Source organism: Streptomyces sp. JJ38 (assembly GCF_019303475.1).
Lineage (GTDB): Bacteria > Actinomycetota > Actinomycetes > Streptomycetales > Streptomycetaceae > Streptomyces.
On the sequence record NZ_JABLSI010000032.1, the window covers coordinates 1 to 57,671 of the forward strand.

The following is a 57,671-nucleotide window of genomic DNA, read 5'->3' on the forward strand; positions in this document are numbered from 1 at the left end:
CCAGCGGCCCGGCGGCGCCGCGCGGGCCGCGCCCGGCCAGCCAGCCGCCGGCGGCCGCTCCGGCCGTGACCAGTCCGACGAGGAGCGGCAGGGCGGCCGGCCCGGCCCCGGTGGCTTCGACGAGCAGTGGAACGTACTCGTCCAGCGCGGCGAACCCGGTGACGACGGCGAAGAGCAGCGCGGCGCGCCTGGCCCGGGGGGTGTGCCGCAGGGCGCGCAGGCCGCCGCGCAGCACCGTGGAGAAGCCGGGCTCCTCCTCGCCGTCCTCCGGGGCCGGGGCCCGGGAGTCGGGCAGCGTGCGGCCCACGGCGGCGCACAGCAGCATCGCCGCCACGCTGACGGCGCCGAGCGCCCGGTAACCGCCCGCGGCGTGGACGGGTGCGGCGAGCGCGGCGGCGAGGAGCTGCGCCGTGACGCCCGTCGCCCGGCTGCGGCCGATGACACGCTCGTAGGTGTGGGCGGCGCCGCGCCGGGCCAGCTCGGTGTGCGCGAGCGCCTGGTAGGTGCCCGATCGCAGGGCCGCCCCGGCGCCCCACAGCACGAAGCCCGCGGCGAAGGAGGGGTAGGAGGGCAGGAACGTCCACAGGGCGAATCCGGCACCGTTCGCCAGCGGCGCCGCGACCAGCAGCGCCCGCCGGGGCAGCAGGTCGGCCAGGACGCCCGTGGGGACGTCGAGCACGAAACCGGCCACGGACCAGAGGATGAACAGCGACGAGATCTGCGCCGCCGAGAGCCCCGTGTCGGCGAAGAGCACCGCGTAGAGCGGATACAGCACGACGAAGTCCTCCAGCCCCGCGTAGGCGTAGAGCCGACGCGTCAGGGAGGACGTGAAGGTGCTGGAGGTGCGCGAGGGATCGCGTGAGGATCAATGTCGTCGGAACATGAGGCGATCCTATGCCGCGCTCCGCCGCCCGGCCAGGGCCTTCCCGCCGGTCTTCGCCGGTCTTCCCGGGGGCCGGCCCCCGGGAAGACCGGCGAACGCCTCGTCAGGCGTGGCGTCCGCGCTTGCGTTCCGCCTGGTGCCGGCCGAACGCGTCGCGTTGCTTGAACATCTTCTTCCGCTCCGCGCGCAGCCGGGCGTCCGTGCGGGCCGCCAGCCGCTCGTTCTCCCGGCGCAGCTTCAGATAGCTGTCCCAGCGCCGGTGTGGGAGGGTGCCGTCCGCCAGCGCGGCGCGCACCGCGCAGCCGGGCTCGGTGCGGTGCCCGCAGTCGGGGAAGCGGCAGGCGGCGGCGAGCTCCTCGACGTCGGAGAACGCCTGCTGGACCCCGGCGTCGGCCTCCCACAGGCCCACGCCCCGCAACCCGGGGGTGTCGATGAGGACGCCCCCCTCCGGCAGGGGGAACAGCTCACGGTGGGTGGTGGTGTGGCGGCCCTTGCCGTCCCGGTCGCGGGCGGCCTGGACGGCGCTCACCTGGCGCCCGGTCAGGGTGTTGACCAGGGTCGACTTTCCCGCCCCCGACAGGCCGAGCAGCACCCCGGTGCGCCCGTGCAGCCGCCGCGCGAGCTCCTCGATCCCGGCCCCGGTCACGGAGCTGACGGTCAGGACGTCCACGCCGGGGGCGACCGACGCGGCGTCGGCGGACAGCGGCCCCGGCTCGGGCACCACGTCGGCCTTGGTGAGCACGAGCAGCGGCTCGGCACCGCTGGACCAGGCCAGGGAGACGAAGCGCTCCAGGCGTCCGAGGTCGAGTTCGACGGCGAGGGAGACGACGATGGCCGCCACGTCGACGTTGGCGGCCAGCACCTGGCCGTCGGAGCGCTTGGACGAGGTGGAGCGCAGGAAGGCGGAGCGGCGCGGGAGCAGTGCGCGCACCTGTGGCCCGGTGGGCCCCTCGACGAGGGCCGCCCAGTCGCCGGTGCAGGGCATGGCGGTCGGGTCGGCGCCGGCCACCGGGTGGCTCTCGGCACGCAGCGTGCCGTCGGCCGTCACGGCGACGCAGCGGCCGCCGCGGTCCACCCGGACGATGCGACCGGGGACGCAGCCGTCCCGGTCGAAGGGGGCGAAGGCGCGGGCGGTGGCCTCGTCCCAGCCGTAGCGGACGAGCGCGGAGCCCGCCTCCGGTGCCGGGGTGTCAGAACCGGACCCGGAACCGGCGGAGGTGGTGGTGTCGGTGATGGTGGTGGAGAGATGGGAAGGCGTGTGCGGCCTCAACGCGGTGAAACCCTTCGAAGAGTGCTCCCCGGCGTGCGGCGCTGTGCGGCGTCAGCCGGAGACCACGGGAACAGGAGTGGTGGTACGGGCGATCTGCGGGCGGTTCCTCCGCACCGCGGCGACGACGACGGTCATCGGCCTCACCTCCTGTCCTTCGCCACGGCGGACGCGGCGGCGCCGGGGCCCGGGCTCGCCCGTGGCCTCGACGGCTCCGCGCCCGGCACCCCGGGCCTCGGCCCGGACGCGTGGGCGGCGTCTCCACACCGGGGTCCCGGCGTGACGGGCATCAGCCTAGGGAGCGCCGGGCGGCGGCGCCAGCGCATTACGGGGAGGGCTCGGGGCCCTCGGGTTCGCCGTAGTGGGTCGGCGCGACGAACTCGGCCCACACCGACTTGCCGCTCCCTTGCCGCTCCACGCCCCACACGTCGGCGAGGCGGTCGACGAGGAGCATGCCGCGGCCGGTGAGCCCGATGTCCTCGTCCGCGCTCAGCTTCGGCGGGTCGGTGGAGCCGTCCTCGACCTCGACCCGGACCCGCCGGTCGCCGCCGTCCAGCAGCCGGAACGTCACGAGCGCGTCACCGGTGGTGTGCCGCAGCGCGTTGACGGTCAGTTCCTGGGTGACCAGCTCGACGGCGTCCGCGCAGGAGTCGGCGTTCCAGGAGCGGACGGCGGAGCGGGCCAGGCGCCGCACGCCCGCGATGGCCTTCAGGTCTCCCGCGGCGACCCGCTGGTGGAGACGGCGGCCGGGCTGCGGCATGGGAGCGGTCTCGCGGCGCAGCAGGACGAGGGCGAGGTCGTCCACCCCGGAGCGGCCGCCGGGCTGCTCGCACACCCAGTCGGCCAGGAGACGCAGGTCCTCGGGGCCGCGCCCGACGGCGTCCACGAGCTCGCGGATCCCGTCGTCGAGGTCCACGCGCGGCTGCTCCACCAGCCCGTCGGTGAACATCACCAGCGTCTCCCCCACGGCCAGCTCCAGCGAGGTGACCGGGAAGTCCGAGGGGCCCAGGTGGGGCAGGCCGAGCGGCAGGGCACCGGCGACCGGCAGCACCCGGCACAGGCCGTCGGTGCTCAGCAGCAGCGGGTCGAGGTGCCCGGCCCGCACGAGCCGCAGCCAACCGGTCGCCGGATCCGCCTCGGCGTACAGGCACGTGGCAAAGCGGTCGGTGTCGAGGTCGTGCAGGAACGTGGAGGCGCGGGCGAGCACCGTCGAGGCCGCGTGCCCCTCGGCGGCGTAGGCCCGCAGCACGATGCGCAGCTGGCCCATGACCGCGGCGGCGTGCGTGTCGTGGCCCTGGACGTCGCCGATGACGGCGGCGATGCGCCCGCCCGGCAGTGGGATGACGTCGTACCAGTCGCCGCCGATGTCCCGGCCCTGGCGGGCCGGGCGGTAGCTGACCTCGCTACGCAGGCCCGCCACCGAGGGGATGGTGTGCGGCAGCATGAAGCGCTGGAGGCTCTCGGCGAGTTCCATCTCCTGCTCGTAGAGCATCGCCCGCTGCAGGCTCTGCGCGATGGTGCTGGTCAGCGCGGTGAGCAGGGTCTCCTCTCCGGGGGTGAAGCTGTACTTGTCCCGGAACAGCAGCCCGATGGCGCCGATCGCGCGCCCCTGGGCGATCAGCGGCAGGTACGCGGCGGCGGAGGCGTTGAGCGGGGCGATGTAGGGCCACAGCCGGGGGTAGCGGGCCGCGAACTCCTGCTGCGAGACGAAGAAGCGCGGGGTCATCGTGCGGACGACCTCGCTCATCGGGAAGTCGGCGTCCAGCCGGGTGAACTCCAGCTCCGGCACGAGGCTGGTGGTGCGTCCCTCGGCGATCTGGCGCAGGTGGTTGCCCTCGACGAAGCCCATCATCAGGCTCACCGCGCCGAGCCGGCCCACGCCGCGGGCGCTCTCCAGCACGTCGATGACGTCGCGCACGCTGCGGGCGTTGGCGAGGGCGGCGGTCGTCTCCTCGACGACGCTGGCCTCGCGGTGCCGCTCGGTGTCGGGGGTGTTGCCGCCGGTGGCGCCGGTGAGCTCGTCGGTGGCGTCGCGGACGATGCCGATGATCCGGTGGGCCCGGCCCCAGGGGTCGCGCAGGATGCGGCCCTGGGAGTGCGTCCAGCGCAGGGTGCCGTCCCGGCAGCGGATGCGGAAGTAGAGCCCGTAGCGGGGGCGGCCGTCCTTCATGGCCTGGGTGACCATGGCGTCCAGCCGCGTCCACTCGCTGCGCGGCAGCCGGTCGATCAGCTTGGCCGGCCGGCCGTCGAACTCGTCCGGCCGCAGGTCGAACACCGCGAGGCCGCCGTCGTCCAGGTGCAGGCTACCGGTGTCCAGGTCCCAGTCGAAGGTTCCGGTGAGGTTGAGGGCGAGGGTGGTGCGCGTGTCCGCAGGCCAGTCCTCGGGCCCGGCGGGCGCCCCGGGAGCCGAATCACGCATGTCCATGCCGCACCCCCGACCGGAAGGCGATCTCCTTCACTCTGTCACTGTTCGCCCGATTCTTCGAGCGGGCAAAGGCGGCGGGGTGAGGCCGTCAGCGCCGGGGGCCCTTGATGCGGGAGCGGACGTCCTCCGGCGGCAGGAAGCGGGCCCAGCGTTCGGGAAACTCGGCCGGCCCCGGGGGCTCCGGCTCGGCGCCGCGCTCCGCCCCGGGTGCGCCGCTCTCCCGGGCGTACGGCTCGTCGTACCCGGCGTCGTCGTCCGTCTCGTCCTCGTCGCTCCCCTCGGCCCCCGCGCGGTTGCGGCGGGCCTCGGCGGCGGCGACCAGGGCGGCGGCCTCCTGCTCCCGCCGCCGGTCCCGGGCCCGGCGGGCGGCGGCGGTGGCCACCGAGGGCCACACCCGGTCGATGGCGGCGTTGACGGCGGCGCCGACCAGCACGGCGAAGGCCGAGACGAAGATCCACAGCAGCACGGCGACGGGCGCGGCCAGCGAACCGTAGATCGTCGGCCCCTCGACGGTGCTGGTGAGGTAGATCCGCAACAGGAAGGAGCCGCCCACCCACATGAGCAGGGCGACGAGCGCCCCGGGAATGTCCTCGCGCCACGGCGAGCGGACCGGGACGGAGACGTGGAAGAGCGTGGTGAGGAAGGCGATGGACAGCAGCAGGACCGTGGGCCAGTAGAAGATCCGCACAACCCACTCGGCCTGGGGCAGCCAGCCGATGGCGGCGTCCGGGCCCACCACCATCAGCGGCAGCGCGACGGCCCCGATGAGCAGGGCGACGAGGAAGAGGAGGAAGGCCAGCAGCCGGGTCTTGACGATCCCCCGGTGGCCGTCGAGCCCGTACATGACCGTGATCGTGTCGATGAAGACGTTCACGGCACGGGAGCCCGACCACAGCGCGAGCGCGAAGCCGACGGAGATGATGTCGGGCCGCCCGCCCTTGATGACGTCGTCGATGAGCGGGGCCGCGATGTCGTTCACGCCCCGGTCGGACAGGACGGTGGCCGAGGCGTCGAGGATGTTGCTGCGGACGCTGTCGATGCTGTCCGTGCCGATCCACGCGTCCAGGTAGCCCAGCAGCCCGATGAGGCCGAGCAGCAGCGGGGGCAGCGACAGCAGCGTGAAGAACGCCGCCTCGGCCGCGAGCCCGAGGATGCGGTACTCCATGCACGAGTTGACGGTGTCCTTCAGCAGCAGCCAGGCGAGCTTCCGCTTGGGGACGTCGCGGTACAGGCCGCTCATGCGCACGCGCCGGGCGGAGCGCCGTCGGGGGGATGGTTCTGCTGCTCGCACCCGCCCAACGTATCCGGCTACCGGCGGGGAACCTGCACGGGTGACCGGTTCGGCGGGGAAGCCCGGTCCTGTCGTCACGGGGTGTCCGTCCGCGAGCGGCCTCCGGTGCGGCGCGTCGCAGGGCGGCGGATCGCCCTCGTGCCGGGCGTACTCGGGCGACTCCGACAACGCGGCGAGGTGCCGTGCCGGGGGTCGCGAGCAGGGCGCCCCCTTGACGACAGGGCCTAAGGTGTCGCCATGTCTGCTGAGACGCCGCACGCCACGCACTCGGTCACCAACCAGCCCCCGCCGCTGGTGGATTACGACGTGTTCGCCGCAGACGCCGCGCTCGCCGAGGCCGTCGAACGGCATGTCGCCCCCGAACGCGCCGGGGAGGTCCGGGCGGAGCTGTCCGCGCTGGGCCGGGCAGCGGGCTCGGCCGAGGCCCAGGAGTGGGGGGCACAGGCGAACGAGTACGCGCCGCGGCTGCGCACCCACGACCGCTACGGGCACCGGATCGACGAGGTCGACTTCCACCCCGCCTGGCACCGCCTGCTGGACCGGGCCGTGTCGGCGGGGCTGACCGACGCCTGGTCCCGGCCCGACGGGCACCTGCGGCGGGCGGCCGGGTTCCTGGTGTGGTCCCAGGTCGAGGCCGGCCACGGCTGCCCGGTGTCGATGACGCACGCCGCGGTCCCGGCGCTGCGGACCGAGCCGCGGCTCGCGGCGCAGTGGGAGCCGCTGCTGACCTCGCACGTGTACGAGCCCGGGCTGCGGGCGCCCGCCACCAAGCGGGGCGCACTGGCCGGGATGGGCATGACGGAGAAGCAGGGCGGGTCCGACGTCCGGGCCAACACGACCCGGGCCGCGCCCCTGGCCGAGGACGGCACCTACACGCTGACCGGCCACAAGTGGTTCTGCTCCGCCCCCATGTCGGATGTGTTCCTGGTGCTGGCCCAGGCGGAGGCGGGGCTCACCTGCTTCCTGGTGCCGCGCGTCCTGGCGGACGGCAGCCGCAACACCTTCCGCGTCCAGCGGCTCAAGGACAAGCTCGGCAACCGCTCCAACGCCTCCGGCGAGGTGGAGTTCGACGGCACCACCTGGGCGCACCGCGTGGGCGAGGAGGGCCGGGGCGTCGCCACGATCATCGAGATGGTCGCGGCCACCCGGCTGGACTGCGTACTCGGCTCGGCCGGGCTGATGCGGCAGGCGGTGGCCCAGGCCGTCCACCACACGGCGCACCGGGAGGCCTTCGGCGGGCCGCTTCTCGACAAGCCCCTGATGCGCAACGTCCTGGCCGACCTCGCGGTGGAGTCCGAGGCGGCGACGGCGCTCGCGCTGCGGCTGGCCGCCGCCTGCGACGCCGCCCCGGACGACGAGGGCGAGCGGCTGCTGCTGCGGCTGGCCGTCCCGGCCGCCAAGTACTGGGTGACCAAGCGCTGCACCCCGACCGTCGGGGAGGCCCTGGAGTGCCTCGGCGGCAACGGCTACGTGGAGGAGTCGGGGATGCCCCGGCTGCTGCGGGAGGCCCCCCTCAACTCCATCTGGGAGGGCTCCGGCAACGTCCAGGCGCTCGACGTCCTGCGTGCCCTGCAGCGCGAGCCGGGCGCGCTGGACGCCTTCCTCGGCGAGGTGGGCGCGGCCCGGGGCGCCGACCACCGGCTCGACGCGGCCGTCAAGGACCTCCTGGTGGAGCTGGCCGACCTGGAGGGCATCGAGGGCCGCGCCCGTCGCCTGGTCGAGCGGATGGCCCTCGTGCTGCAGGGCGCGCTGCTGGTGCGGCACGCCCCGGCCGCGGTGGCCGACGCGTTCTGCGCCTCCCGGCTGGGCGCTGACTGGGGCCGGGCCTTCGGCACGCTCCCCGGCACGCTGGACCTGGCCGCCGTCGTGGCGCGGGCGCGTCCGGTCGGGTAGGGCTCACGCCGGGCCGGTGCGGGGCAGGTCGGCGCCGCGGACCGTGCACACGGCCGCCGCGACCTCGACACCCCGGGCCAGCGCGGAGCGCACGGCCGCCTCGTCGAGCCCGTCCAGCCGCCCGCCGAGCGCCCCGCCGCCGTGGAGGGCGTGCAGGAACCCGGCCATGAACGCGTCCCCGGCCCCGACGGTGTCGGCGACGGCGACCGCCGGGGCGGCCACGCGCACGCCCCGGCCGTCGAGCGACGCGTACGCCCCCCGCTCCCCCAGGGTGACGACGACGAGCCGGGCGCCCCAGGCGTGGAAGGTCTCCGCCGCCCGCGGCAGCGGCGTCCCGGGCAGGAGGTGCGCCAGGTCCTCGTCGGAGAGCCGCAGCACGTCCGTCACCGCGCACCAGCGGGCCAGCCGTTCCCGGTAGCGCGCGGGCTCCACCAGCAGCGGGCGCACGTTGGGGTCGAGGGAGACGGTCGCCCGGGCCCGGACGGCGGCGGCCAGCCGCTCCACCGCGGCGTCCCCCGGCGCGCGGACCAGGGCCAGGGAGCCGGTGTGCAGGCAGGCGAGGGGCGCGCGCGCCGCCCGGGCCAGCTCGGTGTCCGTCCACTGCCAGTCGGCGGTGCCCTGGGCGTGGAAGGAGTAGTCGGCCCGGCCCCGGTCGTCCACGTCCGCGACGGCGAGCGTGCTGGGTTCGGCCGCCTCGACCACGGCGTCGAGGTCCACCCCCGCGTCGGTCAGCCTGGTGCGGAACAGCCGGCCGAAGACGTCCGCCGACAGCCGGCCGAGGAAGCGGGTGGGGGTGCCGAGCCGGGCCAGGGCGGCCGCGGTGTTGGCCGGTCCGCCGCCGGGCCGGACCCGGAGCCCGAGGCCGCCGATGTCGGCGGCGGTGACGAAGGCGTCGGCCACGCACTCGCCCAGCACGGCGACCGGAGCGCCGGGCGACCGCCCGGATGCCGCCGGCCGCTCGGCGTCTCCGTGCCGGGCGACGTCCTGCGGATGGCCGACGTCCTGCGGATGGCCGACGTCCTGCGGCTGCTTGGCGTCCTGCCGCTGCTCGGCGTCGGAACTCCGGGTCGGTACGGGCAACGGGATCGACCTCCGCGGAGCCGGGGCAGAGTGGGCCGTGGCCATCCTGCCAGCCGGGCCCCGTCCAGGGTTCGGACATGGGTCCCGCGATCCGGATAGGGCCCGTGGAAGCCTCAGGCCCGGAGCCGCCCGGCGGGGCGGGCTCCGGGTCACCCGCCGCCTCGCCCCCGCGTGCCGAGGCGGGGCCAAGGGTGCGCACCGGGAAGATCGGCCAGGGCCGCGGCCCACCCGGAGCCGAGATGTGACGCCCACCACAACATCCCGCCCTGCGAGACACGCATGTCCGCATAGTGGATAACGGTGGACTGAGTCCAAGAGCGCGTGCGAGTCTTCCGTCCATGTCCAGAGCTGGAATCGTCTTGGTGAGTCGACGTCACGTCGACCTCGGTCGCATGTCCAGCGCCATCTGTCCGGCGGGCTGACAGTCACAGCACCGAGCGCACTGAAAGCAACGCCGCACCGCACGCCGCCCCCGCCGACGCGGGCACGTGCCACCCCCTGACCTCCCCCTCCCCGACCTCGGGCCGGGGACGCCAGCGCGGGTGCACCGCCGTGTGCCACGACCACCGCCTGCCCGCACGCGCGGGCGCCACCCCCTGCCGCATCCACCCCGTCAGCCCGAAGGACCCGCCACCATGGCCGACAAGCCCCAGAAAGCCGCCGCCCCGACGCGCCGCAAGCCCGGCCGCCACCGTGGCGAAGGCCAGTGGGCCAAGGGACACTTCACCCCGCTCAACGCCAACGAGCAGACGAAGAAGGACGACGACGGTCTCAATGTGCGGACACGCATTGAGACGATCTACGCCCACCGTGGCTTCGACTCCATCGACGGCGCCGACCTGCGCGGGCGCATGCGCTGGTGGGGCCTGTACACCCAGCGCAAGCCCGGCATCGACGGCGGCAAGACGGCCGTCCTGGAGCCGGAGGAGCTGGACGACGAGTACTTCATGCTGCGCGTGCGGATCGACGGCGGCCGCCTGAGCACCGAGCAGCTCCGCGTCGTCGGCGGGATCTCCGAGGAGTTCGCGCGCGGCACCGCCGACATCACCGACCGGCAGAACATCCAGTACCACTGGATCCGCATCGAGGACATGCCGGAGATCTGGCGCCGGCTGGAGGCCGTCGGGCTGTCCACGACGGAGGCCTGCGGCGACACCCCGCGCGTGATCCTCGGCTCCCCCGTGGCCGGGATCGCGGCCGACGAGATCATCGACGGCACCCCGGCGATCGACGAGGTCCACCGCCGCGTCGTGGGCAACCCCGCCTACTCCAACCTCCCGCGCAAGTTCAAGTCCGCGATCTCCGGCTCGCCCCTGCTGGACGTCGCGCACGAGATCAACGACGTCGCCTTCGTCGGCGTCGAGCACCCCGAGCTCGGCCCCGGCTTCGACGTCTGGGTCGGCGGCGGGCTGTCCACCAACCCCAAGATCGGGGTGCGGCTGGGCGCCTGGACGCCGCTGGAGGAGGTCGCCGACGTCTTCGAGGGCATCATCGGCATCTTCCGCGACTACGGGTACCGGCGGCTGCGCACCCGGGCCCGCATCAAGTTCCTCGTCGCCGACTGGGGCCCCGAGAAGTTCCGCCAGATCCTCGAGGACGAGTACCTGAAGCGCAAGCTCGCCGACGGGCCCGCCCCGCAGGCACCCGTCGAGCGCTGGCGCGACCACGTCGGCGTGCACCGGCAGAAGGACGGCCGCTTCTACGTCGGCTTCGCGCCCCGCGTCGGCCGCGTGGACGGCGCGACCCTCACCAAGATCGCCGAGCTCGCCGAGGCACACGGCTCGCAGCGCGTCCGCACCACGGCCGAGCAGAAGATGATCATCCTCGACGTGCCCGAGGAGCAGGTGCGGCCGCTCCAGGACGCCCTCGCGGCGCTCGACCTGACGACGAAGCCGTCCCCGTTCCGGCGCGGCACGATGGCCTGCACCGGCATCGAGTTCTGCAAGCTCGCCATCGTCGAGACCAAGGGCCGTGGCCAGAGCCTCATCGAGGAGCTGGAGCGGCGGCTGCCCGACTTCGACGAGCCGCTCACCATCAACATCAACGGATGCCCCAACTCCTGCGCCCGCATCCAGGTCGCGGACATCGGCCTCAAGGGGCAGCTCGTCCTGGACGAGGACGGCAACCAGGTCGAGGGCTACCAGGTGCACCTGGGCGGCTCGCTGGGCCTGGAGCCCGGCTTCGGCCGCAAGGTGCGCGGCCTGAAGGTCACCGCGGCCGGGCTGCCGGACTACGTCGAGCGGGTCGTGCGGGCCTTCACGGAACAGCGCACCGAGGGCGAGCGGTTCTCCCAGTGGGTGGCCCGCGCTGACGAAGGGTCGCTGAAGTGAGCGAGCGCGCCGCCCCGTTCTACTGCCCGTACTGCGCAGAAGAGGACCTGCGGCCGTCCGAGGAGGGACACGGCGCCTGGGAGTGCGGCGCCTGCAACCGGGCCTTCCGGCTCTCCTTCCTCGGTCTGCTCGCCCGGGGCTTCGCGCGCGGCGCCGGGCGGCCCGAGCGCACCGAAGACGACGAAGGGGGAACCGCATGACCACCGCCACCGCCACCGCCGCCGAGCTGCGGGAGCTGGCCGAACGGGCCGGGCGGGAGCTGGAGGACGCCTCCGCGCAGGAGATCCTGCGCTGGGCCGCCGACACCTTCGGCGAGCGCTTCTGCGTGACGTCCTCCATGGAGGACGCCGTCGTGGCCCACCTCGCGTCGACGGTGTTCCCCGGCGTCGACGTCGTCTTCCTCGACACCGGTTACCACTTCCCCGAGACGATCGGCACCCGGGACGCGGTGGAGGCGGTGATGGACGTCAACGTCATCACCCTCACCCCGCGGCAGACGGTCGCCGAGCAGGACGCCGAGTACGGCCCCAGGCTGCACGACCGCGACCCGGACCGGTGCTGCGCCCTGCGCAAGGTGGCCCCGCTCCAGGAGGGGCTGACCGGCTACCAGGCGTGGGCGACGGGCCTGCGCCGGGACGAGTCCCCCACCCGGGCGAACACCCCGGTCGTCGGCTGGGACGTAAAGCGGCGGAAGGTCAAGGTCTCGCCCATCGCCCGATGGACGCAGGCGGACGTGGACGCCTACGTCGCCGAACACGGCGTTCTGACCAACCCGCTGCTGAGCGACGGCTACGCCTCCATCGGCTGCGCCCCCTGCACCCGCCGGGTGGCGGCGGGCGAGGACGCGCGCGCGGGGCGCTGGGCGGGTTCCGGCAAGACCGAGTGCGGGCTGCACGGCTGATGGGCCGACCGACGGGTGAAGGACAGCAGGGAGCGGAGACGATGAGTGAGGCAGGACGCCGCGGCGCCACGGTCTGGCTGACCGGGCTGCCCAGCGCGGGCAAGACGACGATCGCCCGCGCCCTGGCCGCGCGGCTGGAGGAGACCGGGCAGCGCACCGAGGTGCTCGACGGGGACGAGATCCGCGAGTTCCTCTCCGCCGGGCTCGGCTTCTCCCGGGAGGACCGCCACACCAACGTGCAGCGCATCGGCTTCGTCGCCGAGCTGCTGGCCTCGCACGGGGTCACCGTGCTGGTGCCGGTGATCGCCCCGTACGCGGACAGCCGGGAGGCGGTGCGCAAGCGGCACGAGCGCGAGGGCACGCCGTACGTCGAGGTACACGTGGCCACGCCCGTCGAGGTGTGCTCGGAGCGGGACGTGAAGGGCCTGTACGCCAAGCAGGCGGCCGGGCAGCTGACCGGGCTGACCGGCGTCGACGACCCCTACGAGGCCCCGGCCGCACCGGACCTGCGGATCGAGGCGCACGAGCAGAGCGTCGAGGAGTCCGCCGCCACGCTGCACACGCTGCTGCTTCAGAAGGGACTGGCATGACGACCGCGACCGAGACCGGCGAGGCCACCGACAGCCCCTACGCGCTGTCCCACCTGGACGCGCTGGAGTCCGAGGCCGTCCACATCTTCCGGGAGGTGGCCGGGGAGTTCGAGCGCCCGGTGATCCTCTTCTCCGGGGGCAAGGACTCCATCGTGATGCTGCACCTCGCGCTCAAGGCGTTCACGCCCGCGCCGGTGCCGTTCGCACTGCTGCACGTGGACACCGGGCACAACTTCCCCGAGGTCATCGACTACCGCGACCGCACCGTCGCCCGGCACGGGCTGCGGCTGCACGTCGCCTCCGTCCAGGACTTCATCGACCGCGGCGAACTGCGCGAGCGCCCCGACGGCACCCGCAACCCGCTGCAGACCGTGCCACTGCTGCGCGCCATCGAGGACCACCGGTTCGACGCCGTCTTCGGCGGCGGCCGGCGCGACGAGGAGAAGGCCCGCGCCAAGGAGCGCGTCTTCTCCCTGCGGGACGAGTTCGGCGGCTGGGACCCGCGCCGCCAGCGCCCCGAGCTGTGGCAGCTCTACAACGGCCGGCACGCGCCGGGCGAGCACGTGCGCGTCTTCCCGCTGTCCAACTGGACCGAGCTGGACGTGTGGCAGTACATCGCGCGGGAGAACATCGAGCTGCCGCAGATCTACTACGCCCACGAGCGCGAGGTCTTCGCGCGCAACGGCATGTGGCTGGCCCCCGGCGAGTGGGGCGGCCCCAAGGAGGGCGAGACCGTCGAGAAGCGCCGGGTGCGCTACCGCACGGTCGGCGACATGTCCTGCACCGGCGCCGTCGACTCCGGCGCCGACACGATCGAGAAGGTCATCGCCGAGATCGCCGCCTCCCGGCTCACCGAGCGGGGCGCGACCCGGGCCGACGACAAGCTGTCCGAGGCCGCGATGGAAGACCGCAAGCGCGAGGGGTACTTCTGATGAGCCAGCCGAGCACGACACCGGCCGCCGAGGTCTCCGGGACCTCGGCCACCTCGCTGCTGCGCTTCGCCACCGCCGGCAGCGTGGACGACGGCAAGTCCACCCTCGTCGGACGGCTGCTGCACGACTCCAAGTCGGTCCTGGCCGACCAGCTGGAGGCCGTCGAGCACGCCTCCCGCAGCCGCGGCCAGGAGGCCCCCGACCTGGCCCTGCTGACCGACGGCCTGCGCGCCGAGCGGGAGCAGGGCATCACCATCGACGTCGCCTACCGCTACTTCGCCACGCCCCGGCGGCGGTTCATCCTCGCCGACACCCCCGGGCACGTGCAGTACACCCGCAACATGGTCACCGGCGCCTCCACCGCCGAGCTCGCGGTGGTGCTGGTCGACGCCCGCAACGGCGTCGTCGAGCAGACCCGGCGCCACGCCGCCGTCGCGGCCCTGCTGCGCGTCCCGCACGTCGTGCTGGCCGTGAACAAGATGGACCTCGTCGGCTACGAGGAGTCGGTCTTCGCCGCCATCGCCGAGGAGTTCACCGCCTACGCGGCCTCCCTCGGCGTCCCGGAGATCACCGCCATCCCCATCTCCGCCCTCGTCGGCGACAACGTCGTCACGGCCTCCGCGCACATGGACTGGTACGCCGGCCCCACCGTGCTGGAGCACCTGGAGACGGTCCCCGTCACCCACGACCCGTCCGACGACGTCGCCCGCTTCCCCGTCCAGTACGTGATCCGGCCGCAGACCCCCGAGTTGCCCGACTACCGCGGCTACGCCGGGCAGATCGCCTCCGGCGTGCTGCGCGTGGGCCAGCCCGTCACCGTCCTGCCCTCGGGCCGGACGTCGACGATCGAGGGCATCGACGCGCTGGGCGAGCCGGTCGACGTCGCCTGGGCGCCGCAGTCCGTCACCCTGCGGCTCGCGGACGACCTGGACATCTCGCGCGGCGATCTCATCGCCCCGGCGGACGCCGTCGTCGCCCCCAGCCAGGACCTCACCGCGACGGTGTGCCACCTCCACGACACCCCGCTCACCGTGGGCCAGCGCGTGCTGCTCAAGCACACCACCCGGACCGTCAAGGCCATCGTCAAGCAGATCCCCTCGCGGCTCACCCTCGACGACCTCTCCCAGCACCCCGAGCCGGGCACCCTCGTCGCCAACGACATCGGCCGGGTCGTCCTGCGCACCGCCGAGCCGCTGGCCGTGGACGCGTACGCCGACTCCCGGCGCACCGGCTCCTTCCTGCTCGTCGACCCGGCCGACGGCACCACGCTCACCGCCGGCATGGCCGGTGACGCGTTCGCCGAGGCCGCCGCCGACGCGGCTCCGGCCACCGCCGAGGACGAGGGCTGGGACTTCTGACATGACCTCTCTCTCCCTCGGGGCGGCCGGTGTGACGCCGTTCGCGACGTTCGACCGGCGCGGTGTGCGCGTCGGCAGCGGCCCCCTCGGCAGCGGCCAGGGCGGCATGGGGCGATGCCGCCCGTGACGCCCGCCCCGCACCCCGCACGACCGGCATCCGCCGCGCCCGCCCCGTACGTCCGATCTCACCTGCCGTAGCCGCCCGCCGAAGGTGGCGAACGACGAGAGGACACCCCAGTGCCCACGAAACTCGCCACCCCGGCCCCCGCCCAGGCCACCGAGGCGCACGCCCCCGCGCCCTACGCCGTACGGCTCGACCACGTCTCCAAGGCGTTCGGCCGCCGGGGCGCGCAGCAGCTCGTGCTGGACGACATCCAGCTGGAGGCCGCGCCCGGCGAGTTCGTCTGCCTGCTGGGCGCCTCGGGCTGTGGCAAGTCCACCCTGCTCAACCTCGTCGCCGGGCTCGACCAGCCGACGTCCGGCACCGCCCAGGTGCCCTTCGGGCGGCCCGCCCTGATGTTCCAGGACCACGCGCTGTTCCCGTGGCTGAGCGCCGGGCGCAACATCGAGCTGGCCCTCAAGCTCGCCGGCGTCCCCAAGGGCGAGCGTCGGGAACAGGCCCAGGAGCTGCTGCGGCTCGTGCGGCTCCCCGACGCCTACGGCAAGCGGGTGCACCAGCTCTCCGGCGGCATGCGGCAGCGCGTGGCCCTCGCCCGCTCACTGGCCCAGGGCAGCGAGGTCCTGCTCATGGACGAGCCCTTCGCCGCGCTGGACGCCATCACCCGCGACCTGCTCCACGAGGAGCTGACCCGGGTGTGGTCCGAGCGCAAGCTGACCGTCCTGTTCGTCACGCACAACGTCCGCGAGGCCGTGCGGCTCGGACAGCGCGTCGTGCTGCTCTCCTCACGCCCCGGGCGCGTCGCCCGCTCCTGGGACGTCGACCTGCCCTACCCGCGGCGCATCGAGGACAACGGCGTCACCTCGCTCGCCCGCGAGATCACCTGCCACCTGCACCGGGAGATCGTGCGCCATGCCCGTCACTGACGCCGTGAGTACGCCGCCCTCCGGGCGCGACCCGGGCCCGGAGACGGAGGACGCCGTCGAGATGGCCTCCGGGCTCGACGCCCTGGAGAGCCAGCCCGCCGACACCTCGCGGCGCGTCCTGGCCAAGGCCGCCCCGCCGCTCCTCGCCGTCGCCCTCGTGCTCGCGCTGTGGCAGCTGGTCCACTGGCTCGGCTGGTCCGCCGAGCTGCCCGCGCCCGCCGAGGTCGCCGCCTCGCTGGGCGACTCCCTCGCCGACGGCACCCTGCTACCCTCCCTCGGGCACAGCGTGCTGCGCTGCCTCGTCGGTTTCGCCGCCTCGGCCGCCATCGGCGTGCCCCTCGGCGTCCTGCTCACCCGGTTCACGCCGCTGCGCACGGTGTTCGGCCCCGTTCTCTCGGCCGTCCAGTCGCTCCCGGCCGCCGCCCTGGTCCCCGTCGCGGTCATCGCCCTCGGCCCCTCCGAGGGCGCCGTCTACACCGTCGTCCTGCTCGGCGCGGTGCCCTCCATCGCGGTCGGCGTCGCGGCCGGCATCGACCAGGTGCCGCCCCTGCTCCTGCGGGCCGGGCGATCCATGGGCGCCCAGGGGCCGCGCGGCGCCCTGCACATCCTCCTGCCCGCCGCCCTGCCCGGCCTCATCGGCGCCCTGCGCCAGGGCTGGACCTTCGGCTGGCGCGCCCTCATGACCGCCGAGCTCATCACGGCCACGCCCCTGCCCGGCATCGGCCGGATGCTCGCCGACGGCAACACCGCGGAATCCATGAGCGCGGTGCTGGCCGCCGTCACGCTCATCCTCGCCGTCGGCGTCGCCGTCGAGTCCCTGCTCTTCTCCCCGCTCGAACGCCGCGTCCTGCACGCCCGCGGCCTGACCGGCCGCTGACGCAAGCCGGCCACCCGACGGAAACGGACCCGCTCATGCACGCCCCCGCCCTGCTCGTCATCGCCCACGGCAGCCGCGACCCACGGCACGCCGCCACCGTCGCGGCGCTGTGCGAACGGGTCCGCCGGCAGTGCCCCGGGCTGCGCGTCGACGTCGGCCACCTCGACTTCAACGCCCCCTCGGTGCCCCAGGCCCTGCACCGCCTCGACGCCGACGGGGTGCGGGACGTCGTCGCCCTGCCGCTGCTCCTCACGCGCGCCTTCCACGCCAAGAGCGACATCCCCGCCGTCCTGCGGGAGGCCGCGGCCCGGCTGCCGCGGCTGCGCGTCACCCAGGCCGACGTCCTCGGCCCGCACGACCTGCTGACCACCGCCCTGGAACGGCGGCTGGGGCAGGCGGGAGTGCACCCGTCCCACGCCGCCACCACCGGCATCGTCCTGGCGTCGGCGGGCTCCTCTGACCCGGAGGCGATCGCAGTGATCGCAGAAATCGCGCGGGAGTGGCGGCGTGCCACCGGTTGGTGCGCCGTGCGGCCTGCGTTCGCCTCCGCATCCCTCCCCCGCACGGCGGACGCCGTCAGCGCCCTGCGCGCCGACGGCGTCCGCCGCGTGGCCGTCGCCCCCTACGTCATCGCACCCGGCTTCCTGCCCGACCGCATCGCCGCGGGCGCCGCCGAGGCGGGCGCCGACGCCGTGGCCCCCGTGCTCGGTGACGCCCCCGAGCTGGCCCAGCTCCTGCTGCGCCGCTACCGCGAGGCCCACGCCCGCCGCCCGGCCCTGGCCGCGGCCTGACCCGCCGTCACCGCACGGCCTCCGTTGCGCTCTCGGCGATTCCGCTGACGGAGATCAGCTCTTCCGGACCTCCGGGCCCTCCCGCACAGTTGCCGCCATGACGAAACTTCTCGTGCTGGGTGGCACACACTTCGTGGGACGGGCCGTGGCGCAGGAGGGCGTGGCGCGCGGGTGGGACGTTACCGTTCTCAACCGGGGCAACACCCCCGCCCCCGAGGGCGTGCGTTCCCTCCTCGGCGACCGCACCCGTCCCGACGGGCTGACGGCGCTCGCCGACGGCACCTGGGACGTCGTCGTGGACACCTGGACCGACGCACCCCGTGCCGTCCGCGACAGCGCCCTGCTCCTCGCCCCCTCCTGCGGCCACTACGCCTACGTCTCCAGCCGCTCCGTCTACACCTGGCCCGCCCCCGCCGGCGCCGACGAGACCGCCCCCGTCGTCGACTCCTCCCCCGACGCCGAGGCCACCGACTACGCCCACAACAAGCGCGGCGGCGAACTCGCCGTCCTCGACGCCTTCGGCGACCGCGCGCTCCTGCTGCGCGCCGGGTTGATCCTCGGCCCGAACGAGGACGTCGGCCGGCTGCCGTGGTGGCTGCGCCGCATCGCCCGCGGCGGCCCCGTCCTCGCCCCCGGCCCGCGCGAGCTCCCCCTCCAGTACATCGATGCCCGCGACCTGGCCGCCTTCGCCCTGGACGGCGCCGCCTCGGGGCTCGGCGGCGCCTACGACACCGTCGGCCGCTCCGGGGACACCACGATGGGCGCCCTCCTGGACGCCTGCGTCCAGGCCACCGGCGCCACCGCCGAGCTGCGCTGGACGGCCCCGGAGACCATCCTGGCCGCCGGCATCGAACCCTGGACCGAGCTGCCCGTCTGGGCCCCACCGGGCGAGCTGCACGACGCCATGCACCGCTCCGACGTCAGCCGGGCCCTCGCCGCGGGGCTGCGCCCGCGCCCCCTGCTCGACACCGTCACCGACACCTGGGCCACCCTGGACACCCCGGCCCACACCCACCCCCGAGCCACCACCGGCCTCCCCCCGGAGAAGGAGTCCCGCGTGCTGCGGAACCCAGAGGGCTGAAGTCCGCGCGCCGAAGGCCCGGCGGCCCGGCCTGGTGTCCAGGGACTCTCCCCCTCACGGGCCGGACCATGACCGCCATGAGCAGGCCACGCGCTTCCCCTCGCGTCAGACCCGCTCGGCCGGGGCGAGCGCCTCGGCGGGAGTGGGCACGGGCGCCCTCTCGTGGAGGGGAACGACCGGCAGGACGGAGTCGGTGTCCTCGCCGAGGAAGACCCGGCGGACGACGCGCTCGGCCGCCCTGCCGTCGTCGAACTCGCAGAACCGCTCGCGGAACGCGGCCCGCGCCTTGGCCGCCTCGTCGGTGTCCCAAGCCCCCGACACCAAGGTCTCGGTCAGCTCGTCCTGGGACGTGGTCACGACCCCGGGCGCCTCGGTCATGAGGTCGAAGTACGTGCCACGTACCGCGCGGTAGATGTCCCAGTCGTCGGCATAGACGATGATCGGACGGTCGAGGTTCGCGTAGTCGAACATGGCCGACGAGTAGTCGGTGATCAGGGCGTCCGACGCCAGGTACAGATCCTCGACGCAAGGGTGCCGGGAGACGTCGCGAACCCGGCCGGCAGCCGTCAGGTGCGCCAGCTCGGGCGAGGGGCCGTAGAAGTAGTGGCCCCGGATCATCAGCGTCACGTCCGGGCCGAGGCGCTCGGCCAGCCGGACGACGTCGAGGCGCGGGGTGAACCCGGCCTCATGCTCGCGGTGGGTGGGCGCGTACAGGAACACCTTGCCGCCGTCGGGCAGGTCGAGGGCCTGCCGGGCACGGCGGACGTCGGCGGCGGTCGCGTTCACGAGAACGTCGTTGCGCGGATAGCCCGTCCCCAGCGAGGTGAACGAGCAGGGGTAGACCCGCTCCCAGATCTCCGTGGAGAAACGGTTGGAGGAGAGGCTGTAGTCCCAGCGGTCGCAGCGCCGCAGCAGGTCCGTGAAATTCATCTTCGTCGAGGCCGGGAACTTCTGCTGGTCCAGCCCCATGGACTTGAGCGGCGTCCCGTGGTGCGTCTGCAGGTGCACCGAGCCCGGGCGCTTGACCACGCGGTCGGGGAAGTTCACGTTGTTCACGGTGTACTTGGCCCGCGCCACGGCCGCCCAGTACTCCCGGGAGCCCGGCCGGACGACCTCGACACCCGGCGGAATCTCCTGGCCGGCCGGGTCCCTCAGCACCCAGACCCGGCGCATCCCCGGCACCAGCCGGGCCAGGGCTGTGTCAATGGCCGCGGGGTTGCAGGCGTACGAGCGGTTCCAGTAGGCGGAGAAGACGGCCAGGTTCTCGTCGAGCGGGCGACGGAGCTGAGAGGCGTAGTAGGCGCCCATGGCCCTGCGCTTGGCTCGATTGATCTGGCGCCTGCCATGCCGCCGCAGAGCACCGCGGGCTGTGGAGACGGCCCGCGTCCCGGCCATGGCCGAATACGAGCCGAGTGCGAAGAGGGAATACTTGTGCCCTTGCGCTCCGTGCGGGCGGACGAAGTCGGCCGGGACGCGGCGACGATAGGCGGCGACGGCCCGCTGGAAGAAGTCCGCTCGGGCGTCGGAGGGGAGACGTCCAGGGCGCTCCAAGACCGTGATGAAGTGGTCCACCATCTTGCGGAAGAGATGGTGACGCCACCGGTCCAGCTCGGGATGCGCGTCGAGGTAGGCGAAGACGCGTTCGTACTGGTCGAACACGTCGAAATGCCTGCGGCTGACCGTGCGCAGGATGTTGCCGCCCTCACGGCGCTGCCGGTAGTGCACGCATATGCGGTCCAGCACGGCCAGCCGGTCTGCCGCTATGAGTGAGCAGAACGTCCAGGGGGCGTCCTCGTAATACCCGGGCGGGAACTGGAAGCCCTGGCGCTCGACGAAATCGCGACGGTAGGCCTTGTTCCAGACGATCTGGAGCAGGTCGAGGAGCTCTGGCCGTTCGTCCAGCGGGAAGGAGCCCGCGCCGGTGCCCTCCTCGCTGAGCAGTGAGGCGAGCAGGTTTCGCTTGGTGGTGCCGTCCCAGTAGGTGCGGGCGTAGTCGAAGATGAGGATGTCCGGGTGGCCGGTCGCGTCCAGCCGGTTCACGATGGCCCGCAGCGAGCCGGGGGTGAGGGTGTCGTCACTGTCCAGGAACAGGACGTAGTCCCCCCGGGCGACCTCGAGCCCCGCGTTGCGCGCTCTGCCGAGGCCGACATTCTGGGGGAGGTGCAGGACCCGAACTCGGTCGTCCCGGGCCGCGTACTCGTCGAGGATGGCCCCGGAGGCGTCGGGCGAGCAGTCGTCGACGCCGACGATCTCGAAGTCGTCGAAGTCCTGTCCGACGATGGAGTCCAGGCACTCTCTGATGTATCCCTGCACGTTGTACGCGGGGACGACGAGCGTGAGTCGAGGCATCCTTCACCAGTCCGTAAGGGGGGTTCCAGCAGTCCGGGAAGCTGTGGAGGTGGTCAGAGGAAGCTGTGGAGGTGGTCAGAGCTCCCACTAGCGCACCCCGAGGTCTGTAGTCAGACAGACGTGAGGACGACGCCGGGAGTTGCCCACGGGTGTAGTGATCCGGGCCATACTGCGGGGGCCAATCAGCCACACAAAGACGGAATCCTCAATACCGTTCACCGTTTCACACACCGGCCACACCGTGGACGGATACTCACACACCACGGACACGCTATCCACGCGGTCGGCCGCAGAGCTTCAGCACCCAGATCCAGTCCCTCGGGAGCGCACCACCTCCTCCGACGAAGCCCTCCGCGCCCGACACTCCAGGGTGACCGGGCACACAGTCAACCTCGTCCGCCGCCAAGCATGCCTGCTTCTACCAGGTTCTGTCCGACGGATCATGTGCCTGTCGGACCCACGACTCGTTGGTCCCGGCTGTTCCCACCTGTTCCGCCCCTTGACTCCCGGCCTGGTGTGCCGCGGCAGCCGGGGAGACGCGCGGGTATGGCCATGCGGGCATGGTCAGCCCTCGGCCAGGGCTTCGGAAGTAGTGCTCGCGGTCGGCCGGGGCGCGGCTGCGGGCGGGGCACAAGTGAAGCCGTCACCACGGCACCGACATAGGGGATGCTTGGCGCGACGAATGACGAGCCCGGCACGGCAATCCGAGACGGGATCTGTGAACGGGCGGATATCCAGTCTGGACTTTCTGCTCACGTTGTTCAGGAAGGACTCCCAGCGGCACCCCCACGGGTCATGACACCGGGCGGGCGTCGGTCCAGGTGGACTCGAACTCCTCGCGGTAGGTGGAGAACAGGCCGTCGTCCTCCGGCGAGCCCGGGGGAGGGTCCTGGACCAGGGTGCGGCCGCCGCCGCGGAGGACCAGGACGGGCGACTCCATGCCGCGGGCTCGGCGCAGATAGGGCTGGACGACGGCGAGGCCGTCTGGCTCGTCGCCGTCCACCAGGTAGGCGGTGAAGCGCGGCGTCTCGTCGAAGACGTGGATCCGGAAGGCCGCGGCGTCCCGCACGCGCGAGCGGACCCGTCGCATGTGCAGGATGTTCATCTCCACCGCGCGGCTCAGCTCGCCGCGCTTGAGCCCGAGCTCCCGCTCGCGGCGGCGGACGGCGCTGCTGGCCGGGTTGAGGAACAGGAGCCGGACGCGACAGCCGGTGTCGGCGAGGCGGACGAGGCGGCGCCCGGAGTAGTTCTGCACCAGCAGGTTGAGGCCGATGCCGATGGCGTCGATGCGGCGGGCGCCGCCGAAGAGGTCCTCGGCGGGCAGGCTGCGCTGGAGGCGGACGCGGTCGGGGTGGACGCCGACGACGTCGGCGAAGCGGTCGCCGACGAGCTCCTCGACCGCGTCCACCGGAAGGCGCCCGGCTAAGGCGGCGTCGGCGCCCAGCAGGGTGAGGATGCGCTGCGAGGTGCGTTCCGTCTGGGCCAGCACGGCCGGGGACAGGGCGCGGTTGCGGGAGACGGCGCTGCGGGCGAGCTCCAGCTCGTCCAGGGCCAGCTCCAGCTCGCGGCGCCCGGCGAAGTACGGCTCGTAGCAGGGCCAGTGCTGGACCATCAGCTCCCGCAGCTGCGGCAGGGTGAGGAAGGAGAGCAGGTTGTCGTCGGCCGGGTCGAGCACGTAACCCTTGCGGCGGCTGACCTCCCGTACCGCGACGGCGCGCTGGACCCACTCCTGTCCGGCCGGGCCGGCGGCGGCGACGACCCACTCCTCGCCGTGCACGGGCTCGTAGACGGGGCGCAGGACGGCGGCGACGACGGCCCGGAGCCGCTGCTCGACCAGGTTGAGCCAGACGTAGGCGCGGCCGGCGCGCTGTGCCCGGGTGTGCACGTCGGCCCAGGTGGCCGCGGACCAGGAGAGGCCGGCGCCGATCTCCACCGGCTGGGCCACCGAGACCGTCCCGGCCCGTGGCTCGGGGACGTCGGCGGCGCTCTCGCCTGGATTGCCGCCGCCCGGTGGGAGCTCCAGCCCTCCCGAACTCACCTGTGCACCGCCTTCCGCCCCCATGGTTCGATCAGGGGAGCCTACTGCGGATCCGGGACGCGGCAGCACCGTCCCCCGCCAACTTCCTTTGCCTCGCGACCCCGCCAGGGGAAGATAGTCCCTTGTGTGACGGCTCGTGCACACGGTGTTCACCACGCGCTGAACGGCGCAGGCCGGGCCGTGCGGCAGAAACGGACCGGGTAGACAGGGAAGAGGGCCCATGCAGATCTGGCCGGGGCAGGCGTATCCGCTGGGTGCAACGTACGACGGCGCGGGGACGAACTTCGCCGTCTACTCGGAGGCGGCCGAGCGCGTGGAGCTGTGCCTGCTGCACGAGGACGGCTCGGAGACGGCCGTCGAGCTGCGGGAGTCGGACGCGTTCGTGCGGCACGCGTACCTGCCGGGGATCATGCCCGGTCAGCGCTACGGCTTCCGGGTGCACGGGCCGTACGAGCCGGAGCGCGGACAGCGGTGCAACAGCGCCAAGCTCCTGCTGGACCCGTACGCCAAGGCGATGAGCGGCAGCATCGACTGGAACGAGGCGGTGTACGGGTACCACTTCGGCCAGCCGGAGCGGCGCAACGACCTGGACTCGGCGCCGCACACGATGGCCTCGGTCGTGGTGAACCCCTACTTCGACTGGGGGGACGACCGGCTGCCGCGGACGGAGTACCACCGCACCGTGATCTACGAGGCCCACGTCAAGGGTCTGACGATGCTGCACCCGGACCTGCCGGAGGAGCTGCGGGGGACGTACGCGGCCCTGGGCCACCCGGCGATCGTCGAGCATCTCACCCGTCTGGGCGTCACCGCGCTGGAGCTGATGCCGGTCCACCAGTTCGTGACGGACCACCGGCTGGCGGACGCCGGGCTGACGAACTACTGGGGCTACAACACGATCGGGTTCTTCGCCCCGCACAACGCCTACGCCTCGTGGGGCGACCGGGGCCAGCAGGTGCTGGAGTTCAAGCAGATGGTCCGGGCCCTGCACGCGGCGGGCATCGAGGTCATCCTGGACGTCGTCTACAACCACACGGCCGAGGGAAACCATCTGGGGCCGACGCTGTCCTTCCGCGGGCTGGACAACACGTCCTACTACCGGCTGGCGGACGACCCGCGGTACTACATGGACACCACCGGGACCGGCAACTCGCTGCTCATGCGCAGCCCGCACGTGCTCCAGCTCATCATGGACTCGCTGCGCTACTGGGTGACGGAGATGCACGTGGACGGGTTCCGCTTCGACCTGGCGGCCACCCTGGCCCGGCAGTTCCACGAGGTGGACCGGCTGTCCTCGTTCTTCGACCTGGTGCAGCAGGACCCGGTGGTCAGCCAGGTGAAGCTCATCGCGGAGCCGTGGGACGTCGGCGAGGGCGGCTACCAGGTGGGGAACTTCCCGCCGCTGTGGACGGAGTGGAACGGCCGCTACCGGGACACCGTGCGGGACCTGTGGCGGGGCGAGCCGCGCACGCTCGCGGAGTTCGGCTACCGCCTGACGGGCTCCTCCGACCTCTACCAGGACGACGGCCGGCGGCCGCTGGCCTCGATCAACTTCGTCACCTGCCACGACGGATTCACCCTGCACGACCTCGTCTCGTACAACGAGAAGCACAACGACGCCAACGGCGAGAACAACCGGGACGGCGAGAGCCACAACCGCTCGTGGAACTGCGGCGCCGAGGGCGAGACGCAGGAGCCGGGCGTGCTCGCCCTGCGCCGCCGCCAGATGCGCAACTTCGCGGCGACGCTGATGCTCTCCCAGGGCGTGCCGATGCTCAGCCACGGGGACGAGTTCGCCCGCACGCAGCGCGGCAACAACAACGCGTACTGCCAGGACGGCGAGTTGTCCTGGGTGCACTGGCCCGGTCCGGGCGAGGAGCACCCGATGTGCGAGTTCGTGCGGGCGATGGTGTGGCTGCGGCGGGACCACCCGGTCTTCCGGCGGCGGCGGTTCTTCCACGGCCGCCCGGTGGAGGGCACGCACGACGAGCTGTCGGACATCGCGTGGTTCACGCCCGAGGGTGAGGAGATGGCCCAGCAGGACTGGCAGGAGACGCACGCCCGGGCGCTGACCGTGTTCCTGGGCGGGCACGCGATCTCCGAGCCGGGGCCGCGCGGCGAGTCGGTGCACGACGACTCGTTCATCATCATGTTCAACGCGCACAACGAGAAGCTGGAGTTCACCGTGCCGGCGGATCACGGTCGGCAGTGGCGCACGATCGTCGACACCGCCCGGGAGGAGGGCCACCCGCCGTGGGTCGGTCCGAACGTGGCCGGCGGCGAGGTCGTGACGGTGACCGATCGCAGCCTGGTGGTGCTGCAGCGGCCCGCGTGACGGCCACCCGTCGGGCCGGCCGGCCGCTCACGTCTTCAGGACGACGGCGGCGTCGGCGGGCAGCGTGGTGCCGGTGGGGCGCCGGGTGGCCGCCAGCGGCTCGCCCTCGGCGAGCGCGGGCACCTCGGCGGGGGCGCCGCCGAGGTTGACGGCGACCAGGAGACCGCTGTGGCGCAGCGTCAGCCAGCGGGCGCCGTCCGCCGTCCGGCCCGCCTCGGCGGTGACGTCACGCAGGCGCAGGCCGGGGTCGAGGTGTGCGCGGCGGACGGAGACGAGCCGCCGGTGCCAGTCGAGCAGCCGGGCGTGCTCCGGCTCGACGGGCTCCGCCCAGTCCAGGCAGGAGCGGTCGCGGGTGGCCGGGTCCTGGGGGTCGGGCACGTCGTCAGCCGCCCAGCCGTGCGCGGCGAACTCCCGGCGCCGGCCGGTGCGGACGGCCTCGGCCAGCTCCGGGTCGGGGTGGTCGGTGAAGTACTGCCAGGGGGTGCGGGCGCCCCACTCCTCCCCCATGAAGAGCATCGGTGTGAAGGGGCCGCACAGCACCAGTGCGGCGGCGCAGGCGGCGCGTTCGGGTGAGAGCGTGGCGGAGAGGCGGTCGCCGAGGGCCCGGTTGCCGATCTGGTCGTGGGTCTGGGCGTAGCCGACGAAGCGGTGGGCGGGGGTGGCGGGGTCCACGGGGGCGCCGTGGCCGCGTCCGCGGAAGGTGGAGTAGGTGCCGTCGTGGAAGAAGGCGCCGGTGAGCGTCTTGACGAGGGCGGTCAGCGGGTCGCGGGCGAAGTCGGCGTAGTAGCCCTGGGCCTCTGCGGTGAGCGCGGTGTGCAGGGCGTGGTGGAAGTCGTCGTTCCACTGGGCGTGCAGGCCGAGGCCGCCTTCGGGACGCGGCGCCGTGGTGCGCGGGTCGTTGCGGTCGGACTCGGCGACCAGGAAGAGGGGACGGCCGAGTTCGGCGGAGAGGGCGTCCACGGCGGTGGAGAGCTGGGCGAGGAAGTGTTCGGCACGGGTGTCGGCGAGGGCGTGGACGGCGTCCAGGCGCAGCCCGTCGAGCCGGTAGTCCCGCAGGAAGGCGAGGGCGCTGCCGATGAAGTAGGCGCGGACCTCGTCGGAGCCGGGGGCGTCCAGGTTGACGGCGGCGCCCCAGGGAGTGTGGTGCCGGTCGGTGAAGTACGGCCCGAAGGAGGGCAGCTGGTTGCCGGAGGGCCCGAGGTGGTTGTGGACGACGTCGAGGACGACGCCCAGCCCGTGCCGGTGGGCGGCGCCGACGAAGCGGTGCAGGCCCTCGGGGCCGCCGTAGGGCTCGTGGACGGCCCAGGGCGCCACCCCGTCGTACCCCCAGCCGTGCCGGCCGGGGAACGGGCTCAGCGGCATGAGCTGTACATGGGTGACGCCGAGGCGGGCGAGATGGTCCAGGCGGCCGGCGGCGGCGTCGAACGTGCCCTCGGGGGTGAAGGTGCCGACGTGCAGCTCGTAGAGCACGGCCCCGTTCAGCTCCCTGCCGGACCAGGCGTCCGTCGGCTCGGGCCACGCGGTGCCGAGGACGGCGCTGAGCCCCTCGGGTCCCTCGGGCTGGCGGCGCGAGCGCGGATCGGGGCGGACGGGGCCGTCGTCCAGCACGAAGCCGTAGCGGGTCCCGGACGCGGCGGGCGCGGACGCCCACCACCAGCCGGGGCGGGCCGGGTCCCGCTCCATCGGGCGGTCGGCCGGCGCGGCGGCCCCGGGGCCCGGGGCCAGGCGCAGCCGGACGCGTTCGGCGTGTGGTGCCCATACCTCGAAGAGCATGGACACCATGGTCGGGGCCGCGCGGCCCGCGCGCCACGGGACGTCGGCGGAGCGCCGGCGCCGGGTGGGGCCGACCTGGACAGGGGCCCGCCCACGACGGACAATCAACGGCTATGACGACGTACGGGTTCGCAGCTCAGCCCCCGCGCCTGACCGACGCGGAGCGGGATCAGGCGCTGGCCGTCCTGCGGGAGAGCGCCGCGGACGGACGCGTCTCGCATCGCACGTTCGAGCGCCGTATGGACCTGGTACTGCATGCCCGGCATCCCGGCGAACTGTACGCCGTCCTGCACGATCTGAGCACGCGCCGCCCGCGGCCCGGGCTGCTGGAACGGCTCCTCGGCTCGATGTCGGCGTTCCCTGCGCGGATGCGGCGCGCGTGGCTGCACGAGCGGCTGCCCGAGCTGCTGCTGCCCTGCCCCGGGCCGTACCCGCTCTCGATCGGGCGGGCGGCGGGCTCGGTGCTGCGGCTGAACGACCACACCGTCTCCCGCACGCACGCCCAGCTGCGGCACACGGGGCTCGGCTGGTCGCTGCGGGACCTCGGCTCGTCCAACGGCACCTGGGTCAACGGCCGCCGGGTGACGGGGTCGGTGATGGTGGGCCCCGGTGACCACGTGCGCTTCGGCCGCGTCGGCTTCCGGCTCACCGCGCCCTGACGCCGTCTCAGCCCCTCACTCCCGCACGAGCAGCGCCACCGGGGCCTCGGCCAGGAGGGACGCGAGGTCCGCCCGCCCTTCGAGGTCAGCCAGCTCCTCGTCGTACGGGCGCGTGGAGAGCAGGTCGCGCCAGCGCCCCGGGGGCAGCGGGAGCACCGTGCCCCGCCAGCCGCCCGTCTCGGCGAGCCGACGGCCCAGCCGGGTGACGACGGTGAGCACGGTGACCGAGCCGGCACCCGCCTCGCTGGCCTCGCCGCCTCCGCCGCCGTCGCCGGGACCGCGGCCGAAGGCCAGGCAGTGTTCCGCGGCCGGGCCGTGCGCGGTGAGGGGCGCATAGCGGGCGCCCGCGCCGAACCAGTGCGGGTGGCGTGCGCGCAGCCGCAGAGCGGCCCGGGTGATGCGGAGCTTCTCGTCGTCCGGCTCGGACTCCGGTGCCGTGAGGTCCGGGGGCCGGCGGTTGTCGGGGTCGACCAGGGCTCGGTAGGTGCGTTCGGTGCCCTGGTAGAGGTCCGGGACGCCGGGCATGGTGAGGTGTAGCAGGGTCATGCCGAGGGCGGTGACGCGTGTCTGGGTCCGGGTGGCCTCGGCGTAGGCGGCCAGTGCGGCCCGGCCCGCGCCGCGGGGGCCGGCGTCGAGGTACCGTCCCACCGCCGCCTCGTAGGCCGCGTCGGGCTCGGTCCAGGTGGTGTGCAGGCCCGCCTCCCGGACGGCCTTGAGCAGGGCGCCGAGCAGCCGCTCGCGGTCGGGCGTGCCGAGCCCGTGGGCCGTCTGCCAGACGAGCCACGCGGTGTGCCGGTCCACGGCAGCGCCTCCGGTGCGCGCGACCTCTTCCGTGACCTGCCGCAGGAGGACGTCCCAGCCCGCCGGGTCCTCGCTGAGCGTCGCGAGGGCGGCGCGCACGTCGGCGCTGCGCTTGGTGTCGTGGGTGGACAGGACGGTCCCGGTGTCGGGCCACTCGCGCTGAACGTACGCGCAGTAGGCGTGGAACGCGGCGGGCGGCAGGGCCGGTTCGCCGGGGTCGCCGCCGACCTCCGCGGCGGAGAGCAGGGGCAGGTAGCGGTAGAACGCGGTGTCCTCGACGGACTTGGCCCGCAGCGCTCCGGAGACCTGCGCGAACCGCGTGGCCAGCTCCTTGTCCCGCAGGACGAGCCGGCTCACGACGTCGACGGTGGCGGCCTCCTCCGGGACGGCGAACGTCGCCCGGGCCTCGGAGGCGATGTCGGTCGACAACGCGTTGCCGAGCACGGGGTCGTCGTCCGGCGGCCGGTAGAGCCGGTAGACGGGCAGGCGGACGAGCAGCTCGCGGAGCGCCTGGGCGAGCGTCCAGTCGGCGTGATCGCCGCGGCGCTGACCGTCGGCGCGGGCCAGGGCTGCGCGGGCGGTGCGGACCAGACGGCGCACCTCGGCGGCCAGCTCGTGGCCGATCACCTCGTGAGCGGCGCGGCGCACGGTGGCGGCCCAGTCCCCGCCGAGATCGTCGGCCACCTGGGTGAACTCGCGGTAGAGGTCGGTGAGCCGGGCCGCACCCTCGGGGTCCACGAAGACGGCGTCGATGTGGCGCAGGGCGTCGTAGCCGGTCGTCCCGGCGACGGGCCAGTTGACCGACAGCCGCTCGCCGGGGCCGAGGATCTTCTCCACGACCGTCCACGCGCCACGGGTGCGCGTGTGGAGGCGGCGCAGATAGGCGCCGGGGTCGGCCAGGCCATCCGGGTGGTCCACCCGCAGCCCGTCGACGACCCCCTCCTCCAACAGGGCCAGGACGCGTTCGTGGGTGGCCTCGAAGACGTCCGGGTCCTCAACCCGGACGCCGATGAGCTCGGAGACCGAGAAGAACCGGCGGTAGTTCAGCTCGGTGCGGGCCAGCCGCCACCAGGCGAGCCGGTAGTGCTGGGCGTCCAGCAGCTCGGTCAGCGGGAGGGACTCGGTGCCGACGCGGACGGGAAAGCGGTGCTCGGCGTAGTGCAGGACGCCGTCCTCGACCCGGAGCGCCGCCAGCTCCTCGCTCAGCCGCCCGCCCAGCACGGGCAGGAGCACGCGGCCGTCGCCCGCCTCCCAGTCGATGTCGAACCAGTGTGCGTAGGGCGAGGAGGGCCCGTCCGCGAGGACGGACCACAGCGGCCCGTTGAGGGCGGCGGGGGCCGGGACGGCCATGTGGTTCGGCACGATGTCGAGGACGAGCCCGAGGCCGTGGTCGCGCGCCGTGCGGGACAGCGCCCGCAGTCCGGCCTCCCCGCCCAGCTCCGCCCGGACGCGGGTGTGGTCGGTGACGTCGTAGCCATGGGTGGAGCCGGGCACGGCCTCCAGCACGGGGCTCAGGTGGAGGTGGGAGACGCCCAGCGCAGCGATGGCCGGGACGTCGCGGGCGGCGGCGGCGAAGGGGTAGGCGGGCTGGAGCTGCAAGCGGTACGTCGCGGTGGGCACCGGGGTACCGGACCGCGGTGGACGCATCGTCACGTCTCGAATTCTTTTCCGCCCTCCGTGCCCCGTCAAGGCGGCCCTGTCCGCCTGGGTGAGGCCCCGCTCCTGCCGGATCTCGTGCAGCCGGTACCCGCGAATCCGGGATTCCGCCTTGGTGCGAGCGGTCTGCTTCCGGCCTCCCGTTCGGCGTCGCTGACATCGGGCTGGGCTTCGCGGGCTCGCCCCGCGCGCTCGCGGGCCGCGGCTCGTTGAGATCGTGCACCCCGCTTCCGTGCATCCGGTCGCCCCGCGGGCGCCCCAGCGTCGGCCCGGCTCACGCCAGTTCGTCTATCACGGCCGCCACCAGGTCGGCGCTGGGCCTGTCCGGCGGATCATGCCGCAGTGGCCGCTCGACGCTGACGCAGCGCGTCGGCTGACGATGCGCTGGCACCCCTGGATCGTCAGGCCTATTGACCTCAAGTGCAGTTGAAGAACCAGACTCGGCGTCGATCGCACCACATAGTGAGGAGTTGCTGATGACGACCGTGCAACGGCGCGAGGAGACCGGCCTTTCGGGTGGGAAGGTCGAGGTCGCGGAGATCGTGACGCGCTACGAGGCCGCGTTCAACGAAAACGACGCCAGGGCCATGAACGCCCTCTTCACGTCCGACGCGGTCTTCGTCAACTTCAGCGGCACTCTGGTGTTCGGAGCTGACCGCCTCTACGAGGCGCAATCCCTCGTCTTCGCTGAGGGCGGTCCCTTGGCCGACATCACGGTGCGCTACACCATCGAGAACTTCGCCCTCCTCACGCCCGAGGTGGCCGTGGCTCATGCTCGCCAGAGGTCAGTCGAATCCGATGGCCAGGCGGAGAACGCCAGTGATCCCATGGAAGGCATCCTGACGATGACACTGATACGGGACGCCGCCGGCCAGTGGCGTATCCGCATGGCCCAGAACACACCGGTTTCCCGGTCGTAGGCGGAATCGGGACTGGTCGGGCTTGACCATCCTTCAGGAGCTGCCTTGCGGATCGCGGGCGGAGCCAGAGCCTGGTCGAGACGGCGGTGACGGTGCCGTGGAAGACGTCGGCGCGTTTGTCGAACCCGGTGGCTGAGGCTCGGACGTTCCTCAACGCGCTGGTGGTGCGCTCCACTTCGTTCCCGCGCTGGCAGATCGATTTGTCGAACGCAGTGGGGCGGCCACCTCGGCTGCCGCGTTCTCGCCGGTCGGCCCGCTGATCCTTTGGTTCGGGGGATGGTGTGCCTGATCTGTCGCCACCGCAGGTAGCGGCGGTGGCCGTGGCAGGAATATGCCTGGTCGCCGCCGAAGCGGTCCGGTCGGGTCCGCGGCCATCCGCGGCCGCGACGGAGGACGCGGATGCGTTCCACAACGGGGATGAGTTGCGGTGCGTCGCCCCACTGGCCCGGCGTGACGATCAGGGCCAGTGGCGGCGACCTCCCTCACCGTCGAGATGGATCTTGCAGGTCGGACCGCCCTGGGAGCGTCCGAGCCCCTCGTCTGGGCGGTGCTGCCACCACCGTCCCCCACGCCGCACCGACGCAGGCGGGATCGGACGTGCCCCGATCTCAGCGTATGCCGAGACCACCCGAACGCATGGGCCCATCGGGCCGACCGTTGCCCTCGGCTCAGCTCTCCTTGGGCTCCAGGCGCAGGGAGATGGAGTTGATGCAGTACCGCTGGTCGGTCGGGGTCGGGTAGCCCTCACCGGTGAAGACGTGCCCGAGGTGGGACCCGCAGCGGGCGCAGCGGACCTCGGTGCGGGTCATGCCGAAGGAGAAGTCGTCGACGAGCTCCACGGCGGAGGACTCGGTCGGGTCGTAGAAGGACGGCCAGCCGCAGTGGGAGGCGAACTTGGTCTCCGAGCGGAACAGCTCGGCCCCGCAGGCCCGGCAGGAGTAGACGCCCTCGGTGGTGGTGTCGGTGTACTCGCCCTGGAAGGCGGGCTCGGTGCCGGCCTGGCGCAGGACGCGGTACTCCTCGTCGGTCAGCTCGGCGCGCCACTGCTCGTCCGGCTTCTCGATGTCGTAGCGCATCAGCGTTCTCCTCCGGTCTCCAGGCGGGTGAGGATCTGCGGGCCCAGCTCCGTCACGTCGCCGGCGCCCATGGTGATAACGAGATCGCCGGGCTTGGCCATTCCCGCCACGGCCTCCGGGACGGCGGTGCGGCCGGCCTCCCGGCCGGGCAGGGCGGTGACGTCGGCGCGCAGGGCCCGCGCGGCGTCCACGATCAGCTCGCTGGTGACGCCGGGGATCGGGTCCTCCCGGGCGGGGTAGATGTCAAGGACCAGGGAGGCGTCGGCGAGCGCGAGGGCGGCGCCCATCTCGGCGCCCAGCTCCCGCGTGCGGCTGAACAGGTGCGGCTGGAAGACGACCAGGACCCGGCCGTCGGGCACTGCGGCCCGCATGGCCTCCAGGTCGGCGGTCATCTCACTGGGGTGGTGCGCGTAGGAGTCGATGACCTGGACGCCCCCCGCCTCACCGAGCCGCTGCAGGCGGCGGCCGACGCCGGTGTAGGAGCCGAGAGCCTCGGCCAGCTCGGCGGCGGGGACGCCCGCGGCCACGCCGGCGGCCAGCGCGGCGACGGCGTTGTGCGCGTAGTGGCGTCCGGGCACCGAGACGGTGAAGGCGAGCTGCTCGCCGTTGAGGAGAACGGTGACCTCGCTGGTCAGCCCCCAGGCGGTGACGTCGAGGACGCGCACGTCCGCGTCGGGCGACTCGCCGTAGGTGGTCACGGCGGGCCCGCGGCCGGCCGCCGCCAGCCGGGCGGTCAGCTCGCGTGCGCCCGCGTGGTCGGCGGAGATCACCAGGGTGCCGCCCTCGCGGACGCGTCCGACGAAGGTCTCGAAGGAGGCGTGGATCTCCTCCATCGAGGCGTAGTTGGCGTGGTGGTCGAGCTCCACGTTGAGGATGATCGCCACGTCCGGGGCGTAGGCGTGGAAGCTGCGGTCGCTCTCGTCGGCCTCGGCGACGAAGATCTCCCCACCGCCGTGGTGGGCGTTGCTGCCGGGCCCGTCGAGGTCGCCGCCGATCGCGTAGGAGGGGTCGAGGCCGAGGGTACGCAGGGAGACGGCGAGCATGGAGGTCGTCGTCGTCTTGCCGTGGGTGCCCGCCACGGCGATGGTCCGCAGCCCGGTCATCAGGGCGGCCAGCGCGTCCGAGCGGTGGACGACGGGGACGCCACGCGCCGCGGCCGCGGCCAGCTCGGGGTTGTCCTCCCGGATGGCGGAGGAGACGACGACGGCGGAGGCGTCGGCGGCCAGGTGCTCGGCGGCGTGCCCGATGTGCACGGTGGCCCCCAGGGCGCGCAGGGCCTCGGCGGTGGCGCTCTCCCTGGCGTCGCTGCCCGCGACACGGGCTCCGCGCTGGGCGAGGATCTTCGCGATGCCCGACATCCCGGCTCCGCCGATGCCGATGAAGTGCGGCTTGTCCAGGCCGGACGGGGCGCCCGATGCCATGCGGTTCTCCCTCGCTTCGCGGTGTGCGGGGCGCCGGCTCGCGGGCACGGCGCCGTCCGACGATTCTCGCACCCCGCGGTGACGCCGCGTACTCCGCGGTGAGCGGGCGCCGGGCCCGTTGCCGTCACTCGCCGTGGGCGAAGAGCCGGAGGACGGGAACGCCGACCTTGTGCCGGGCTCGGGAGGCCCAGTCGCGGTGGAAGAACTCCTCCACCAGGTGCGGGGCGGTCAGGACGATGACCTCGTCCGCGTTCGACTCGGCGACCACGGCGGTGAGGACGTCGAGGGGGTGCTTCTCGATGACCTGGCCCACGGCCTCGGCGCCGGTGTCCCGCAGGGCCTTGAGCGAGTGCTCGAGGGCGAGCCGGGCGGGTGGGGTGGCCTCGCTCCCCTCCGGCTCGTCGGCCTCGTGGACCGCCTGCTCCAGCTCGCCCAGGGCGACGTCGTCCAGGGCCCGCAGCAGCCGGTCCTGCCGCCCACGCGGCTGCATCAGGACGACGAAGGAGACCTCCTCCTCGCCGTGGAGGGTGCTGACGAGCTCCACGTCGGTCGACACCAGCGGCTTCTCGATCATGAGTACGGTCGTGAACACGGCGGGTGCCCTTCTTCTCCACGGCCCGTGCGGGCCCGTAGGACTAACGATCCTGCACTGGGGAGAGTCTGCCCGGCGAGAGCAAAGCGGAACGCGTCATTCCGATTCGTGTCACCGCCGACGGTAGCGCGTGAAGAGGAATCCGGCCTCCTCCAGCACCGACTCCAGGCCGAAGTCCACCGGTACCGGGAAGACGCCGCCGCGCATGATGCGGGGCGCGTCACCGGCGGTGACCCGGGGCGCGACCGTCAGGCACAGCTCGTCCAGCACACCCGCCGCGGCGAACTCGCCCAGGACCCAGGGGCCACCCTCGGTGAGCAGCCGCGTGTGACCCTCCTCGGCCAGGACGCCCGGCACCCGCGCGGGGTCGGCGCCGACGCCCTCCCCGGCGAACAGCACCCGCACGCCCGCGTGCTGTGCGGCCTCGACCCGGTGCACGGGAGCTCCGGCGCCCGTCACGATCAGCGTCGGCGTCCGCGGCGCGGAGAACAGGGGCGCCTGGAAGTCCAGGTCGAGGCCGGCGCTGAGCACCACGACGGCGGGCGCCGGGGTCTGCCCGGCGGCCTTCCGGCGCTCGGCGAAGGCCTTCCGCGCCCGCGCCGGCCGGTAGCCCTCCTTGCGCACCGTCTCCGCGCCCACGACGATCGCGTCGGCCAGCCCGCGCAGCACGCCGAAGATCCGCATGTCCGTGTCGCTGGACAACGGCTGGGAGCGCCCTTCGTGGTGGGCCGCGCCGTCCAGCGAGGCCACCATGTTGCCGCGCAGCCAGCTCGTCCCGGCGGACTCGGGGCCGTGCCGGGGACGGTCGCCGGGCTCGGGGTAGCCGTAGGCGTCGGCCAGCTCGTCCAGCGTCCACTCGCGGTCGGTGGTCGGGTCCGGATCGGAACCGGCCTCGGATGACAGGGGGAACAGGCGTCGCATAGCGGCAGTGTGGCACGGGCCACTGGCGTCCGGCGGAGCGCCCTGCGCGCCGTAGAGTGGCAGACGTGCCGACCTCCTCCGCCTCCTCCTCGACCGCGATAACGCCACAGACGACCGCCGACGACACGCCGGCCGCGCTGTGCGAGCGGCACCCGCGGGTGCCCGCCGAGCAGCTCGTCGCCGAGCTGGTGCCGCCGCCGCGCTTCGACTCGGTGCGCTTCGACACCTACATCCCGGACCCCGGGCAGCCCAGCCAGGCCGAGGCCGTCGAGGTACTGAGCGCCTTCGCCGACTCCCTGGGCGGCGCGACGGCGACGGGCGGGCGAAGCCGGGCGGGCCGTTGGTTCCGCCGGGGGAAGACCGCGCGGCCCACCGGTCCGCGCGGGGTGTACCTCGACGGCGGCTACGGCGTCGGCAAGACACACCTGCTGGCCTCACTGTGGCACGCCACACCCGCCCCCGCCGAGCACAAGGCCTTCGGCACCTTCGTGGAGCTGACGAACCTCGTGGGCGCCCTCGGCTTCCAGCAGACGGTGAAGACGCTCTCGTCCCACCGGCTGCTGTGCATCGACGAGTTCGAGCTCGACGACCCGGGCGACACCGTCCTGGTCTCGACGCTCCTCAGCCGGCTGGTCGAGGAGGGCGTGGCCCTCGCCGCCACCTCCAACACGCTGCCCGGGAAGCTGGGCGAGGGCCGGTTCGCCGCCGCCGACTTCCTGCGCGAGATCCAGGGGCTCGCCGCGCACTTCCGCCCGCAGCGCATCGACGGCGAGGACTACCGGCACCGCGGGCTGCCCGAGGCGCCCGAGCCGTTCAGCGACGACGAGGTCACCCGGACGGCCTACCGCACACCGGGCGCGAGCCTGGACGCCTTCCCCACCCTGCTCGGTCACCTCGCCCAGGTCCATCCCAGCCGCTACGGCGCGCTCTGCGACGGCGTGTCGGCCGTGTGCCTGACCGGCGTGACGCCCGTCCCGGACCAGGCCACGGCCCTGCGGCTCGTCGTCCTGGCGGACCGGCTCTACGACCGCGAGGTGCCGGTGATCGCCTCGGGGTTGCCGTTCGACGAGCTGTTCAGCCCGGAGATGCTGGGCGGCGGCTACCGGAAGAAGTACTTCCGTGCCATCTCCCGCCTCACCGCGCTGGCCCGCGACGGCAAGCCGCTCGTCTCCGGCTGAGCCTGCCCGGACCGGGGCCGCCCCTCCCCGCGGGCCGCGGCACCGGTGGCCGACGGCGCAGTGCCCCGCGCCCCTGCGGACGCGGGGGAACTCCGCCCGGACGGGCTCAGGCCAGCCCGGCCACCAGCTCGGCGAGGGGCTTGCGGCGGCCGGTGAAGAAGGGGACCTCCTCGCGGACGTGGCGCCGGGCCTCGGAGGCCCGCAGGTGGCGCATGAGGTCGACGATGCGGTGCAGCTCGTCGGCCTCGAAGGCGAGGATCCACTCGTAGTCGCCGAGCGAGAAGGAGGCGACGGTGTTGGCCCGGACGTCCGGGAAGCCGCGCGCCATCTTGCCGTGGTCGGCGAGCATCCGGCGGCGGTCCTCGTCCGGCAGCAGGTACCAGTCGTAGGAACGCACGAACGGGTAGACGCTGACGTAGTCGCGCGCCTCCTCGTCGGCCAGGAAGGCCGGGATGTGCGAGCGGTTGAACTCGGCGGGCCGGTGCAGCGCCATGTTCGACCAGACGGGCGCGAGGGCGCGGCCCAGGCGGGTGCGGCGGAAGCGGTTGTAGGCGTCCTGGAGCGCGTCGGCCGTCTCGGCGTGCCACCAGATCATGACGTCCGCGTCGGCCCGCAGCCCGGAGACGTCGTAGGTGCCGCGCACGGTGACGTCCTTGGCGGCGAGCTGCGCGAACAGCTCCTCGGCCTCGTCCGCGTAGCCGGCGCGGTCCTCCGGGAGGACGTCCTTCAGCCTGAAGACGGACCACAGGGTGTAGCGGATGACCTCGTTGAGGTCCTTGGCCTTCTTGCCCGCGTTCGGTGTCTTGTGAGGTGCGTCAGTCATGTCCTCATTCTCGCTCCCGCGCCACGGCGGCCCGCGCCAGGGTCCGGTCGGCGGCACGGTGGGCGGAGGCGACGCACGCGGGGATGCCGACGCCGTCGTAGACGGCCCCGCACACGGCCAGCCCCGGCAGGGCCTCAACGGCCTCGTGCACCCGGGCCATCCGGTCGACGTGGCCCACCGCGTACTGGGGCAGGCCGTCCGTCCAGCGGGTGACCCGGCCGGCGACGGGGCGCGCCGACAGCCCGACGGACTCGCGCAGATCCGCCCGTGAGGCGGCCACCAGCTCCGCGTCGTCCAGGCTGAGGACGGCGTCCTCGCCGAAGCGGCCGAGCGAGGTCCGCAGCACGAACAGCTCCGGGTCCTGCGCGTCGATCCACGACCACTTGTTCGAGGCGAACGTGGCCGCCTTGATCACGTGCCCGTCCACCGAGGGCACCAGGAAGCCGCTGCCCTCGGGCGGCGCCGTGCCGAGGTCGGCACGGCGGAAGGCCAGGGTGCACAGGGCGAGGGAGGCGTAGGCGACGCCGGTGAGCGCCTCGGCTGCCCGCGGGGCCTCCCGGCGCAGCAGCCGCGCCGCCACCGGGGCGGGCACCGCGAGCACCACGGCGTCGGCCCGGTGGACGCCGTCGTCGGCGGTGACCGTCCATCCCTCGGGGGTGCGGAGCAGCTCCCGGGCGGTCACCCCCGTCGAGATTCGGCCACCCGCGGCGCGCACCGCGTCGGCGACGGCGAGCGGCAGGCGCCCGACTCCTCCGTCGATGCCCATGAAGACGGGCCCGGACGCGGTGGCCTCGGCCGCCGCGGCGGACTGCACGGTGCGGACGGCGGCCAGCAGGGAGCGCTGGTCGCGCGCCGCGTCGAAGAGCTTCGGGAGGGCGGCCCGCAGGGAGATCCGGTAGGCGTCGCCCGCGTAGACGCCGCCGAGCAGCGGAGCCACCAGCCGGTCCACGACCTCGCGGCCCAGCCGGGCGGCGACGTAGCCGCCCACCGTGACGTCCTCCCCGATCTCGGTGCGGGGCAGCTCGGCGTCCTCGGCGACACGGGCGAGGCCCTCCGGGGAGAGCACTCCCGCGAGCGCGTCCGGGGCCGCGGGCACGCCCATCAGATGACCGCGCGGCATGGGGTGCACCGCACCGCGGGTCCACAGGGCGCCGCCCGCCACGGCCGGGGGCTGCAGCCGCGGGCCGAGCCCGACGGCGCGGGCCAGTTCCACGGCCTCGGGCCGACGGGCCAGCATGGACTCGGCGCCCAGGTCCACCTCGACCCCGGCGATCTCGCCGGGGAGCAGCTTTCCACCGAGCCGCCCCGAGGCTTCCAGCACGGTGACCTCGGCTCCGCCGGGCGCTCCGGGCGGGAGGCCCGCCCGGGTGAGCAGCCGGTGGGCCGCGGCGAGCCCGGCGATACCGCCGCCGATGACGAGGATACGCATGCCGCCCGGCCCCTCCCGTCAGCGCGCGGTGTGCTCGTGCACGTAGGAGACGAGCCGGGTCAGCGCGTCCGGGTCGGTGTCCGGGAGCACGCCGTGACCGAGGTTGAAGACGTGGCCGGGCAGCTCGCGGGCCGCGTCGAGCACCGCCTGTGCCTGCGTCTCGACGGCCTCGCGCGGAGCGAAGAGCACGGCCGGGTCGAGGTTGCCCTGGACGGCCTTGCCGGGGCCGATCCGGCGCGCGGCCTCGTCCAGCGGCACCCGCCAGTCGGCTCCGACGACGTCCGCCCCGGCCTCGCCCATGAGCCCGAGCAGCTCCCCGGTCCCGACGCCGAAGTGGATGCGCGGGACGCCGTAGCCGGCGACGGCGTCGAAGACCTTGGCCGAGGCGGGCATGACCCGGCTGCGGTAGTCGGCCGGGGCCAGAGCGCCGGCCCAGGAGTCGAAGAGCTGCACGGCGCTCGCGCCCGCGTCGAGCTGGACGCGCAGGAAGGCGGAGGTGATGCCGGCGAGCCGGTCCAGCAGCTCGGCCCACAGCTCGGGGTCGCCGTACATGAGCGCCTTGGTGTGCTCGTGGTTCCGCGAGGGCCCGCCCTCGACGAGGTAGCTGGCCAGCGTGAACGGCGCGCCGGCGAAGCCGATCAGCGGCGTGGCGCCCAGCTCCTCGGTGAGCATGCCCACGGCCTCGGTGACGTAGGTGACGTCGCCGGGCTCCAGGGGACGCAGCTGGTCGAGGTCGGCGCGGCTGCGGATCGGGCGGGCGACGACAGGGCCGACGCCGGGCTTGATGTCGAGGTCGACGCCGATCGCCTTGAGCGGCACGACGATGTCGCTGAAGAAGATGGCGGCGTCCACCCGGTGGCGGCGGACCGGCTGGAGGGTGATCTCGGTGACCAGGTCGGGCCGCATGCACGAGTCGAGCATCGCGATGCCCTCGCGGACCCTGCGGTACTCGGGCAGCGAGCGCCCCGCCTGCCGCATGAACCACACCGGCGTGTGCGGTACGGGCTCACGGCGGCAGGCCCTGAGCAACGCGGAGTCGTACGTCTTGGTCGGCGGGCCCTGTGGGCGGTCAACGGAACTCACACCGGGCAGTCTCCCACGGGCTGCGCCCACGGTCGGACTTGGCCGTAAACCACCGGGTGTCCCTACCCGGCTCCCGGTCACTCTGCGCCTAATCTTCGGGCCATGGCAGCGGCGAGAGAACACCAGGTGGAGGGGCCGGACGACGGCGATTCGGGATCGGCGGTCTTCCAGCGGGTCGTCGCCGCGCTCACGGGGGCCCGCGTTCGGCAGGCCGTGCGGCTCGAACCCCTGCCGGCCCCACGGAGGCTGGCGCCCCACGCGCACGCGCTGGGGGCGTCGGTGATCGTGGACGGAGAGGAGCTGGCGGACGGACGGTTCGTCCTGCTGCACGATCCGGGCGGGCCGGAGGGCTGGCAGGGCACCTTCCGGGTGGTGACGCTGACGCGGGCCGAGCTGGAGCCGGAGATGGCCGCCGATCCGCTGCTGCCCGAGGTGACGTGGTCCTGGCTGACGGGGGCCCTGGAGGCCCGGGGGCTGCCGACGCGGCAGCCGGGAGGCACGGTGACGCGCGCCGGCTCGTCCTACTTCGGCGAGCTCGCCGGACGTCCGCCGGAGGCCGAGATCGAGCTGCGCGCGTCCTGGACTCCGCTGGCCCCGCTGGGAGTTCCGGACGTGGCGGCCCATCTGCAGGCCTGGTGCGACCTGTTGTGCCAGTGCGCGGGCCTGCCGCCGGAGGAGGCGGAGGACCCGGAGGGGGCCCAGACGCCGGGGGCCACCGGTGTCGTCTCGCTGCCCCAGCGCCGCGGACCACGGTCACGGTAGAGCGCCCCGAGGACAAGCCGAGGCAAGACCTCCCTTGACACCCCTCACCCCGGCTCGACCTGCGAGAACAGGCTGCCGAGCCGCCGTCAGCCGCTCGACCTCATGTCCGAATTGAGCGATTTATACTCACTCGTTCGTGATCTTTCCCTCAAGGACACCGGGCCGACTGCCGAAGCACTTCATGACCCTTCCCCAGGGATCGCCCCCCGGCTTACCGCTTCGAGTCGGCTGCCGTCACACTCCACTCCCCAGGAGGCTCGGTGTCTGTTCTCCTCGACCACCCCACCAGCCTGGTCGCCTACCGCCCGAACAAGCCCACGGCCATGGTCGTCGTGGCCGACCCCCGCGTACGCTCCACCGTCACCCGCCACCTGTGGGCCCTCGGGGTGCGGGACGTGATCGAGGCGTCATCCGTCGCCGAGGCCCGCCCCCGCGTCAGCAACCCCCGGGACATCTGCGTGGCGGAGGTCCATCTGCCCGACGGCTCGGGCCTGTCCCTGCTCTCCGAGACCCGCGCTGCGGGCTGGCCCAACGGGCTGGCGCTCTCGGCCGCCGACGACATCGGGGCCGTCCGCAACGCGCTCGCCGGCGGCGTGAAGGGCTACGTCGTCACCGGCACGCGCAACAACCTCAACATGCACACCCGGCCCGGCGCCGCCGCCATCGGAGCCGCCGCTGCCCGGCTGCACCGCCGCCCGCACGGCGCCCCCGGCTCGGGCGGCGGGCAGCGCGAGCTCTCCGGCCGCGAGGTGGAGGTGCTGCGGCTGGTGGCGGAGGGCCAGTCGAACAAGGCCATCGGCGTCTCGATGGGCCTGTCCGCGCTCACCGTGAAGAGTCACCTGGCCCGCATCGCGCGCAAGCTCGGCACCGGCGACCGGGCGGGCATGGTAGCCGTCGCCCTGCGCACGGGCATCATCCACTGACCCGAGCGGAGCGAGCGGACCACCGCCGCACCGCGACACCCCACCCCGCGCCCGCCGACGGAACGTTCCGCCCGGCGGGCGCGGCACGTGTGCGCCCAGCCGAGTGAGCCGAAGGGCGCGCCGGTGTCGAAAGCGACGAGACCAAGCGTGGGGGCACCTCCCAGCGTTAGCTGGGGGAGAAGGAGGGGGCGCTGTGTCGAGGGGTGTCGACACCGGGTAAAAGCGCCCGGAGGCGAACCGAGCCCCAGGAGGAGAGCGCCCGGAGGCGAACCGAGCCGAGAACGGCGTCACGGATACCCTTGTCACGTGACCGACGCACAGGAGACCGCAGCAGGCAGCACAGCTCAGCCCCCCTCCCAGGACTCCACACCGGCCCCGGTGCCGCTACTGGAGCCCGGGGACGGCATCCCACCGGTCACCGCGGACGCGGACGCGCTCGCGGCGGTGGTCTCCGCCTTCACGGCGGGCAGCGGCCCCGTCGCCGTCGACGCCGAGCGGGCCTCGGGCTACCGCTACGGGCAGCGCGCCTACCTCATCCAGCTGCGCCGGGCAGGGGCCGGGACGGCACTGGTGGACCCGGTCGCGTGCCCGGACCTGTCGGGCCTGGCCGAGGCGCTGGACGGCGTCGAGTGGGTGCTGCACGCCGCCACCCAGGACCTGCCCTGCCTGCGGGACATAGGCATGCTCCCCCGTGCCCTCTTCGACACCGAGCTGGCGGGCAGGCTGGCCGGTTTCCCCCGCGTCGGGCTGGGCGCCATGGTCGAGAGCGTCCTCGGCTACACCCTGGAGAAGGGGCACTCCGCCGTCGACTGGTCCACCCGCCCGTTGCCCGAACCGTGGCTGCGCTACGCGGCGCTCGACGTCGAGCTTCTCGTCGAGCTGCGCGACGCCCTGGAGAAGGAGCTGGACCGGCAGGGCAAGCTGGAGTGGGCCCGCCAGGAGTTCGACGCCATCGCCTCCGCTCCCCCGCCGCCACCCCGCAAGGACCCCTGGCGCCGCACCTCGGGCATGCACAAGGTGCGCAGACGCCGGCAGCTCGCCGTCGTCCGGGAGCTGTGGCAGGCGCGGGACCGGGTGGCCCGCCGGCGGGACGTCTCGCCGGGCAAGGTGCTGCCGGACGCGGCCATCGTGGAGGCCGCGCTCGCCGTGCCGGAGACCGTGGAAGCCCTGGCACAGCTTCCGGGCTTCGGGAACCGCAACGGGCGCAAGCAGCTCCAGCACTGGCAGAGCGCCGTGGACCGCGCCCGCGCCCTGCCCGAGTCGGCGCTGCCGCAGCCCGGCCAGACCCCGAACGGTCCGCCCCCGCCGCGGGCCTGGGCCGACAAGGACCCGGCCGCCGCCGCCCGGCTCGCCGCCGCCCGGGCCGCGGTGACCGCCCACGCGGAGCGGCTGAACCTTCCCCAGGAGAACCTGATCACCCCGGACACCGTCCGGCGGCTGTGCTGGGAACCGCCCGCCGACCGCGGCCCCGGGGCCGTCGCCTCCGCGCTGCGCGGGTACGGGGCCCGGCCCTGGCAGATCGAACAGACCCTGCCTCTCCTGACCGCGGCGCTGTCGGCCTCCGCCGACTCCTGAACCCCGCGCCCCGCGCGCTTGGGAGGTCTGAGCCAAGGCGCGGGGCTGGCGAGCGCGGCCCCGGCACCGGCCCCGGGCAGGGGGTACCCCGTCCCGCGCGTCGCGGGCCACGGGTGCGCTACGGCTGGTCACGCAGTTTCCCGCGCCCCGATGTGACCGGAACCGCAACGCACAGGCAGGGCGCCCCCTTGCCTGCCGGTTACCGACTAGTAGCATGGGGCGCGGGAAGCGCGCCGCGCGGCGGCGGCACCCCCCGGGGTACGACCCCGGACAACCCCGGCCGCACCCTGCAGGAGGAGAGCCAACGTGCCTCGTACCGCTAGGGACGTCGTCTTCGTCGACGGCGTCCGCACCCCGTTCGGCAAGGCGGGACCGAAGGGCATCTACCACGAGACGCGCGCCGACGACCTGGTCGTCAAGTGCATCCGTGAGCTGCTGCGCCGCAACCCGGACCTGCCTCCGGAGCGCATCGACGAGGTGGCCCTCGCCGCGACCACCCAGATCGGTGACCAGGGCCTGACCCTGGGCCGCACCGCCGGAATCCTCGCGGGCCTCCCGCAGACCGTCCCCGGCTACTCCATCGACCGGATGTGCGCCGGTGCGATGACGGCCGTCACCACCACCGCCGGCTCCGTCGCCTTCGGGGCGTACGACATCGCCGTCGCCGGTGGCGTCGAGCACATGGGCCGCCACCCGATGGGCGAGGGCGTCGACCCGAACCCGCGTTTCGTCTCCGAGAAGCTCGTCGACCAGTCGGCGATGTTCATGGGCATGACGGCGGAGAACCTGCACGACCGCTACCCGCACCTGACCAAGGGCCGCGCGGACGCCTACGCCGTGGCCAGCCAGGAGAAGGCGGCCAAGGCCTACGCCAACGGCAGCATCCAGTCCGACCTGGTGCCGATCGCCATCCGCCGCACCAGCCCCGAGGGCGGTGAGACGGGCTGGGGCCTGGCCACCGCGGACGAGCCGATGCGCCCGGGCACCACCCTGGAGAGCCTCGCCGGCCTCAAGACCCCCTTCCGCGCCCACGGCCGGGTCACGCCGGGCAACGCCGCCGGCCTCAACGACGGCGCCACCGCCTCGCTGATCGCCGCCGAGGACGTGGCCCGCGAGCTGGGCCTGCCGGTCAAGATGCGCCTCGTCTCCTACTCCTTCGCCGGTGTGGAGCCCGAGGTCATGGGCATCGGCCCGGTGCCGTCCACCGAGAAGGCCCTCGCCCAGGCGGGGCTGTCCATCGGTGACATCGGCCTGTTCGAGGTCAACGAGGCCTTCGCCGTCCAGGTCCTGGCCTTCCTCGACCACTTCGGCATCGCCGACGACGACCCCCGCGTCAACCAGTACGGTGGCGCGATCGCCTTCGGCCACCCGCTGGCCTCCTCCGGCGTCCGGCTGATGACCCAGCTGGCCCGCCAGTTCGAGGAGCAGCCGCACGTCCGCTACGGCCTGACGACCATGTGCGTCGGCTTCGGCATGGGCGGCACCGTGATCTGGGAGAACCCGCACTTCGAAGGGGCTGGCAAGTGACCACCACGCAGGAGCTGCTCAAGGGCGCGGCGGACGTCTTCCCCGACGAGGTCGTGACCCAGGCGCACGTGCGCCACCTGGACCTGCCCGGCGGTGCCGGCCGGTTCGCACTCATCACGCTGGACAACGGCTTCGACCACACCAAGCCGACCACCTTCGGCCCGCAGTCGCTGGCCAACCTGGACGCCGCGATCGACCAGGTGCAGGCGGAGGCCGCCAAGGGCGACATCGTCGGCGTCGGCCTGACCGGCAAGCCGTTCATCTTCGCCGTCGGCGCCGACCTCAAGGGCGTCGAGCTGCTCAAGGAGCGTACCGACGCCGAGGCCATCGGCAAGGGCGGGCACGAGGTCTTCAAGCGGCTGTCCGACCTGGGCGTGCCCTCGTTCGCCTACTACAACGGCGCCGCGATGGGCGGCGGCGTCGAGGTCGGCCTGCACTGCACCTACCGCACGGTCTCGAAGGCCGTCCCCGCGTTCTCGCTGCCCGAGGTCTTCCTCGGCCTCGTCCCCGGCTGGGGCGGCTGCGTCCTGCTGCCGAACCTGATCGGCCCCGAGCGCGCGGTCAAGGTCGTCATCGAGAACTCGCTCAACCAGAACAAGCAGCTGCGCGGCGCCCAGGTGCACGAGCTGGGCATCGCCGACGCCCTCTTCGAGGGCGCCGACTTCCTGGAGCAGTCGCTGCACTGGACGGCCGCCGTCCTCTCCGGTGAACTGACCGTCGAGCGGGCCGAGATCGACCGCGGCGAGGCCTGGGACCAGGCCGTGGCCGCCGGCCGCGCGTTCGCCGACTCCAAGGTGCACGGCGCCGCTCCGGCCGCCTACCGGGCGCTGGACATCATCGCCGCCGCCAAGGACGGCGACCGCCAGGCAGGTTTCGACGCCGAGGACGCGGCGCTGGCCGACCTCATCATGGGCGGCGAGCTGCGCAGCGGCATCTACTCCTTCAACCTGGTGCAGAAGCGCGCCAAGCGCCCCGCCGGTGCGCCGGACAAGTCCCTGGCCCGCCCGGTGACCAAGGTCGGCGTCGTGGGCGCGGGTCTGATGGCCTCGCAGCTCGCGCTGCTGTTCGCCCGCCGCCTGGAGGTGCCGGTCGTCCTGACCGACATCGACCAGGAGCGCGTGGACAAGGGCGTCGGCTACGTCCACGAGGAGATCGACAAGCTCCTCCTCAAGGGGCGGGTGAACCAGGACAAGGCCAACCGCCTCAAGGCGCTGGTCACCGGCTCCCTGGACAAGGCGGCCGCCTTCGGCGACGCGGACTTCGTCATCGAGGCCGTGTTCGAGGAGATGGGCGTCAAGCAGAAGGTCTTCGCCGAGGTCGAGGCCGTGGTGCCGGCGCACGCCATCCTGGCCACCAACACCTCGTCCCTGTCGGTGACGGAGATGGCCTCCAAGCTCAAGCACCCCGAGCGCGTGGTCGGCTTCCACTTCTTCAACCCGGTCGCGATCCTCCCGCTGCTGGAGATCGTCCGGGCCGAGCAGACCGACGACGCCTCGCTGGCCACCGCGTTCACCGTGGCCAAGCAGCTCAAGAAGACCGCCGTGCTGGTCAAGGACGCGCCCGCGTTCGTCGTCAACCGCATTCTGACCCGCTTCATGGGCTCGGTGCTCGGCGCGATCGACGAGGGCACGCCGGTGGAGGTCGCCGACCGCGCGCTGGCCCCCCTCGGCCTGCCGATGTCGCCGATCGTCCTGCTGGAACTGGTCGGACCCGCCGTGGCGCACCACGTCGCGGGCACCCTGCACGCCGCGTTCCCGGACCGGTTCGCCGTCTCGGAGAACCTGGACCGGATCGTCAAGGCCGGCAAGCGCGGGCTGTACCAGCCCGGCACGACGGACCTCGACCCCGAGGTGGCCGAGCTCTTCGAGACCGGCGACACCGTCCTCACCGAGGAGCAGGTGCGCGACCGGGCGCTGGACGCCATCGCCGAGGAGATCGACATCATGCTCAAGGAAGGCGTGGTGGCCGAGGCCCAGGACGTCGACCTGTGCCTGATCACCGGCGCCGGCTGGCCCTTCCACCTGGGCGGCATCACGCCGTACCTGGACCGGGCCGGCGTCAGCGAGCGCGTGCGCGGCGCGACGTTCCACGCCCCCGGCGTGGCCAGCGTCCCGCAGTGACACCCGGCGGGGCCGTGCGCAGGCCACGGCCCCGCCCCACGGCGCCCGTCCCGCGCTTCCCGCGGGCGGGCGCCGTCCGCGTTCCCGCCGCCGCGCGTCCGGCGCTCCCGGAGCCCTCCACGGCGTCCGGCGCCGGTGCGGGCCGCCGGACCAGACGGCCGAGCGGGTGTCCGACCAGGCGTCCGGCCACCTGAAGGGACACTTCCGGAGGCTGCCTAGAATGCCGGGATGACGTATCTCATCACCGGCGGGGCCGGGTACATCGGAGCGCACGTCGCCCACACCATGGCGCAGGCCGATGAGCGGGTCGTCGTCCTGGACGACCTGTCGACCGGGGTCCGGGAGCGGGTGCCGGAGGGCGTCCCGCTGGTGGTCGGTTCCACCCTCGACCGCCCGCTGCTGGACCGGACGATCGCCGAGCACGCCGTCACCGGCATCGTGCACCTCGCGGCGAAGAAGCAGGTCGGCGAGTCCGTCGCCGTGCCACTGCGCTACTACCGGGAGAACGTGCACGGGCTGCAGGTGCTGCTGGAGGCCGCAGTGGCCGGCGGGGTGGAGCAGTTCGTGTTCTCCTCCTCCGCCGCCGTCTACGGCATGCCCGACGTCGCGCTGGTCACCGAGGACACCCCCTGTGCGCCGATGAGCCCCTACGGCGAGACCAAGCTCGCCGGCGAATGGCTCGTGCGCGCCACGGGCCGGGCCCACGGGCTGCGCACCGCGTGCCTGCGCTACTTCAACGTCGCCGGGGCGGCCACGCCGCAGCTGGCCGACACCGGGGTGTTCAACCTCGTTCCCATGGTCTTCGAGAAGCTCACCGAGGGCAGCGCGCCGCAGATCTTCGGCGACGACTACCCCACCCCCGACGGCACCTGCGTGCGGGACTACATCCACGTCGCCGACCTCGCCGACGCGCACCTGGCGGCGGCCCGCGCGCTGGACGCCGGGGAGACGAAGGCGGGCGACGACGTCACCGTCAACATCGGCCGCGGCGAGGGCGCCTCGGTGCGGGAGATGGTCGAGCTCATCGCGGAGGTGACCGGCCACACCTTCACCCCGGAGGTCGCCCCGCGACGCCCGGGCGACCCGCCGCGCATCGTCGCCTCCGCCGACCGCGCCGCCGAGCTCCTGGACTGGCGGGCCCGGCACGACGTGCGGGACATGGTCACCTCGGCCTGGGAGGGCTGGTGCCTGCACCACCCCGAGGCGGCCCGATAGGCCGCCGATGTCCTCTCCGATCCCCCTGGTGATCGTCGACGCCGCCAACGTCGTCGGGTCCGTGCCCGACGGCTGGTGGCGTGACCGCCGCGGCGCCGCCGAGCGGCTGCGCGACCGGCTGGCCGCCGCGGTGGCGGACGGCCCGGTGGCGGGGGTGCCGGCTCCGCTGGAGCTGGCACTCGTCGTGGAGGGCGCGGCCCGCGGCGTGGAGTCCGTGGCCGGGGTCCGGGTCGTCGCGGCGCCGGGCAGCGGGGATGACGCGATGGTCGCCCTCGTCGCCGACGAGGGCGCCGGGCGCCGCTGTGTCGTGGTGACGGCCGACCGTGAGCTGCGCCGCCGCGTCGCCGACCGGGGCGCCGAGACCGTCGGCCCCCGGGCGGTGCGCCCCTGACGCCCCGCCCGGCGCGGCCTCAGCGCTGCGGGGCCGCCCTGCGGTAGAACACCGCGCCGTCCACCTCGGCCACCGACTCGTAGTGGGCGTCGAGGAACTGCCGCAGGTGCGGCATGCGGGCGGGCTCGTACGGCTTGCCGCGGGAGTCGTCCACGATGAGCGCCGGCGGGTCCTCGTTCAGCTCCCGCATCAGCGTGGGCCAGGAGCCGCGCATCCCGTACTCCTGGCCGACCCGCGGCCCGTTGCGTCCCCCGCTGTAGTTGGTGAGCAGCCCGGCCGTCAGATAGCGGGAGGCGGGCATGCGGTCCGCCATCCAGTACGTCTCCGGGTGCATGCCCCACACCAGCACCTCGTCCTGCGGCACGGTGCGGGCCCGTACCGCGTCCGCGACCCGGCGCACATGGTCGAACTCCGCCCGCCCCGCGTGGCTTCCCCAGGCCACGAAGACGGTGCACAGCATGGCCGAGACGACGGCGGTGAGCCGCAGCCAGTCGGCGGTGAGCAGGCCCAGGGCGCCCGCGGCGAGCACCGCGAGCGGGGGCACGAGCTGCAGGTAGTAGTGGCCGAAGAAGTGGAAGCCGGTGAGGACGCCGACGGCCGAGGCGGCGAGCCACAGCCACAGGTCGGTGGTGAGCACCTGACGGTGGGACAGGCGGCGGCGCAGCACGACGGCCACCGGCAGCACCAGCCCGGCCGCCCCGACGGCGAAGAGCCCGGTGTTGGCCAGGCCGCGCCCCAGGACGTGCAGTTCGGAACCGGTGAAGCTGGCGTAGGAGCCGGAACCGGTGACCGTCCAGAAGACGGTCCGGGACACCCCGTTGCACAGGGCCACGGTCACCAGCGGCACCAGCAGCCCGCCGAACGTCCGCACGAAGGCGCCGCGACGGTCCCGGCCGCGGTCCGCGGAGCTCCAGGCCAGGTAGAGCACCGGCAGCAGCACGGCCCCGCCGGTCTGTTTGACCAGGACGGCCCCGGCCACGGCCAGGCCCGCCAGACCCCACCGGCGCCGGTCGGCCGCCCACAGGGCGGCGGCGGTGAACGGCAGCATGAAGACCTCGAAGGTGGCCGCCTGGGTGTCCTCCGGGTTCAGCGCCACCGAGGCGAGGACGCACAGCACTCCGGCCGCCCCGCCCGCACGCGGCCCCCACCGGCCGCGGGCGAGTCCGGCGACGCAGACGGCGGTCGCCACGACGGCGAGGATGGCCAGGACCCGCAGCGGCCACAGGGACTCGTCGCCGAACAGCGCGAAGGTGCCCTGGTAGAGCCAGGGAAGCAGCGGCGGCTTGCGGTCCACCACGGTGTCGTAGAGCGTGCCGCCGGCGGCGAGCATGCGGGCCTGGGTCGCCACGAACCCCTCGTCCGGGTTCCACACCGGGCGCTGGAAGGACGGCAGCCTGGTGACCGCCGCGAGCACGAGCAGCACGGGCACCAGCGGGAGCCAGAACCGCCGTTCGGGGGCCCGCGCGGGCGCCGGTGCGACCGCCGGTGCGGGCGCCGGTCGTTGGGCCGCGGACCGGGAGGCGGCGAGGGGACCGTCCGGCTCGGGCTGCCGGGGACGGGGCGCCCGCAGCGCGCCGTGCGGCTCGACGGTACGCGTGCTGCGGGGCGGCCCCGGCGGCTGGGCGGTGGGCATGCGCTACAACCTATCCGGCCCCCCGCCAACGCCCGCAGGCGGTGTGGGGGGCCGGGGGCGGCGCGTCGGCCCGGCGTCAGTCCCTGGCGGGCTCGCGCTCGCGGTCGACCGCGGGCTCGTCGTCCTCGTACCGGCCGTCCAGCGTGGCGACGAGGCCGGTGACCTGACGGGCGATGTCGGGAGCCGTCAGGCCGATGTCGGCGAGCACCTCCTTGCGGGAGGCGTGGTCGAGGAAGCGCGGCGGGATGCCGAAGTCCCGCAGGGGCACGTCCACGCCCGCGTCGCGGAGCGCCTGGGCGACGGCCGAGCCGACGCCGCCCGCGCGGGAGTTGTCCTCGACGGTGACGACGACGCGGTGCCGCGCGGCGAGCGGCGCGAGCGCCTCGTCCACGGGCTTGACCCAGCGGGGGTCGACGACGGTGGCCGAGATGCCCTGACGGTCCAGCAGCCCGGCGATCTCCAGGCACATGGGGGCGAGCGCGCCGACCGAGACCAGCAGCACGTCGGGCACGTCGGTGCCCGCCTCGCGCAGCAGGTCCATGCCGCCGACCGTCCCGACCGCGGGCACGGCGGGCCCGACGGCGCCCTTGGAGTAGCGCACGACGGTCGGGGCGTCCTTCACCTCGACGGCTTCGCGCAGCTGCGCGCGCACCTGTTCGGCGTCCCGCGGCGCGGCGATCCGCAGGCCGGGCACCACCTGGAGGATGGACATGTCCCACATGCCGTTGTGGGAGGCGCCGTCCGTGCCGGTGACGCCGGCCCGGTCCAGGACGAACGTGACGCCCAGCTTGTGCAGGGCCACGTCCATGAGCACCTGGTCGAACGCCCGGTTGAGGAACGTCGCGTAGACGGCGAAGACGGGGTGCAGACCGCCGTGGGCCAGCCCGGCGGCGGACACGGCACCGTGCTGCTCCGCGATGCCGACGTCGAACACCCGGTCGGGGAACGCCTCGGCGAACCGGTGCAGGCCGGTCGGGCGCATCATCGCGGCGGTGATGGCCACGATGTCCGAGCGCTCGTGGCCGAGCTTGACCATCTCGTCGGCGAAGACGGACGTCCAGTCCGCTCCCGAGGCGGAGACGGGCAGGCCGGTGTCGGGGTGGATGACGCCGACGGCGTGGAACTGGTCGGCCTCGTCCTGGCGCGCGGGCTGGTAGCCGCGGCCCTTCTCCGTCAGGCAGTGGACGATGACCGGGCCGCCGAACCGCTTGGCCTTCAGCAGCGCCGTCTCCACGGCCTCGATGTCGTGGCCGTCGATCGGACCGAGGTACTTGAGCCCGAGGTCCTCGAAGAGGCCCTGCGGGGCGATGACGTCCTTCAGTCCCTTCTTCGCACCGTGCAGGGTCTCGTACAGCGGCTTGCCGACGACGGGGGTGCGGTTGAGCATCTCCTTGCCCCGGGCGAGGAAGCGCTCGTAGCCGTCGGTGGTGCGCAGGGTGGCGAGGTGGCTCGCCAGACCGCCGATGGTGGGCGCGTAGGAGCGCTCGTTGTCGTTCACGACGATGACGAGCGGGCGGTCCTTGGCGGCGGCGATGTTGTTGAGCGCCTCCCAGGCCATGCCGCCCGTGAGGGCGCCGTCGCCGATGACGGCGGCCACGTGGCGGCCGGTGCCGCGCAGCTCGTTGGCCTTGGCGATGCCGTCCGCCCAGCCGAGGACGGTGGAGGCGTGGCTGTTCTCGATGACGTCGTGCGGGGACTCGGCCTGCGAGGGGTATCCGGAGAGGCCGCCCTTGGCCCGCAGCCGGGAGAAGTCCTGCCGCCCGGTGAGCAGCTTGTGGACGTAGGACTGGTGACCGGTGTCGAAGAGCACCCGGTCGCGGGGGGAGTCGAAGACCCGGTGCAGGGCGATGGTCAGCTCCACCACGCCCAGGTTCGGGCCGAGGTGGCCTCCGGTCTTGGCGACGGACTCGACGAGGAACGTGCGGATCTCGGCGGCGAGCGCTTCCAGCTCCTCCGGCGCGAGTCCGTCGAGGTCACGCGGGCCCCCGATCCTGGGCAGCAGCGGCCCCTCGGTCGGGGGTGTGCTCCCTGGTGCGCCGGGTCGACGCGGTTCGCGCGGCACCTTTGGCACTGAGCCTCCTTGCTGTCAAGCTACGTCGGGCTAGTGGGCCTGAACACCGATCGCCCGATTCTAGTCGGCGCACCGCCGCGCCCCTGCGGCGCGGTGGGGTGTGGAGCCCCGCGCACGGAGGCGGGCGCCTTCGCCGGGTGTCCCGCCCCACGGCGCGGAGTGTGGCGCACGCCGAAGGGACGCCCTGGAGGACGGCGACCGGCATGTGCCGCGGCGCCGTGGCACATGCCGCACCCCCGGGGAATCCGTCAAGAAATGAATCAATCGGGGCGGCTGAAGGCGGGTGCGCCTGAACAAGATGAACGGCGAGCCGGCCGAGGGCCCCCGACGCTCGCGGGCTCTCAGGCGCCGGCCGGCACCGGCTCGTCCAGGGGCCGGAGCAGGGGCGCGTCGCCCATCTCGCCCAGGACGAGGGCGAGGGCGCCCAGTACCTCGGCGCGCCCGCCAAGGGTTCCGGGCACCACCGACAGCCGGCTGGCGGCGCTCGGGATCGCGTACCGGGAGACCGAGTCCCGGATGGGGTCGAGCACCAGGTCACCGGCGTCGGCCAGGTCGCCGCCGAGCACGACGCGGCTCGGGTTGAGGAGGTTCGTCAGGTTGGCGACGCCGCTGCCGATGTACCGCCCTATGTCGCCGATGACGCGGCGGCAGCCGGGGTCCCCGTCCCGGGCCAGGCTCACCACACGCGGCATGGTCAGCTCCGGGCCATGGCTGGGGGTGAGCAGCGGCAGCACGTACCGGGCGGCGGTGAACGTCTCCAGGCAGCCGCGATTGCCGCAGCGGCACACCGGCCCCGACTCGTCGAGCGTGATGTGCCCGATCTCCCCGGCCGTGCCGCCCGGGCCCCGGTAGACCCGGCCGCCGATGACCAGGCCCGCGCCGACACCGCTGGCCACCTTGATGTAGGCCAGGTCCGCCACGCCCTGCCCGGCGCCCCAGACCAGCTCGCCCAGCGCGCCGAGGTTGGCGTCGTTGTCCACGTGGACGGGCACACCGAGCCGCGCGGCCAGGTCGTCCCTGGGGTTCGTCCCCGACCAGCCGGGCAGGATCGCCGTCGAGCCGAGCACGCCGGTCTCGACGTCGATCGGCCCGGGTACACCGAGCCCCACCCCGATGATCTTCTCGGGGCTGCTGCCGGCCCGGGCGAGGAGGCGGCCCACCAGGGCTTCCGCGTGGTCGAGCCCCTGGGCGGCGGAGGCGTCCACGTCGATCGGCTCGGAGTCCTCGACGAGCACCTTGTGGGCGAGGTTGCCGATGGCGACCCGCAGGTGGGAGTGGCCGAAGTCCACGCCGACGACGATCCCGGCGCTCCCGGACAGGGAGACGCTGCGGGCCCGCCGACCGCCGGCGGAGGTCGGCGTCACCTCGACGATGCCGCCGTCCTTCAGTTCCCTGACGATGTTGGAGACCGTGGCCGCGGAGAGCCCCGTGGTACGGGCGATCTCGGCCTGGGTCAGGGCTCCCGCCATGCGCACGGCGCGGATCGCCCGTTCGAGGTTGGCGCGGTGCAGCGAGGACTGCGACCCCGGTGTCTCCACTACTGTTCCACTCCCGCCTGGCCGGGGCCGCCCCCGGCTCGCCGCCGCGGCACCCGGTCATGCTGACGCGCCCGTCTCCAACACATGAACTCTAAGGGGATCGTGTGGGGCCGACCCACGTCAACCCCTTGAGCGGGGTGTGCGCTCAGATGTGGCGTGTCCGACAGGAGTGCGGCGGTGACCGGGTGTGACGGGCGGCGACGGGCGGCGGGGCTACTTGACCGCGCCCGCCGTCAGCCCTTCCTGCACCTGCCGCTGGAAGACCATGTACACGACGAGGATGGGCAGCATGGCGATCGTCAGCCCGGCGAAGAGCGCCCCCCAGTCGCCCTCGTAGCCCTGGCTGACGGAGAGCTCCGCGAGCCCCTGGGTGAGCAGGGCCTCCTCGCGGCTCTCGGAGTTCAGGGCGAGCGGCAGGAAGAACTGGTTCCACTGGCCCAGGAAGTTGAAGATCCCGATGCTGATCAGTCCGGGCTTCGCCATCGGCAGCATGATCTGGAAGAACGTACGGCTGTGCGAGGCGCCGTCGATCATGGCCGCCTCGGCGACGCTGCCCGGCAGCGTCCGGAAGAAGGCCGTCATGAAGAACGTCGTGAACGGCAGCGAGTAGGCGATGTACACCAGGATCAGGCCGACCCGGGTGTCCAGCAGCCCCATGTTGTCCATGACGAAGAACAGCGGGACGACGGCGAGAATGATGGGGAACATCATCCCGCCCGCGAAGAGCAGATAGACGGCCCGGTTGCCGAAGAAGCCGAAACGGGCGATCACGTAGGCGGCCATCGAGCCGAGCAGCATCGTGCCCGGCAGCGAACCGGCCAGGACGATGACCGAGTTCAGCGTGAACTGGCCGATGTTCGCGTCCGACCAGGCGTTGGCGAAGTTCTCGAAGCTGAGGTCGGTGGGCCAGCCGAAGGGCTGCCCCTGGATCTTCCCCGAGTCGCGCAGCGAGTTGACCATGACCCACAGCAGCGGCCCCGCGGCCATGACGGCCCACAGGATCAGGAAGGCGCCGGAGAAGACGTTCAGCGTCGCCCCGTCCTTCGTTTCCCGGTCGGCGGCCGGCGCCGGACCGCCGGAGGCGGGCGGCGCGTCCGCCGGGGCGTCGTCCCCGGCGGGCCGGTCGGTGCGGATGGCGCTCATCGGTACCTCATCCCCGCTTGTCTCAGTACTCGATCCGCTCACGGCGGCCGAGCAGCATCATGATCGCCGCGAAGGCCATGGTGACCAGCAGCAGGACGACGCCGATGGCGGTGGCGTAGCCGGCCTGCGCCGAGTCGAACGCCTTCTTGTACAGGTACACCGGCGTGACGAGGGTCGAGTTGCCGGGCCCGCCCTTGTTGATCGTCATGATGTGCACGATGGCGAACGCGTCCAGCGCCTGGATGCCCATGTAGATCCAGCCGGTCTGCACGCTGTCGCGGATCAGGGGCAGCGTCACGCGGAAGAACGTGACGGTGCGCCCGGCCCCGTCCAGCAACGCCGCCTCGTAGATCTCCCTGGGGATGGAGCCCATCGCCGCGGAGAACAGCACGACGTAGAAGCCGATGAAACTCCAGCACAGGACGAAGATGACCGACCCCAGGGCCAGGTCCGGGTCCGCCAGCCAGTTCTGGGCGAGCCCGCCCAGCCCCACCGCGCGGAAGAGCTCGTTCAGCGGCCCGGTGATCGGGTCGTACACCGCGGCCCAGACGACACCGATGATCGCCACCGAGATGACCTGCGGGAAGAAATAGACGATCTTGTAGAAGCCCGCGCCCCGCACTCCCGAGACCGCCTCGCCGCGGCCGCGCCTGCCCCCGGCCTGCAGCATGTAGGCGAAGAACAGCCCGAGTGCGAGGGTGGCCACCGGCGCGACGACGAGCAGGGTCAGGCTGTTGAGCAGCGAGTCCCAGAAGTCGGAGTCGTCCAGCAGCCGTTCGTAGTTGTCCAGGCCCACGAAGGTGAACTCGGCGCTGTAGCCCGTCCAGTCGGTGAGCGAGTAGTAGAACGCCTGGATGAACGGCGAGACGACGAACACGGTGTAGATCAGCAGCGGCAGCGCGAGGAAACCGCACACGAACCGGTAGCGGTCGATCGTGCGGTAGCGCCGGTCGTGCTTGACCCGGGTCGGCGTGAGCCGGGGCGGCAGGAGGAACGCCGCAACGAACAGCGGCACCTCCGCGGCCCGCAGCCGCTCCGGGCTCCGTCCGGCCCGGCCCGACGGCGTGTCCCTCGGCCCGTCCGGGCCGTCGGGCGCGCCCGGCCCCTCCGGTTCCTCCGGCCCGCCCGGCCCGCCCGGTGTGCCGGGCACACCGGGCGGGCCCGACAGGTCCGTCGCGCCCCTGGCGTCGTTCGGCATGACCCTCCCGCTTCCTGACGCGCCGCCCTCCGGCGTGTCCTCACTCCGTCGGCCGGGGCGCGCCCCGGCGTGTCACGCCCGCGTGTACTTCTTGACGGAGTCGTCCTTCGCCGTCTCGTCCGCGGCCTTCTGGCAGCGGTCGACGGCCTCGGCCGGCGTGAGGTCGCCGGCCATCATGGCGGCGATGGCACCGCCGACCTTGTCCTTGTGCAGTTCCAGGTACCAGTCGTGGATGCGCGGCGCGACGACGTTGTCCCCGGCCGCTCCGAGCGCCTGGCTCGCCGAGGCGAGGCCGGACTGGAGGTCCAGGCCGTCCGCCGCGCCCTGCACGCAGGTGAGAGCCGAGACCAGCTTGGTGAAGTTGGTGGTGGACTCCCTGCCCAGCATGATCCGCAGCCACTCCATGCCGCCGGGGACGTTCGCGGCCCGGGAGGGCACCATGAACGGCTCGCTGGCCTCGGCCCACAGCGTCTCGAACGGCATGGCGTCGGAGGAGTCGAGCCCGGTGGGCGGGGCGACCTTCATCTCGAAGTCCGCCGGGGTGGTCTTCTTCGACTCGTTCTCCACCCAGGAGCCGTTGGGGATGAACAGGGCCTTGCCCTTGTTCCACTGGGTCTGGGACTGGATGTGGTCGATGCCGGGCGTGCCCTCCAGGACGTAGCCCTTGGCGTACAGCTCGTGGTAGGCCTCGAACGCCTTGCGGACGGCGTCGTGCTTCCAGGCGTTCGGCTCCAGGTTGTCGATGTTCTTCAGCACGTCCGCACCGCCGATCTTGGCGATGAACGGGTACATGGTGAAGGCGAAGTAGTAGGGGTGCTTGCCCGCGTACGTCCAGCCGGCTATGCCCTCCTTCTTCGCCTTGGCGCAGACCGCGAGCATCTGGTCCCAGGTCTTCGGGTACTCGACCTCCAGCCGGTCGAGCTGCGTCTGCGAGTACCAGGTGCCGTAGACGGTGAAGGAGTAGTTGAGCTGGTACATCTCCTCGCCGCCGAACTGGCCCTTGGTGACGGTGCCGGGCAGCAGGACGTCCCGCACCTTCTTGTCCGGGTCGTCGAGCGTGGGCGCGTCGAGCAGCGCGTCCAGCGGCTCGGCCTGGCCCTCGGCGATGAGGCTGGCGATGTCCATCTGCTCGGCGCCGGAGTTGTTGATGACGTCCGGCGGGTCGCCCTTGATGATGCGCGGCTGGAGCTTGGTGCGGATCTTCTGGGTGGCGTCGTGCTTGACCGTGCCGTAGCTGCGCTCGTAGACGGTGTGGGCGTCCTTGGCGTACTGCTCGCCGTAGCCGCCGTTGAAGATGACGACCTCCAGCCCGGCGTCCTTGTTGACGCCCAGCGGGTTGTCGGCTGTCTTCTTGCCGTCGGCGACCTTCTCGGTGTCACTGCCTCCACCGGAGGCGCACGAGGTGAGGGCGCCCAGCGCGGGGGTGGCGAGCAGCCCGAGGGCGGTGGCGCGCTTGATGAGGTCTCTGCGATTGACGTCGGTAGGTCCCATGCTCAAGTCCTCGCCTTCCTAGGACTCAGGCGGTGTACCGGACTCTTGGAAGCGCTACCGGCGAAGTGCCCTACACCGCGGGGTGGTCGAAGCCAGGGTCGTACTACCGGGGCGCGCCGTGAGGTGCTCGGACGTCCGGGTGCCGACAGGTATAGTCCACTCGCCGCCGCCAGGGCAAGATCGAGTGCACAGTTGTCCGCTTCTTTCTCCGGGGCTTGTTCACCCCGAGACCTCCCGGTGACACGACGACGGCGCCGCACCCCGCGCTGGTGCGGGGTGCGGCGCCG

46 protein-coding genes and 1 pseudogene are annotated in these 57,671 nt (G+C 73.4%); 24 read left to right on the forward strand and 23 right to left on the reverse strand.

Annotated features, from left to right (window positions below; all coding sequences use genetic code 11):
* The 4 genes from HPT28_RS17780 to HPT28_RS17795 all read right to left on the reverse strand — a co-directional run.
* A partial coding sequence (locus tag HPT28_RS17780; RefSeq protein ID WP_219092104.1) for an MFS transporter occupies positions 1-775 on the reverse strand: 775 nt, incomplete at its 3' end.
* A 211-nt stretch (positions 776-986) separates the two neighbouring features.
* Positions 987-2,117, reverse strand: coding sequence for a ribosome small subunit-dependent GTPase A (rsgA, locus tag HPT28_RS17785; RefSeq protein ID WP_219092150.1), 1,131 nt, complete (start codon positions 2,115-2,117; stop codon positions 987-989).
* A 358-nt stretch (positions 2,118-2,475) separates the two neighbouring features.
* Positions 2,476-4,569, reverse strand: coding sequence for a SpoIIE family protein phosphatase (locus tag HPT28_RS17790; protein ID WP_219092105.1), 2,094 nt, complete (start codon positions 4,567-4,569; stop codon positions 2,476-2,478).
* 94 nt (positions 4,570-4,663) lie between these two features.
* Positions 4,664-5,815, reverse strand: coding sequence for a YihY/virulence factor BrkB family protein (locus HPT28_RS17795; protein ID WP_219092106.1), 1,152 nt, complete (start codon positions 5,813-5,815; stop codon positions 4,664-4,666).
* Between the two features lie 288 nt (positions 5,816-6,103).
* Between HPT28_RS17795 and HPT28_RS17800 the strand changes: the two genes are divergently transcribed.
* Positions 6,104-7,759, forward strand: a complete 1,656-nt coding sequence (locus tag HPT28_RS17800; protein WP_219092107.1) for an acyl-CoA dehydrogenase family protein — start codon at positions 6,104-6,106, stop codon at positions 7,757-7,759.
* 3 nt (positions 7,760-7,762) lie between these two features.
* Here HPT28_RS17800 and HPT28_RS17805 read toward each other — a convergent pair whose 3' ends face one another.
* Complete coding sequence (locus tag HPT28_RS17805; protein ID WP_308119340.1) at positions 7,763-8,674, reverse strand: PfkB family carbohydrate kinase; 912 nt, start codon at positions 8,672-8,674, stop codon at positions 7,763-7,765.
* A gap of 503 nt (positions 8,675-9,177) precedes the next feature.
* On the opposite strand from HPT28_RS17805, the gene HPT28_RS27760 reads away from it, so the two are divergent.
* From HPT28_RS27760 to HPT28_RS17860, 12 genes are all read left to right on the forward strand, one after another.
* Positions 9,178-9,261, forward strand: a complete 84-nt coding sequence (locus HPT28_RS27760) for a putative leader peptide (RefSeq protein WP_332328088.1) — start codon at positions 9,178-9,180, stop codon at positions 9,259-9,261.
* A 213-nt stretch (positions 9,262-9,474) separates the two neighbouring features.
* Positions 9,475-11,169 carry a nitrite/sulfite reductase gene (locus HPT28_RS17810; RefSeq protein ID WP_219092109.1) on the forward strand — a complete coding sequence of 565 codons (1,695 nt, stop codon included), beginning with the start codon at positions 9,475-9,477 and terminating at the stop codon, positions 11,167-11,169.
* Complete coding sequence (locus HPT28_RS17815; protein WP_219092110.1) at positions 11,166-11,369, forward strand: hypothetical protein; 204 nt, start codon at positions 11,166-11,168, stop codon at positions 11,367-11,369. Before HPT28_RS17810 ends, HPT28_RS17815 begins: the two co-directional genes overlap by 4 nt.
* Positions 11,366-12,070, forward strand: coding sequence for a phosphoadenylyl-sulfate reductase (locus HPT28_RS17820; RefSeq protein WP_219092111.1), 705 nt, complete (start codon positions 11,366-11,368; stop codon positions 12,068-12,070). Before HPT28_RS17815 ends, HPT28_RS17820 begins: the two co-directional genes overlap by 4 nt.
* A 41-nt stretch (positions 12,071-12,111) precedes the next feature.
* Complete coding sequence (gene cysC / locus HPT28_RS17825; RefSeq protein WP_219092112.1) at positions 12,112-12,660, forward strand: adenylyl-sulfate kinase; 549 nt, start codon at positions 12,112-12,114, stop codon at positions 12,658-12,660.
* A complete protein-coding gene (gene cysD, locus HPT28_RS17830; protein ID WP_219092113.1) occupies positions 12,657-13,592 on the forward strand; it encodes a sulfate adenylyltransferase subunit CysD in 936 nt (311 codons plus the stop codon). Before cysC ends, cysD begins: the two co-directional genes overlap by 4 nt.
* Positions 13,592-14,950 (forward strand): sulfate adenylyltransferase subunit 1, encoded by a 1,359-nt coding sequence (locus tag HPT28_RS17835; RefSeq protein WP_219092114.1) that lies wholly within the window; start codon positions 13,592-13,594, stop codon positions 14,948-14,950. Before cysD ends, HPT28_RS17835 begins: the two co-directional genes overlap by 1 nt.
* Position 14,951: 1 nt before the next feature.
* Entirely contained in the window at positions 14,952-15,077 is a 126-nt protein-coding gene (locus HPT28_RS17840; protein WP_219092115.1) for a hypothetical protein, read from the forward strand.
* Positions 15,078-15,187: 110 nt separating this feature from the next.
* Positions 15,188-15,994: an ABC transporter ATP-binding protein gene (locus tag HPT28_RS17845; RefSeq protein ID WP_219092116.1), complete on the forward strand. Its 807-nt coding sequence runs from the start codon at positions 15,188-15,190 to the stop codon at positions 15,992-15,994.
* Positions 15,981-16,871, forward strand: a complete 891-nt coding sequence (locus HPT28_RS17850) for an ABC transporter permease (protein ID WP_219092117.1) — start codon at positions 15,981-15,983, stop codon at positions 16,869-16,871. The genes HPT28_RS17845 and HPT28_RS17850 overlap by 14 nt, the downstream gene beginning before the upstream one ends.
* Positions 16,872-16,906: 35 nt before the next feature.
* On the forward strand, positions 16,907-17,662 hold the full coding sequence (locus HPT28_RS17855; RefSeq protein ID WP_219092118.1) for a sirohydrochlorin chelatase: 756 nt from the start codon (positions 16,907-16,909) through the stop codon (positions 17,660-17,662).
* 97 nt (positions 17,663-17,759) lie between these two features.
* A complete protein-coding gene (locus tag HPT28_RS17860) occupies positions 17,760-18,743 on the forward strand; it encodes an NAD-dependent epimerase/dehydratase family protein (RefSeq protein ID WP_219092119.1) in 984 nt (327 codons plus the stop codon).
* Positions 18,744-18,848: 105 nt separating this feature from the next.
* Here the strand turns inward: HPT28_RS17860 and HPT28_RS17865 are convergent, their stop codons facing one another.
* Positions 18,849-21,092, reverse strand: coding sequence for a bifunctional glycosyltransferase family 2 protein/CDP-glycerol:glycerophosphate glycerophosphotransferase (locus HPT28_RS17865; RefSeq protein WP_219092120.1), 2,244 nt, complete (start codon positions 21,090-21,092; stop codon positions 18,849-18,851).
* Between the two features lie 793 nt (positions 21,093-21,885).
* Positions 21,886-23,130, reverse strand: a complete 1,245-nt coding sequence (locus tag HPT28_RS17870; protein ID WP_219092121.1) for an SAV2148 family HEPN domain-containing protein — start codon at positions 23,128-23,130, stop codon at positions 21,886-21,888.
* Positions 23,131-23,350: 220 nt separating this feature from the next.
* Between HPT28_RS17870 and glgX the strand changes: the two genes are divergently transcribed.
* Positions 23,351-25,465: a glycogen debranching protein GlgX gene (glgX, locus tag HPT28_RS17875; RefSeq protein WP_219092122.1), complete on the forward strand. Its 2,115-nt coding sequence runs from the start codon at positions 23,351-23,353 to the stop codon at positions 25,463-25,465.
* A 27-nt stretch (positions 25,466-25,492) separates the two neighbouring features.
* On the opposite strand, the gene treZ is transcribed toward glgX, so the two are convergent.
* A complete protein-coding gene (gene treZ, locus HPT28_RS17880) occupies positions 25,493-27,238 on the reverse strand; it encodes a malto-oligosyltrehalose trehalohydrolase (RefSeq protein ID WP_219092123.1) in 1,746 nt (581 codons plus the stop codon).
* Positions 27,239-27,351: 113 nt separating this feature from the next.
* Here treZ and HPT28_RS17885 point away from each other — a divergent pair, with 113 nt between their 5' ends.
* Positions 27,352-27,897 (forward strand): DUF1707 and FHA domain-containing protein, encoded by a 546-nt coding sequence (locus HPT28_RS17885; RefSeq protein ID WP_219092124.1) that lies wholly within the window; start codon positions 27,352-27,354, stop codon positions 27,895-27,897.
* A gap of 15 nt (positions 27,898-27,912) precedes the next feature.
* Here HPT28_RS17885 and treY read toward each other — a convergent pair whose 3' ends face one another.
* On the reverse strand, positions 27,913-30,345 hold the full coding sequence (gene treY, locus HPT28_RS17890; protein ID WP_219092151.1) for a malto-oligosyltrehalose synthase: 2,433 nt from the start codon (positions 30,343-30,345) through the stop codon (positions 27,913-27,915).
* A gap of 485 nt (positions 30,346-30,830) precedes the next feature.
* Here treY and HPT28_RS17895 point away from each other — a divergent pair, with 485 nt between their 5' ends.
* Positions 30,831-31,274 (forward strand): SgcJ/EcaC family oxidoreductase, encoded by a 444-nt coding sequence (locus HPT28_RS17895; RefSeq protein ID WP_219092125.1) that lies wholly within the window; start codon positions 30,831-30,833, stop codon positions 31,272-31,274.
* Positions 31,275-31,332: 58 nt separating this feature from the next.
* Here HPT28_RS17895 and HPT28_RS27080 read toward each other — a convergent pair.
* The 5 genes and pseudogenes from HPT28_RS27080 to HPT28_RS17915 form a co-directional block, all read right to left on the reverse strand.
* Positions 31,333-31,827, reverse strand: a pseudogene (locus tag HPT28_RS27080) (IS5/IS1182 family transposase); the annotation flags it as partial.
* A gap of 115 nt (positions 31,828-31,942) precedes the next feature.
* A complete protein-coding gene (gene msrB / locus HPT28_RS17900) occupies positions 31,943-32,350 on the reverse strand; it encodes a peptide-methionine (R)-S-oxide reductase MsrB (protein WP_219092126.1) in 408 nt (135 codons plus the stop codon).
* The gene (murC, locus tag HPT28_RS17905) at positions 32,350-33,771 is read right to left on the reverse strand and encodes a UDP-N-acetylmuramate--L-alanine ligase (protein WP_219092127.1); all 1,422 of its coding nucleotides are present in this window, start codon (positions 33,769-33,771) and stop codon (positions 32,350-32,352) included. The genes msrB and murC overlap by 1 nt, the downstream gene beginning before the upstream one ends.
* 124 nt (positions 33,772-33,895) lie before the next feature.
* Positions 33,896-34,363: an indole-3-glycerol phosphate synthase gene (locus HPT28_RS17910; RefSeq protein ID WP_219092128.1), complete on the reverse strand. Its 468-nt coding sequence runs from the start codon at positions 34,361-34,363 to the stop codon at positions 33,896-33,898.
* Positions 34,364-34,474: 111 nt separating this feature from the next.
* Positions 34,475-35,284 (reverse strand): pyrimidine reductase family protein, encoded by an 810-nt coding sequence (locus tag HPT28_RS17915; protein ID WP_219092129.1) that lies wholly within the window; start codon positions 35,282-35,284, stop codon positions 34,475-34,477.
* 98 nt (positions 35,285-35,382) lie between these two features.
* Between HPT28_RS17915 and zapE the strand changes: the two genes are divergently transcribed.
* Positions 35,383-36,462: a cell division protein ZapE gene (gene zapE / locus HPT28_RS17920; protein WP_308119341.1), complete on the forward strand. Its 1,080-nt coding sequence runs from the start codon at positions 35,383-35,385 to the stop codon at positions 36,460-36,462.
* A gap of 106 nt (positions 36,463-36,568) precedes the next feature.
* Here the strand turns inward: zapE and hemQ are convergent, their stop codons facing one another.
* Genes hemQ through hemE form a run of 3 tightly spaced genes read right to left on the reverse strand, consistent with a single transcriptional unit; the run spans position 36,569 to position 39,797 of the window.
* Positions 36,569-37,285 (reverse strand): hydrogen peroxide-dependent heme synthase, encoded by a 717-nt coding sequence (gene hemQ / locus HPT28_RS17925; protein ID WP_219092131.1) that lies wholly within the window; start codon positions 37,283-37,285, stop codon positions 36,569-36,571.
* A gap of 4 nt (positions 37,286-37,289) precedes the next feature.
* On the reverse strand, positions 37,290-38,714 hold the full coding sequence (gene hemG / locus HPT28_RS17930) for a protoporphyrinogen oxidase (RefSeq protein WP_219092132.1): 1,425 nt from the start codon (positions 38,712-38,714) through the stop codon (positions 37,290-37,292).
* Positions 38,715-38,732: 18 nt separating this feature from the next.
* Positions 38,733-39,797, reverse strand: coding sequence for a uroporphyrinogen decarboxylase (gene hemE / locus HPT28_RS17935; protein ID WP_219092133.1), 1,065 nt, complete (start codon positions 39,795-39,797; stop codon positions 38,733-38,735).
* Positions 39,798-39,899: 102 nt separating this feature from the next.
* Between hemE and HPT28_RS17940 the strand changes: the two genes are divergently transcribed.
* From HPT28_RS17940 to HPT28_RS17970, 7 genes are all read left to right on the forward strand, one after another.
* On the forward strand, positions 39,900-40,559 hold the full coding sequence (locus tag HPT28_RS17940) for a DUF3000 domain-containing protein (RefSeq protein ID WP_219092134.1): 660 nt from the start codon (positions 39,900-39,902) through the stop codon (positions 40,557-40,559).
* A gap of 260 nt (positions 40,560-40,819) precedes the next feature.
* Positions 40,820-41,482, forward strand: coding sequence for a response regulator transcription factor (locus tag HPT28_RS17945; RefSeq protein ID WP_219092135.1), 663 nt, complete (start codon positions 40,820-40,822; stop codon positions 41,480-41,482).
* 306 nt (positions 41,483-41,788) lie between these two features.
* Positions 41,789-43,057 carry a ribonuclease D gene (locus HPT28_RS17950; protein WP_219092136.1) on the forward strand — a complete coding sequence of 423 codons (1,269 nt, stop codon included), beginning with the start codon at positions 41,789-41,791 and terminating at the stop codon, positions 43,055-43,057.
* A 306-nt stretch (positions 43,058-43,363) separates the two neighbouring features.
* Positions 43,364-44,584, forward strand: coding sequence for an acetyl-CoA C-acyltransferase (locus tag HPT28_RS17955; RefSeq protein WP_219092137.1), 1,221 nt, complete (start codon positions 43,364-43,366; stop codon positions 44,582-44,584).
* A complete protein-coding gene (locus HPT28_RS17960; RefSeq protein WP_219092138.1) occupies positions 44,581-46,704 on the forward strand; it encodes a 3-hydroxyacyl-CoA dehydrogenase NAD-binding domain-containing protein in 2,124 nt (707 codons plus the stop codon). Before HPT28_RS17955 ends, HPT28_RS17960 begins: the two co-directional genes overlap by 4 nt.
* 228 nt (positions 46,705-46,932) lie before the next feature.
* A complete protein-coding gene (gene galE, locus HPT28_RS17965; RefSeq protein WP_219092139.1) occupies positions 46,933-47,919 on the forward strand; it encodes a UDP-glucose 4-epimerase GalE in 987 nt (328 codons plus the stop codon).
* Between the two features lie 7 nt (positions 47,920-47,926).
* On the forward strand, positions 47,927-48,310 hold the full coding sequence (locus HPT28_RS17970; protein WP_219092140.1) for an NTP pyrophosphohydrolase: 384 nt from the start codon (positions 47,927-47,929) through the stop codon (positions 48,308-48,310).
* Positions 48,311-48,329: 19 nt separating this feature from the next.
* Here HPT28_RS17970 and HPT28_RS17975 read toward each other — a convergent pair whose 3' ends face one another.
* From HPT28_RS17975 to ngcE, 6 genes are all read right to left on the reverse strand, one after another.
* Positions 48,330-49,943: a glycosyltransferase family 39 protein gene (locus HPT28_RS17975; RefSeq protein WP_219092141.1), complete on the reverse strand. Its 1,614-nt coding sequence runs from the start codon at positions 49,941-49,943 to the stop codon at positions 48,330-48,332.
* Positions 49,944-50,019: 76 nt separating this feature from the next.
* A complete protein-coding gene (gene dxs, locus HPT28_RS17980; RefSeq protein WP_308119342.1) occupies positions 50,020-52,005 on the reverse strand; it encodes a 1-deoxy-D-xylulose-5-phosphate synthase in 1,986 nt (661 codons plus the stop codon).
* Between the two features lie 350 nt (positions 52,006-52,355).
* Positions 52,356-53,552 carry an ROK family transcriptional regulator gene (locus HPT28_RS17985; RefSeq protein ID WP_219092143.1) on the reverse strand — a complete coding sequence of 399 codons (1,197 nt, stop codon included), beginning with the start codon at positions 53,550-53,552 and terminating at the stop codon, positions 52,356-52,358.
* 213 nt (positions 53,553-53,765) lie between these two features.
* Positions 53,766-54,695: a carbohydrate ABC transporter permease gene (locus tag HPT28_RS17990; RefSeq protein ID WP_219092144.1), complete on the reverse strand. Its 930-nt coding sequence runs from the start codon at positions 54,693-54,695 to the stop codon at positions 53,766-53,768.
* Positions 54,696-54,717: 22 nt separating this feature from the next.
* Positions 54,718-55,683: a carbohydrate ABC transporter permease gene (locus tag HPT28_RS17995; protein ID WP_257578851.1), complete on the reverse strand. Its 966-nt coding sequence runs from the start codon at positions 55,681-55,683 to the stop codon at positions 54,718-54,720.
* A 282-nt stretch (positions 55,684-55,965) separates the two neighbouring features.
* Complete coding sequence (ngcE, locus tag HPT28_RS18000) at positions 55,966-57,384, reverse strand: N-acetylglucosamine/diacetylchitobiose ABC transporter substrate-binding protein (protein WP_219092146.1); 1,419 nt, start codon at positions 57,382-57,384, stop codon at positions 55,966-55,968.
* Positions 57,385-57,671: the final 287 nt, after the last annotated feature.

Coding starts and splice junctions, on each gene's coding strand:
- HPT28_RS17790 (WP_219092105.1), bottom strand. CDS start 4,569: ATGCGTGATTCGGCTCCCGGGGCGCCCGCCGGGCCCGAGGACTGGCCT.
- HPT28_RS17795 (WP_219092106.1), bottom strand. CDS start 5,815: ATGAGCGGCCTGTACCGCGACGTCCCCAAGCGGAAGCTCGCCTGGCTG.
- HPT28_RS17800 (WP_219092107.1), top strand. CDS start 6,104: ATGTCTGCTGAGACGCCGCACGCCACGCACTCGGTCACCAACCAGCCC.
- HPT28_RS27760 (WP_332328088.1), top strand. CDS start 9,178: ATGTCCAGAGCTGGAATCGTCTTGGTGAGTCGACGTCACGTCGACCTC.
- HPT28_RS17810 (WP_219092109.1), top strand. CDS start 9,475: ATGGCCGACAAGCCCCAGAAAGCCGCCGCCCCGACGCGCCGCAAGCCC.
- HPT28_RS17820 (WP_219092111.1), top strand. CDS start 11,366: ATGACCACCGCCACCGCCACCGCCGCCGAGCTGCGGGAGCTGGCCGAA.
- cysC (WP_219092112.1), top strand. CDS start 12,112: ATGAGTGAGGCAGGACGCCGCGGCGCCACGGTCTGGCTGACCGGGCTG.
- cysD (WP_219092113.1), top strand. CDS start 12,657: ATGACGACCGCGACCGAGACCGGCGAGGCCACCGACAGCCCCTACGCG.
- HPT28_RS17835 (WP_219092114.1), top strand. CDS start 13,592: ATGAGCCAGCCGAGCACGACACCGGCCGCCGAGGTCTCCGGGACCTCG.
- HPT28_RS17840 (WP_219092115.1), top strand. CDS start 14,952: ATGACCTCTCTCTCCCTCGGGGCGGCCGGTGTGACGCCGTTCGCGACG.
- HPT28_RS17850 (WP_219092117.1), top strand. CDS start 15,981: ATGCCCGTCACTGACGCCGTGAGTACGCCGCCCTCCGGGCGCGACCCG.
- HPT28_RS17855 (WP_219092118.1), top strand. CDS start 16,907: ATGCACGCCCCCGCCCTGCTCGTCATCGCCCACGGCAGCCGCGACCCA.
- HPT28_RS17860 (WP_219092119.1), top strand. CDS start 17,760: ATGACGAAACTTCTCGTGCTGGGTGGCACACACTTCGTGGGACGGGCC.
- HPT28_RS17865 (WP_219092120.1), bottom strand. CDS start 21,092: ATGCCTCGACTCACGCTCGTCGTCCCCGCGTACAACGTGCAGGGATAC.
- glgX (WP_219092122.1), top strand. CDS start 23,351: ATGCAGATCTGGCCGGGGCAGGCGTATCCGCTGGGTGCAACGTACGAC.
- treZ (WP_219092123.1), bottom strand. CDS start 27,238: ATGCTCTTCGAGGTATGGGCACCACACGCCGAACGCGTCCGGCTGCGC.
- HPT28_RS17885 (WP_219092124.1), top strand. CDS start 27,352: ATGACGACGTACGGGTTCGCAGCTCAGCCCCCGCGCCTGACCGACGCG.
- treY (WP_219092151.1), bottom strand. CDS start 30,345: ATGCGTCCACCGCGGTCCGGTACCCCGGTGCCCACCGCGACGTACCGC.
- HPT28_RS17895 (WP_219092125.1), top strand. CDS start 30,831: ATGACGACCGTGCAACGGCGCGAGGAGACCGGCCTTTCGGGTGGGAAG.
- msrB (WP_219092126.1), bottom strand. CDS start 32,350: ATGCGCTACGACATCGAGAAGCCGGACGAGCAGTGGCGCGCCGAGCTG.
- murC (WP_219092127.1), bottom strand. CDS start 33,771: ATGGCATCGGGCGCCCCGTCCGGCCTGGACAAGCCGCACTTCATCGGC.
- HPT28_RS17915 (WP_219092129.1), bottom strand. CDS start 35,284: ATGCGACGCCTGTTCCCCCTGTCATCCGAGGCCGGTTCCGATCCGGAC.
- hemQ (WP_219092131.1), bottom strand. CDS start 37,285: ATGACTGACGCACCTCACAAGACACCGAACGCGGGCAAGAAGGCCAAG.
- hemG (WP_219092132.1), bottom strand. CDS start 38,714: ATGCGTATCCTCGTCATCGGCGGCGGTATCGCCGGGCTCGCCGCGGCC.
- HPT28_RS17940 (WP_219092134.1), top strand. CDS start 39,900: ATGGCAGCGGCGAGAGAACACCAGGTGGAGGGGCCGGACGACGGCGAT.
- galE (WP_219092139.1), top strand. CDS start 46,933: ATGACGTATCTCATCACCGGCGGGGCCGGGTACATCGGAGCGCACGTC.
- HPT28_RS17970 (WP_219092140.1), top strand. CDS start 47,927: ATGTCCTCTCCGATCCCCCTGGTGATCGTCGACGCCGCCAACGTCGTC.
- HPT28_RS17975 (WP_219092141.1), bottom strand. CDS start 49,943: ATGCCCACCGCCCAGCCGCCGGGGCCGCCCCGCAGCACGCGTACCGTC.
- HPT28_RS17990 (WP_219092144.1), bottom strand. CDS start 54,695: ATGAGCGCCATCCGCACCGACCGGCCCGCCGGGGACGACGCCCCGGCG.
- ngcE (WP_219092146.1), bottom strand. CDS start 57,384: ATGGGACCTACCGACGTCAATCGCAGAGACCTCATCAAGCGCGCCACC.